Origin of the sequence: Pseudomonas sp. MF7453, assembly GCF_016405455.1 — a bacterium.
Classification (GTDB): Bacteria; Pseudomonadota; Gammaproteobacteria; order Pseudomonadales; family Pseudomonadaceae; genus Aquipseudomonas; species Aquipseudomonas paralactis.
Window position 1 is genome coordinate 1 of the sequence record NZ_JAEKCN010000028.1, and the last position, 43,641, is coordinate 43,641.

Genomic DNA, 43,641 nt, shown 5'->3' on the forward strand with positions numbered 1-43,641 from the left:
CTCCACAAGCACCCACACGAATTGCTTGATTCAGTTGTTAAAGAGCGGTTGGTTAAGATCTTTCGTCTCAACCGAGGCGCGCATTCTACAGCAGCCTCATTTGCTGTCAAGTGATTATTTTCAGAAGTTTTCGAAGATTTCTTCAACAACTTCAACCACTTGCGCTTAAGATCTCTCCGAAGCGGGAGGCGAATTCTACAGGGATTGGCACCTGCGTCAAGCCCCTAAATAAAAAAACTCAAAACGCCCTTTTGGAATCCTTTGCACCTGCCCTGAAGCTCTCTGTAAACCTCTCTATATAGAGAAAGGAGCCAGCACATTGCTGACAGCGATATTCCTCACGCAAAAAAGCAACCCGCAACAAATGCCAGGCTATCAACAGAAGCAGGATTCAGACCGAAGGAAATGCAGCAGAGGCAAACGTGAATGGCTTGTAGATAGCACTAAACGACATGGCCGGCGTTCAGCATATATAGATGGTGTCCCAGGGCCGGTTCGAACGGCCAACCTTCCCCTTAGGAGGGGGATGCTCTATCCAATTGAGCTACTGGGACAAATGACAAGCGCGTCACCGACGAGAGCAGCGACAGACGGCGTGCATCTTAACGGCGGAGGCAGGTTTTGTCATGTCGTCCTTAGGCATTTTGCTTGTAGGGCAAACCTTGCGCATACCTGTATAGCCTCACCCAGCAAACGCAGAGGCTTACAGAGATCATGCAAATTGCACTACTCCAAAATGCCATCATTGCAAACTGCAACCCGGAGCACACACACAAATACAGCAAACAACTGATTTTAAAGGAAAATTACCTTGGCACGGCATCTGCAATGTTATTTGCATAAAGCCAAGCGAACCAAGAACCACGGAGAACATGACCATGAACAGCGCCCTACTATTAGCTCTGAATGCCGTGGCTCTGGCCGCACTGGTGATATTCCATTTTCAGCCAGTCAACACACAAGATGCCGCATTGATCAGCCAAGCGCTTCCCCATCATTTGCAACAACGCCCGCAACTGGCGGTAGTAACTGCCACCCAGCAGTCGCCCGTTCTCCTGACCCGGGAAACGCAAGCTGCACCTACATCCGAGCACTGGGTTTTCTGAGAGAACTACCGATGTCCAAACCCGCCTGGTTTTTTCTATGCTTGACCCTCATAACGGGCTTTCTGGGCTTCGCCACTGAGTCGCCTGGAGTTCAAGCCACAGCCTTCATCGTCAGCGCTGTGTTTGCCAGCCTACTGACGCTGGCCCTCATTGTTGGCCGTCGAATCAAATTCGATCCATTGCTGCGCTAACGCCCTCCTCTCGCCCTACCTTATGTCGACTCACCCTAGCAAATCGGCAAACTGCCACTAGGCTAAAGACTGAGGGCAAAAGGCCATATTGCTCTGCGCCCTTCAACCCTGACACACCGTAGCCTTGAGTGCCGGGACCCGCCCTGCATCAGCGCAAAAGTTTTCCAACCAGTCCGCAAAAATGCAAATCAGTACTGGCACAAAGCCTTTAGGCGGTTCAATATTTGTCACAGAATTGACGCCAATGAAATGGCAAATCTGAGGCATGATGCGGCCTCTTTGCAATTCGGGTTGAACTTTGGTCGTGAGCCTTGTCTTAACACTCATCTTGCGGCCAATTCCAGAAACCGCTCCCCTGAACTAACCGGTTAAATATATGCGCCCATTGAAACAGGCAATTTATTCCAGCCGTACGGCTGACAAATTCGTCGTACGTCTGCCAGACGGAATGCGGGAACGCATTGCCGAGGTGGCTCGCAATCATCACCGCAGCATGAACTCTGAAATCATCGCACGCCTGGAACAAAGCCTTATTCAGGAAGGTGCCTTGGGTGAAGAGCTGAGCATGCGCCTGGACAGCCCGGAGCTGTCACTGCACGAACGCGAACTGCTGCAGCGTTTTCGTCAGCTCTCCCACCGTCAGCAAAACGCCCTTGTCTCGCTTATCGCTCACGATGTTGAGGCGGCCGCAGAAGCCAATTGATTGACACTGAAAGCCGAAGCCAGCCATGTGCTGGCTTTTTTTTGCCTGAATTTTGGGGATAGGACGCAAAGCGGGGGCAAATGTGCCCCCGTAGAAGGGATCAGAGCAGGAAGATCGTTGCCAGGCCCAGGAAGATGAAGAAGCCACCACTGTCAGTCATGGCAGTAATCATCACACTGGCCCCCATGGCCGGATCGCGTCCAAGGCGCGCCAAGGTCATAGGGATCAATACCCCCATCAAGGCAGCCAGCAGCAGGTTCAAGGTCATGGCAGCCGTCATCACCACCCCCAAGGACCAACTGCCATAAAGGAGATAGGCCACCACACCAATCACTCCCCCCCAGACCAGGCCGTTGATAAGGCCTACAGCCAACTCCTTGCGCAGCAGGCGTGATGAGTTGGCCGTACTCACCTGATCCAGCGCCATGGCCCGCACGATCATGGTGATAGTCTGGTTACCGGAGTTACCGCCGATACCCGCCACAATCGGCATCAACGCCGCCAACGCCACCAGCTTTTCAATTGAGCCTTCAAACAACCCGATGACTCGAGAGGCGATAAACGCTGTGATCAGGTTAACCGCCAACCAAGCCCAACGGTTATGCAGAGAACGCCAGACTGACGCGAAAATATCTTCCTCTTCACGCAAACCCGCCATATTGAGGACTTCGGTTTCACTCTCTTCACGGATCAAGTCAACGATTTCATCGATGGTCAGACGACCAATCAATTTACCGTTCTTGTCGACCACCGGAGCCGAGATCAAGTCGTAACGCTCAAAAGCCTGGGCCGCGTCGTAGGCATCTTCGTCGGGATGGAAGCTCACGGTGTCGCTGGCCATCAGGTCAGCTACTTTCTTCTCGGGATCATTGACCAACAGGCGCTTGATCGGCAACACACCCTTGAGAATGCCCTCATAGTCGACCACGAACAGCTTGTCGGTATGGCCCGGCAGCTCTTTGAGGCGACGCAGGTAACGCAGTACCACTTCCAGGCTGACGTCTTCGCGGATGGTGACCATCTCGAAGTCCATCAGCGCACCGACCTGATCCTCGTCGTAGGACAGAGCCGATCGCACGCGCTCACGTTGCTGCGTATCGAGCGCCTCCATCAACTCATGAACAACATCCCGAGGCAGCTCAGGCGCCAGGTCGGCCAGTTCGTCCGCATCCATCTCCTTGGCGGCAGCCAGGAGCTCGTGATCATCCATGTCGGCGATCAGCGTTTCACGGACCGAGTCAGACACCTCCAGGAGAATGTCACCGTCGCGATCAGCCTTGACCAACTGCCACAGGGTCAGTCGATCATCGAGCGGCAACGCTTCAAGGATGTAGGCAACGTCGGCGGAGTGCAGGTCATCGAGCTTGCGTTGTAGCTCGACGAGGTTTTGCCGGTGCACCAGGTTCTCAACGCGGTCGTGGTTCGGACCCTCCTGGCGGTGCGTGAGGTCTTCGACCACGCGCTGGCGCTGCAGCAGCTCGATGACTTGAGCCAGACGATCCTGCAGGCTTTCTTGTGTTTTCTTTACTTCTACTTCGGTCATAGGCGAACTCCACTCCCAGCAGCGGGGCACGCCGGAAGGATCAATCAGTCAATTCATGATTGGTAAAACGGGGTACTGAGTAACTACTGGGTAAGTCCATGGAGGTATTCCACAAGCCCCGACGGGGCTGACGGGCGCATGATACACCGCCCGGCCGTTTTAAACGTTAAAAAACTGGAAAGAACAAGCGCTTGCGAGCCAATGTTCAGTATTGGCTGCACCTATAGAACTGCGACGACGCGCACGAGAAGGAAAACACATGGGAAGAATGAAAAGACGCACGCCAGGATAAAACCTACATAAACCCCAGACGGCAAAAAGCCCGCACTAGGCGGGCTTTTTGTTTGTATGGTGCACTCGACAGGATTCGAACCTGTGACCGCTCGGTTCGTAGCCGAGTACTCTATCCAGCTGAGCTACGAGTGCAGATTGTGTTTTTAGACCAGATCACAACTGGTTGAAGCCGAGCTACCTGCATCACTGCAACTAACTCTTAAATGGTGCACTCGACAGGATTCGAACCTGTGACCGCTCGGTTCGTAGCCGAGTACTCTATCCAGCTGAGCTACGAGTGCATTTGTTGCCGCGCATTATAGGCCGTTCAATCTCTATGTAAAGCTATTTTTTCGAGTATTTTCAACAACTTACCGAAAAAACCAGATTGCAACGTACTAAGCAAATAATGGCGGAGAACGGGGGATTCGAACCCCCGACACCCTTTTGAGGTGTACTCCCTTAGCAGGGGAGCGCCTTCGGCCACTCGGCCAGCTCTCCGCAACACGGGGCGTATATTAACCACGTTCATCCCCGTTTGCAAACATAAAAAACGATAAAAATTAAAGGCTTGGTTCTTCGTCCTTCTCTTTCTTGATCCGCAGGTAGATTTCCTCGCGGTGAACCGCTACCTCTTTCGGGGCGTTAACCCCAATACGCACTTGATTGCCTTTGACGCCGAGCACGGTCACGGTGATTTCGCCATCACCGATAATCAGGCTTTCTGCGCAACGACGAGTCAGAATCAGCATGCCTTTCTCCTCACGCATTTCAGTTCAGGAACAACAGTCTGCAAAAAAAAGGCATTCGACCTACAACCCAAAAGCCGTAGCCCTACATGCCTAAGTATTGTCGAGCCCACGCAAAAGAACATGCGCCCCACAAAAAAATGAAAGGCGCGGTAAACCGCGCCTTCCTGGCAACACATCACTCGCCCTGTCGGGCCGGAGCATCAAGCTCAAAAGCGGTATGCAGCGCGCGTACAGCCAGTTCCAGGTACTTCTCTTCGAGCACTACCGAGACTTTGATTTCCGAGGTGGAGATCATCTGGATGTTGATACCTTCTTTGGCAAGGGCACCGAACATACGGCTGGCAACGCCAGCATGGGAACGCATCCCCACGCCTACGATCGACACCTTGGCAATCTTGGTATCGCCGACCACTTCACGGGCGCCAATTTCGTTCGCCGTGTTCTGCAGGATTTTCAATGCTGCATCGTATTCGTTGCGGTGCACGGTGAAGGTGAAATCGGTGGTGTTATCGTGCGAAACGTTCTGCACGATCATGTCGACTTCAACATTCGCATCGCTGACAGGACCCAGAATCTTGAAAGCCACGCCCGGGGTGTCTGGCACGCCACGGATCGTCAGCTTGGCTTCATCGCGATTGAAAGCGATGCCGGAAATGATCGGCTGTTCCATGGATTCCTCTTCATCAATAGTAATGAGGGTGCCCGGACCCTCCTTGAAGCTGTGCAATACGCGCAGCGGAACGTTGTACTTGCCGGCAAACTCCACCGCACGAATCTGCAACACCTTGGAACCAAGGCTGGCCATTTCCAGCATTTCTTCAAAGGTGATCTTGTCGAGGCGCTGGGCCACTGGCACGACGCGCGGGTCAGTGGTGTAGACGCCATCCACATCGGTGTAGATCTGGCATTCGTCAGCCTTGAGGGCTGCCGCCAATGCCACGCCAGTGGTGTCGGAACCGCCACGCCCCAGGGTAGTGATGTTGCCTTGCTCATCCACACCCTGGAAGCCCGCTACAACTACCACGCGCCCAGCCTTCAGATCAGTACGAATTTTCTGATCATCAATTTGCAGGATGCGCGCCTTGGTATGTGCGCTGTCGGTAAGAATGCGCACCTGGCTGCCCGTGTAGGACACCGCTGGCACGCCACGCTTGTTCAGGGCCATGGCCAACAGCGCAATGGTCACCTGCTCGCCCGTGGACACAATCACATCCAGCTCACGTGGCAGCGGCTGTTGATCCCCACTGATGGCCTTGGCCAGGTCGATCAGGCGATTGGTCTCGCCACTCATGGCGGACAGCACCACTACCAGGTCATCGCCGGCATCGCGGAATTTCTTAACCTTGTCGGCGACCTGCTCGATTCTTTCTACAGAGCCGACCGAGGTGCCTCCAAATTTCTGTACGATCAAAGCCATTTCCAAGCCGCCTCAGCCCGTAAAGGGGCGCCTAATATCCAATCCACCCGCACTGAACAAGCCCGTGACTAAACCACGGGCCGATTAACAGTGCCTTAAATACCTGCCTCGACAAACGGCACGGTCAAGGCCAGGGCCGCGTCCAGGGCACCGGCGTCTACACCACCGCCTTGCGCCATGTCCGGACGACCACCGCCCTTGCCGCCCACTGCCGCTGCGGCTTGCTTCATCAAATCACCGGCTTTGAGTTGGCCAGTCAGGTCCTTGGTTACACCGGCAACCAGAACGACCTTATCCTCATGGACACTGCCGAGCAGGATCACTGCGCGGCCGAGCTTGTTCTTCAACTGATCGACCAAGGCCAACAACGCCTTGCCGTCCTGACCATCCAGGCGCGCCGCCAGAACTTTTACATCCTTGACGTCAACCGCCGAGGCTGACAGATCATCGCCCGCAGCGCTGGCCGCCTTGGCCTGCAACTGCTCCAGCTGTTTCTCCAGCGCGCGGTTGCGCTCCAGCACGGCAGACAGTTTGTCGATCAGATTGTCACGGCTGCCCTTGACCAGGCTGGCCGCTTCCTTGAGTTGTTCTTCGGCGGCATTGAGGTAAGCCAGGGCCGCAGCACCGGTCACCGCCTCGATACGACGCACACCGGACGCCACACCGCCTTCGCTGATGATTTTCAGCAGGCCGATATCGCCGGTACGGTTGGCGTGGATACCACCACACAGTTCCACCGAGAAGCTACCGCCCATGCTCAGTACGCGCACTTCATCGCCGTACTTCTCGCCAAACAGCGCCATGGCACCCTTGGCCTTGGCGGTTTCGATGTCGGTTTCTTCAGTCTCTACCGGCGTATTCTTGCGCACCTCGGCGTTGACAATATCTTCCAGCGCCTTGATCTGCTCAGGCTTGATCGCTTCAAAGTGGCTGAAGTCAAAGCGCAGGCGCTGGCTGTCGACCAACGAGCCCTTTTGCTGAACGTGCTCACCCAGCACTTGGCGCAAGGCCGCGTGCAGCAAGTGAGTGGCCGAGTGGTTCAATGCAGTGGCGTGGCGTACCTCGGCATCAACCTGGGTATCCACAGGCGCACCGACGGTCAGGCTGCCCAACACCAACACACCGTGATGCAGGAAAGCACCGCCAGTCTTGGTGGTGTCGCGCACCTCGAAACGGCCGGAGGTCGAGCTGAGGAAACCACAATCGCCGATCTGGCCACCCGACTCGGCGTAGAACGGGGTCTGATCCAGTACCACCACGGCTTCTTCGCCTTCGTTCAATACATCGACCGACTTGCCGTCTTTATAGATGGCGACGATCTTGGCCGAGCCGGCGGTAGCCTTGTAGCCGATGAACTCGGTGGGCACGTCAACCTTGACCAGGGTGTTGTAGTCCAGGCCAAAGGAGCTGGCGGAACGCGCTCGCACACGCTGGGCTTCCATTTCACGCTCGAAACCCGCCTCATCGATGGTCAGCTCACGCTCACGGGCGATGTCGGCCGTCAGGTCCATCGGGAAACCGTAGGTGTCGTAAAGCTTGAACACCACGTCGCCCGGCACCACGGTGCCTTTGAGCTCAGCCAGGTCCTGCTCAAGAATCTTCAGGCCATGCTCCAGCGTCTTGGAGAACTGCTCTTCCTCGGCCTTGAGCACCCGCTCGATATTGCTTTGCTGCTGCTTGAGTTCCGGGAAGGCATCGCCCATCTCGGCAACCAGTGCAGCCACGATTTTGTAGAAGAAGCTGCCGGTGGCACCCAGCTTGTTACCGTGACGGCAGGCGCGGCGGATAATGCGACGCAGCACGTAGCCACGCCCTTCGTTGGACGGCAACACACCATCGGCAATCAGGAAGCCGCAGGAACGGATGTGGTCCGACACCACCTTGAGCGACGACTGGCCTTCATTGGCGCAACCAATGGCCGCAGCCGAAGCGCTCAGCAGGTTGGTGAACAGGTCGATTTCGTAGTTGGAATGAACGTGCTGCATGACCGCACTGATCCGCTCCAGGCCCATGCCGGTGTCTACCGACGGCGCCGGCAGCGGATGCAACACGCCATCGGCGGTGCGGTTGAACTGCATGAACACGTTGTTCCAGATTTCGATGTAACGGTCACCGTCTTCATCCGGCGAGCCCGGAGGGCCTCCCCAGATGTCCGCGCCGTGATCGTAGAAAATCTCGGTGCAAGGACCGCACGGGCCGGTATCTCCCATGGTCCAGAAGTTATCGGACGCATAAGGCGCGCCCTTGTTGTCGCCGATACGAATCATGCGCTCGGCAGGCACACCGATTTGCTGGGTCCAGATGTCATAGGCTTCGTCGTCCGTCGCATAGACGGTAACCCAGAGTTTTTCCTTGGGCAGCTTCAGCACATCGGTCAGGAAGGTCCAGGCGAAGGTGATCGCGTCCTTCTTGAAATAGTCGCCGAAGCTGAAGTTACCCAACATTTCGAAGAATGTGTGGTGACGCGCGGTGTAACCGACGTTTTCCAGATCGCTGTTCTTGCCGCCGGCGCGTACGCACTTCTGGCTGCTGGTGGCGCGGGTATAGGCGCGCTTTTCCTGACCCAGGAAACAGTCCTTGAACTGGTTCATCCCCGCGTTAGTGAACAGCAGGGTGGGGTCATTGCCTGGGATCAAGGAGCTGGAGGCTACACGGGTGTGACCTTGCTCTTCGAAGAAGCGAAGGAAGGCTTCACGGATTTCTGCGCTTTTCATTAGGTTCTTCCACGGAGGCTGCGGCCAAAGGCCAGTGCGCAACATCATCAGACGGAGCGACGGCAAAGGGCCGCATTATATCGGCCCTTTGCCGGTGGTACAGCGTGTTTATGTGATAGAAACAGTCAATTAGACGGCCTGCACTGTCATTTCTGCGAAAATGCGACAAATGCCTGCACGACTTGCTCGATCTGTGCCCGGCTGACATCCAGATGCGTGACCATACGCAGGCGCGGCGCGGCGCTCAACTTGATCCCACGCTCTGCGGCAAAGGCTTTCAACGCTTGCGCCTGGTCGCCGATTTGCACATAGACCATGTTGGTCTGCACCGGCTCCACCGTATAACCGGCCTTGCGCAGCTCATCCCCCAGCCACTGCGCGTTGGCGTGGTCCTCGGCCAGGCGTTGTACCTGATGATCGAGGGCATACAGCCCCGCCGCCGCCAGCGAACCCGCCTGGCGCATACCGCCACCGACCATCTTGCGCAGGCGCCGGGCCTTGGCGATCAACGCCGTGGAACCGCACAGCACCGAGCCGACTGGCGCCCCAAGGCCCTTGGACAGGCACACCGATACCGAATCGAAATGCTTGGCGATGTCACGCGCGTCCACCCCCAGTTTGACCGCCGCGTTGTAGATCCGCGCGCCGTCCAGATGCAGCGCGAGGCCATGTTCACGGGTAAACGCTCGCGCACTGGCCAGGTACTCCATCGGCAGGACCTTGCCCTGCATGGTGTTTTCCAGCGCCAGCAAGCGCGTGCGGGCAAAGTGGAAATCATCAGGCTTGATCGCCGCCAGCACGTGGTCAAGGTCCAGAGAACCGTCCGCCTGCACTTCCAGCGGCTGCGGCTGGATCGAACCCAGCACCGCCGCCCCGCCGCCCTCGTACTTGTAGGTATGGGCCTGCTGGCCGACGATATATTCCTCGCCGCGCTCACAATGAGCCATCAATGCCAGCAGGTTGCTCATGGTGCCGGTGGGTACGAACAACGCCGCAGCGAAACCCAGGCGCTTGGCCAGTTCAGCCTCCAGCATGTTGACGCTGGGGTCTTCGCCATAGACGTCATCACCGCTGACGGCACAGGCCATCGCGTCGAGCATACCGGGGGTGGGTTGGGTCACGGTGTCGCTGCGCAGGTCAATCACGGTCATGAAGGGGGCCTCTAACGGAATGGATAAGTCCTTTTGTGTGTGATTACTGCGGGCAAAGCCACGCAATATCAAGCCCCCCATGCATTCAATCGAATACCAACCAAACAAACCGATATAGCTTATCGATACGGCAACCGTGCAGTTTTTGAAAAACCGTGTTAAAAACTCTCCGCCGCCAGGGTTCTGGCGGCAACGTTCTCAGGGCGGGGTGCAATTCCCCACCGGCGGTAATTGCACGCAATGTGCATAGCCCGCGAGCGCTTGGCGCCTTGAACTGCCTCGGCAGGACGGCGACAAGGTCAGCAGACCCGGTGTGATCCCGGGGCCGACGGTCATAGTCCGGATGAAGAGAGAACGGGATTGGCACCTAAGGGCCGCGCGCCTGTTTGCGCACGCGCACCCTCAAATCCCATTCGATTCATAACGCCCTGTTTTTTTCTTAAACAGGAGTCAGAACATGCAACCCACCGCAATCGACAGCAAAAGCAAAAACCACCACGGCGAGCGTGTCGCGTTTATCCAGGCCTGCTGGCACAAGGATATCGTCGACCAATCGCGCAAAGGCTTCCTCGCCGAAATGATCGCCCAGGGCTACCAGGAATCGGACATCGACTTTTTTGAAGTCGGCGGTGCCTTTGAACTGCCCCTGCACGCCAAGCTGCTGGCCAAGACCGGTCGCTATGCGGGCATCGTCGCCGCCGCACTGGTGGTGGACGGTGGTATCTACCGTCACGAATTCGTCGCCCAATCGGTGGTCAGCGGTTTGATGCAGGTTCAACTGGAGACCGAAGTGCCGGTGTTCTCGGTGTCCCTGACGCCGCATCATTTCCACGCCGGCAGCGAACACACCACGTTCTTCTATGAGCACTTCGTGCACAAGGGTCAGGAAGCTGCGCGCACCTGCGCCGACACCCTGCACAAAGTGCGCGCGATCCGTCGTAGCGAGCCGCGTGCGGTAGCGGTCTAAATCTAAGCCTCACCGCAAACCAGTGTGGGAGCTGGCTTGTCTGCGATGCAGACACCTGGGTGTATCAGTGATACCCAGGTGATGCTATCGCAGGCAAGCCAGCTCCCACATTGGACTGAGCCAGCCTCGGCTCTCAGGCCAGGCCAGCATCCGTGGTTGGCACGATCAATATCCCGGCGCGCAAGCCGTTCTTCACCTTTGGGTTGGGGAAGATAATGCGGGCGCCCTCCTCCTCGATCACCCAGCGGGTCTTGGCCACGTCTTCGGCCAGCAGATAACCCTTATCCAATTGCGAAAAGTTTTCCACGTCCGCCGGCAGGTGCATCAGGAAGGCATCGCTGTGCTTGATGACCTCGCGAGAGACGGCAAACAGTTGCAGGCCGTCCAGGCTTTCGGTCGGCGGCTCGTTGCCTTCAATGATGTGCGTAAGGCGCGCCTCCAGACGGGACACGTCCACGCCCTGGTTCTGCCCGAACGGCCGGGCCTTGCCCAGTTCCAGGGTGAAGGCTTCGGCTTCCAGCTGTTCATAGGTAAACGCAGTGAAGGTGATCGAGGTTTTGTTCTGCAGCAACACCGCTTGCATACCGGCGGCGTTCAGACGCGCCAGTTCACGGCGCGAATGTTGACGCCCTTCCTTCCACGGGTAGAGGGCAAACTGCTCGATCTTCGAACCACGAATCGCGGTGTGCAGGTCGTAGTGCAGGCGTGACCGGCCGGGCTGGCTGAAAAAACTGCGCGCCAGTTGCTCAAGTTCGGCAGCGCGCATGGCCTCAGGGCCAATGTTGCTTTCATGCCGGCCGTTGAACAGCCGGTTGATGTCCAGTTCGAGATAACGCTCGCCGCGGCGCATGGCCTCGGGGTTGCCGAACAGGAACAGAATACGGGAACGGGGTTTGATTTCCCCGCGGGCAATGCCATGCAACAGGCGGTCGAGCAATTCGATCGGCGCGGTTTCGTTGCCATGGATGCCGGACGACAGCAGCAGGTCGCTGCCATTGTCCCGGGCTTCAGGAGGGCGCACTTCAAGCGCGCCCTCGCTGAGCCAGCGCATCTGCACGCCGTCGACAGTCAGTTGAATTTTTTGCGCCGGTTCGCGACCGGCGAGGGTCAGTTCAAGCAGTTTGCCGAGGGCGAGCATAAGCAGCTTCCTTAGTGGTTGCAGCCAGGACCATGGACGTGATCGTCGTCATCACCTTCAACGTCGGCCGGTTCCATTTCCAGTTGCAGGCTCATCAGGTTGGTCGCCAACGGGCGCATCAGCAGGTTGGCGTACTCGGCGTCGCCCTCCTCCACGTCCACACCGATCAGCAACTGGCCACGGCCATCGTGCTGGATCCAGATCTCCTTGCCCTGCCAGACCACGGCGACGCGGGTGCAGGAGGTTTCCAGCTGGGTGCCGTCGGTGTCTTCAAGGATCAGCTTCAGGGTGTCGGTCATAAATAAAATATCTCAGCCGTATGGCGTTAATTGATCTGGAAAGGATAAACCGAGCCCAGTTTAAGGATTTGCGTCAGTTCATCCAGTGCCGTCCGGCACTCAAGCAGCAACTGCGGGTCAGCCAGGTCGGTTTCGCGCAGGCTGTCGCGGTAGTGCTTGTTGACCCATTGGGTCAGGGTGTCGTACAGCGGCGCGGTCATGATAACGCCTGGATTCACCGCCGCCAGTTCGGTTTCGTTCAAGGCAACGCGCAAGCGCAGGCACGCCGGGCCGCCGCCGTTTTGCATACTTTGCTTGAGGTCGAACACTTTGACTTCGCGGATCAGGCCACCGGAGTTGGTCAAGCCCTTGAGGTAATGCCATACGCGCTCATTGGCGCGGCATTCTTCCGGCACGATCAGCAGCATCGAGCCGTCAGCGCGGGTCAGTAACTGGCTGTTGAACAGGTAGGAACGCACAGCGTCTTCAACACTGACCTGGGCACGGGGCACACAGATGGACTGGAAGTTGCCGCCCAGCTTGCCCAGCTTGCCGTGCAGTTCGGCGAGCATCTGTTCGGTGTTGAGGAATGCATCCTCGTGATAGAACAGCACTTCACCGTTACCCACTGCGATCACATCGTTGTGGAACACGCCTGCGTCGATCACCGCCGGGTTCTGCTGGGCATAGACCACGCCGTCATCTTTCAGACCGTGCAGGCGTGCAACGGCTTGCGAGGCTTCAAGGGTCTGGCGTGCCGGGTACTTCTGCGGCGCTGGATAACGGCTATCGAAGGCACTGCGGCCAAACACGAAGAACTCAACACCAGCCTCACCGTATTCACGGCAAAAGCGCGTGTGGTTGGCCGCGCCTTCATCGCCAAACTGCGCCACCGCCGGCAACGCGGCGTGGTGGGCGAAATGCTTGGCGTCGGCAAACATCGCACCCAGTACGCGGCTGGTGGTGGGGTGTTCGATGCTGCGGTGATATTTGCAATTGAGGTTGGCGGCGGTGAAATGCACGCGGCCATCTGCGGTGTCGGCGCTTGGGCTGACAGTCGCCGCGTTGGCGACCCACATGCTGGATGCCGAGCAACTGGCGACCAGCAACGGCATGGCCTGCTTGGCCGCCTGCTGGATCACCTGAGCGTCAGTGCCACTGAAACCGAGGTTGCGCAACGCGGCCACATCCGGACGTTCCTGAGGGGCCAACACACCTTGCACAAAACCCATGTCCATCAGGGCCTTCATTTTCTGCAAGCCCTGCAGCGCCGCTTCCTTGGGGTTGGAAGACTGCTGGCTGTTACTTTGGGACGCGACGTTGCCGAAGGACAAACCGCCGTAGTTATGGGTCGGCCCCACTAGACCGTCAAAATTGACTTCACAGGATTTCATCGGCGAGGCTCCACGAACATCTGTTTTTATAGGCATCAACTGCAGTCTATATCTGTTAACCCGACCCAGTGTGGGAGCTGGCTTGCCTGCGATGCAGGCGACTCGGTCTTTCAGCCAGACCGAGGTGATGCCATCGCAGCGATGCGGCGATCCGACAAGCCAGCTCCCACCTTAGATCGGTGTCACCTTCACTTGAGTGTTATGCCAGGGGTCAACGTGGCTGGCACGACCAGGCTTGGCGTTTCCAGCGACGCCACCGGGTACGCGCAATAATCCGCCGCGTAATAAGCACTGGCGCGGTGGTTACCCGAGGCCCCTACCCCGCCAAATGGTGCGGTACTGGCGGCGCCGGTCAACTGCTTGTTCCAGTTGACGATACCGGCGCGGCTTTCCAGCCAGAACTGCTGGTAACGCGCTTGGCTGTCCGACAGCAGGCCAGCGGCCAGGCCGTATTGGGTGTTGTTGGCCTCAGCGATTGCGGCGGCAAAATCCGCGTAGCGAATCACTTGCAACAGTGGGCCGAAGAGTTCTTCGTCTTCGCGCTCGGCCACGCCCGTCACGTCGATAATGCCTGGGGTGAGCAACGCTGCCTGATCCTGGGGTTGAGTCATCTCCAACAGCGCCACAGCCCCATTGGCCAACATAAGCGCCTGGGCGTCCATCAACGTCTTGGCCGCCGCCAGGGAAATCACCGAGCCCATAAACGGCGCCGGTTGCTGGTCGAAGGCCCCCACGTCAATGGTCGCGCTGACCGCTACCAGACGCGCCAGCAACGCATCGCCCCAGGCGCCTTGAGGCACCAACAGGCGACGGGCGCAGGTGCAACGCTGGCCAGCGGAAATAAACGCCGACTGGATAATGGTGTAAACGGCCGCATCCACGTCGGCCACTTCGTCCACAACCAGCGGGTTATTGCCGCCCATCTCCAGGGCGAGGATTTTGTCCGGGCGCCCCGAGAACTGCTGATGCAGATGGTTGCCGGTGCGGCTGGAACCGGTGAAGAACAAGCCGTCTATGCCAGGGTTGGCGGCCAGAGCGATGCCGGTTTCCCGCGCGCCTTGCAACAGGTTCAACACACCCGCCGGCAGGCCAGCTTCGATCCAGCATTGCACGGTGAGCTCGGCCACTTTCGGGGTCAGCTCGCTGGGTTTGAACAACACGGTATTACCGGCCAGCAAGGCCGGGACGATATGGCCGTTGGGCAAATGCCCAGGGAAGTTGTAAGGGCCGAACACCGCCACCACACCGTGAGGCTTGTGACGTAATACCGCGGTGGCGTCGCCCAATGGGCCGCTCTTTTCGCCGGTGCGTTCACGATAGCTCTGCACCGAGATCGCGATCTTGTTGGCCATGCTGGTGACTTCAGTAGCCGATTCCCACAAGGGTTTACCGGTTTCCTCACCAATGCAGCGAGCGATTTCATCGGCACGGCTTTTGAGGGTGTTGGCAAAGGTTTCCAGCACGCTGATGCGATCTTCCAACGGCAGACGAGCCCACGCGGGGAATGCCTGGCGCGCCGCCTGCACGGCAGACTCAACCTGCTCGGCGGTAGCGCCGTTACCGGCCCACAGCACCTGCTGGGTCACCGGGTTGCGCGATTCGAACAGTTCACCCTGGCCAGCCAGCCAGCTACCTGCGATATACAGCGAATTCATTACTTGGACTCCCGAGCAGCAGACAACGGTACGGCGCGCACTTGATCACCCACCACCAGCTGCAAGCGCTTGGCAGTCTGAGGATCGACCACCAGAGTACCTGCCGCCAGGCGGGCCGGTGCTGCAGTAATGCGGCAGTCTTCACGTTTGCGGTTATGGATCAGGAACGGCGTGGCGTCGTCCCCCGGCGTGCCGATGGCCAACACCAGCGACTGGCTGTCGCGCACCGCACGGATTTTGCTGGTTTCACATTCCACAGCCGGGCCGGCGTCGAAAATATCCACGTAGCCCTGGTAGCTGAAGCCTTCGCTCTTGAGCATGCTCAAGGCCGGCTCGGTGTCCGGATGGACCTTGCCGATCACATTGCGCGCATCCTCGGACAGGAAGCAGCTGTACAGCGGAAACTTCGGCATCAGCTCGGCGATAAACGCCTTGTTGCCCACACCGGTCAGGTAGTCGGCCTGGCTGAACTCCATCTTGAAGAAGTGGCGGCCCAGGCTTTCCCAGAACGGCGAACGCCCGGCGTCGTTGGATACGCCGCGCATCTCGGCAATGATCTTGTTGCCGAACAACTGCGGGAATTCGGCGATAAACAACATGCGCGCCTTGGCCAACATGCGCCCGTTAAGCCCGTTGCGGTAATCGGCGTGCAAAAACAACGAGCACAATTCGGAATTGCCGGTGAGATCGTTGGCCAAAAACAGCGTCGGAATCTCGCGGTAGATATTCAGCTCCTGGGAGGCGCTGACGGTCAGCCCGACCCGGAAGTTGTACCAGGGCTCACGCAGGCCCACGGCACCGGCAATGGCAGAAATACCCACCACGCGGCCTTCGTCGTTTTCCAGCACGAACAGGTAATCGGCATCGCCGCGCCCGGCTTCACCGCGAAAGGTTTTTTCCGCCCAGCCAACCCGGTGGGTCAGGCGCTCTTCGTTGGCCGGCAAGGTGGTGAGGCCGGTGCCGGTGCTGCGCGCCAGATCAATCAGGGCCGGTAAATCGCTGCTGCGTACGGGACGAACGATCATGCTATCTCCTCGAACGGGCCGCTGTTGTCAGCCACCCGCGAAACTCTGTTTTTATACCGCAACCAAACGCACGCTCGCGCCTTCGCCAACGCCCAGGGCTTCGGCGGCCGCCAGGTCCAGGGTCACTGGCTTGCCGGGCGCGTAGTCCAGCTCCAGCATCACCGCACGGTAATCCTGCAACTGCGCGTTGCTCACCAGGTACTGACGACCGACGCCCTTGACCATCTCGCCGATCTTCACCGGCACCACGCGGCTCTGGGCAATCGAGCGAATGCCCGACACCCGTGCGTGCAGCGTCGGGCCACCGTCGAAGATGTCGATGTAGTGATCGGTCTCGAAGCCTTCGCGCATCAGGATGTCGAAGGTGATCTGCGCACGCGGGTGCACTTGGCCCATGGCCTCTTGGGCTTCGTCCGGCAGCAGCGGCACGTAGATCGGATAGTGCGGCATCAACTCGGCGAGGAAGGTACGGCTTTTCAGCCCGCACAGGCGCTCGGCGGCGGCGTAGTTGAGGTCGAAGAAGTTGCGGCCAATGGCATCCCAGAACGGTGAATCGCCGTTCTCGTCGCTGTAGCCGACAATCTCGGTCACCACCGAGTCGGCAAAGCGCTCGGGATGGCTGGCGACAAACAGCAGTCGGCCACGGGAATTGAGTTCCGACCACGGCGAACCGACCAGCTCAGGCACCACATAAAAGCTGGTGAGCAGGCTGTTGCCGGTAAGGTCGTGGCACTGGGAGAGCACGTGGATCTTGTTATGGATCTTCAGCTCGCGGGAGGCGTGCACGAAGGTTTCGTTACGAAAGCTATAGAACGGCTCGGAGTAACCCGCCGAGGCTACGATAGCCGAGCAGCCGGCGAGTTTGCCGGTCTCGGTGTCTTCCAGCACGAAGAAATAGCTCTCTTCACCGTTGAAACTTACCTCGGCCGCGAAAGAAGCTTCGCTGGCGGCGATCTTGTCGCTCAGGCGTTCCACATCATCCGGCAAGGAAGTAACACCAATCGGGCTGTCCGCAGCCAGACGCTGTACCTCGCCCAGATCAGCCATTTGCGCGGGGCGCATCACCAGCATGGTGTCACTCCTTAACTCGAAAACTCACAGAGGAAAAAATGCCGGACACAGGCCCCGGATACACATCGGTCTCAATGTGTAAGCAGATCCATGTGGGAGCTGGCTTGCCGGCGATACAGGCAACTCGGTATATCAACGGCACCGAGGTGATGCTATCGCAGGCAAGCCAGCTCCCACATTTGTTCAGGTCCGGCCAATAAAATGTGTCGCTATCAGGCTTGCGTCAACGTCTTCACAGCACGCTCAAAACGATCCAAACCTTCGTTGATGTCCGCCTCTTCCACCACCAGGCTCGGCGCAAAACGCACCACGTCCGGACCGGCTTGCAGGATCATCAAATTTTCTTTTTCGGCCGCGTTGAACACGTCCTTGGCCTTACCTTTGAAGGCATCGCTGAGTACGCAACCGATCAACAAGCCCATGCCACGCACTTGGGTGAAGATGCCGTACTGCTTGCCGATCTGCTCCAGGCGCGCCTTGAACAGGTCGTGCTTGGCATTCACCCCCGCCAGCACTTCTGGGGTGTTGATCACGTCGATCACCGCTTCCGCTACCGCGCACGCCAGCGGGTTGCCGCCGTAGGTGGTGCCGTGGGTGCCGACCACCAAGTGCTTGGCCAAGTCTTCACGGGTGAGCATCGCCGCAATCGGGAAGCCGCCGCCCAGGCTCTTGGCGCTGGTGAGGATGTCCGGCGTCACGCCGTAATGCTGGTAGGCAAACAGGTGGCCGCTGCGGCCCATGCCGGTTTGCACTTCGTCGAATACCAGCAGCGCATCGTGGGTGTCGCACAGTTCGCGGGCGCCTTGCAGGTAAGCCAGTTCGGCTGGCAGTACGCCGCCTTCGCCCTGGATCGGTTCCAGAACCACGGCGCAGGTCTTATCGGTCACCGCCGCTTTCAGCGCAGCCAGGTCGTTATAAGGAACGTGGGTGATGCCGGTGATTTTAGGCCCGAAACCATCGGAGTACTTCGACTGGCCACCGACGTTGACGGTGAACAGGGTACGGCCGTGGAAGCTGTTCAGCGCGGCGATGATCTCGTACTTCTCGCTGCCAAAACGGTCGAATGCCACGCGACGGGCCAGCTTGAAGGCGGCCTCGTTGGCTTCGGCGCCGGAGTTGCAGAAGAACACGCGCTCGGCAAAGGTGGCGTCGATCAGCTTGTGGGCCAGGCGCAGCGCCGGCTCATTGGTGAACACGTTGGAGACATGCCAGAGTTTGTTGGCCTGTTCGGTCAAGGCACCGACCAGTGCCGGATGGGCGTGGCCCAGAACGTTAACCGCGATGCCGCCGGCAAAGTCGATCAGCTCGCGACCGGCCTGGTCCCAAACGCGCGAACCTTGGCCACGCACAGGAATGAAGGCAGCAGGTGCGTAGTTGGGCACCATCACCTGGTCGAAATCGGCACGTTGCACCGGGGCTTGCTCAACGGACATCGGAGTCTCCTGAAGAGGAACGCCTGCCTGGAACTGGCGGGCGATGCAGGGATTGTAAGGACAGTTTTCAGTGGGGCCTTGTCGCCAAGCGACAACTTCTTATAGCGCCAACCCGCGTTTTTCGCGGGTTTACGCCAATGCGACAAATAGCGTCGCAATGGCGCAGTTTAAACGCTGCGGCAGGTTTACGTCAGGATCATGCGGCGAAAGGGTTGGCACGCCCTAACGATCCAGCCTCGCCTACCTGCGTTCCATGCAGCACGGCCTCAATACGCAAGGCAGACAGGGGCGAGGTCTGCGGGTTTCGTTGCGGGCATCACTATATATGCTCCAGCGCTGCATCAAAGTTGGTGTGATGTCGCTGCCTCAACTCAATGAAGATCCAGCCCATGCCCACCCCAACTCAAACCTCGCTCTCCCAACACCTCGCACAGGTCGCAGCCGTAGCGCCTGCCGGGGTCACTCCCCGCCTGCCGAAATGGCTAGGGAACGCCTCAAGTGCCCGGCGCCAGGCCCTGAAAAACAGCCCAACTGAATTCGCCGATTGGTATGGCGATGCCAACCGCACCCAGCAAGCTCCCGCCAAGAAGGCACTGGAGAACAGTTGGAAGGCGCAAAACCAAGTCGACAGCGCCCTGTCCACGCTCCAATCCCCGCAAGCATTTGCCGCACCCTTGCTGCAACAGGCACTCAAGCAGCAGTTTGACGCCGACTGCGACGTCAGCGCTGTTTACCTGCGCTTGTATATCCCACAGACCACACCGCTGCTTCCCATAGAAACTGGCGCCAAAACCTGGACGGTTTCACTGGTGGAGGCGGCATTGCACAACTTTGATGCGGGCGAAGGCAAGCCAACGGCCTATGCCAAAGAGTCGACATTCATTACTCAGCCCTCCGCCACCGGGCAGTTCACCACGCTGCCCCAATTACGCGAGAAGATCAGCATCGCGCAATTCATTGGGTTATGCCGCACGCTGGATGTCGGCAAGCAATACCAACGCTACCTCAAGAACCTTTTGGGCTTCAATGACGCGGCGATCAAGGCTCAACTGCGCCAAAAGGTCATCAATAGCCTGAAAGCCGACGCCCAAGCCAGCTTGCATATGGCGCAGCTGAAAAAAGATGTATCGCCCCAAGCGTTCAATGCACTGCGCAACGTTCTCAAAAACCTGATCGGCGACCTGAACGGCAGGCCGTTGCTGTGCCATGACCTTAGCCTGATGAACGCCCCCTTGACCGGCATCGTGCTGTTCGCCGCCGACCTGGAGTCCAATCGCAGCGCAGTCCCGATGGTGGCCTATATTCCGGGCGACCCGCAATCGCCGCTCAAGTATTACGCCAACGGTCAGGCCTTCATGCAGGACCTGGCGAACAAACTGCGCAGCGCCGACTATCAGGCGTTTTTCAGCCGTTTCGTCAGGCATGAACAGCGTGGCTACTTCTTTGCCGATCTCAACAGCCGCTTATCACAGGTCGTCTGGCACGAGCATGTTTCAGGCGACCCCCGCCCTGTCTGGCGTGACGAACCCGCGGCCAAAACCAACCTGCAATTCTATGCGACGAAAATCACCAACGACCTGTACGAACACCTGTATGAGAACAAGCTTGATAAGTTGCTCAACGATGCTCGCGTAACGGCCATTCCCACCGCCGACGCTGACAGAAATGCTCGCTGGCGGCGCTGGGAGGTTGTGCAGAAAATCGGTGAAGCCATTCTCGAAATCGCCGCCTTCATCGCAACACCCTTTGTCCCGCCGCTGGGCTTACTGATGCTCGGCTATACCGCCTATCAACTGCTCGACGATGTGTTCGAAGGCGTCCTCGACTGGGCCGAAGGGCTCAAGCGCCAGGCATTCGGGCACCTGATGTCGATCCTTGAGCAAATGGTCCAATTGGGCATGTTCGCGGTCGGCGCACCGATAGCCGAACAGTTGTTGCGACAGACGCTACCGAAGGCGCTATGGGACTTCTTTGACAGACTCACTGCGGTGACCACCGACCGTAAAACCCGTCTGTGGAACCCTGATCTCGCGCCCTACGCCCATGACATTCAACTGGTGCCGGGGTCGCGCCCCAGCCCGCAGGGATTACATGCCCATCAACACAAGCAGATCCTGGCGCTGGACGGGCAATATTTTTCCATCAAGCAACCCTCGGGCAACGCTAGCCTTGAACATCCGACGCGCGCCCACGCCTACCGCCCGCGGGTTTTGAGCAATGGCAAGGGCGCCTGGTTGACGCCTGTGGATCGCCCGTTGACCTGGAATCGCACCACCTTGCTGCGCCGGCTCGGCCCATCTGCCGAAGGTATCAGCGAAGCCGGTCTTGAAAGAGCCAGTCGCATCAGCGAGACCAATGATGACGTCCTGCGCAAACTGTACGTGGACCACCAACCGCCGCCGCCGCTGTTGGCCGACACACTCAAGCGCATCCGGATCGATGAACAGTTGCAAACTTTCATCGACCAGATGAACAGCGATGACCCTGCGATGTATCAGAAGGCTGATCCCCAAACCCAACTGTGGCTGCTGAGCCAGACGGGCCTATGGCCCGAATCCAAGACCCTGCGGTTTCTCAACGCCAAAGGTGAAACCGTCTGGGAGCACAAAGGCCATAAAAACGCCGCCGTGGCACAGATACACGAAGCCCAGATGAACAACGGCGATTTGCTGACGATCGTGCTGGAAACCTTGAACGAGTCGGAACGCAAAACCTTGCTTGAAGAGCCGTTCAGCCCCACGCCCACCCTGCCTGCACGCACCGCCAAACTGCGCAAACAACTGGCACGCGCCGCTCAGAAAAGCCGCGCCTCGCTGTTCGACTCGCATTATCGCGGGCTGGAGATAACCGCTGACGCACGCCTGCAAACCATCATCGACGCCGCGCCCGGCCTGCCAACGAGCGCCGCCGAAGACGTATTACGCTGCTCCACCGGCCAGCAGTTGCTGGACATCGACCAAGGCAAGGTACCCGCACCGGTACTTGAGCGAGCACGCTGGGCCGCTCATCACGTTCGAATCAGCCGGGCGCATGAAGGGTTGTACATGACCGCTCTGGAAAACAGCGACACCCACCGCCTCGCCCTGCACTCGCTGGAAAACCTGCCGGGCTGGTCGCCGTCTGTGCGCCTGGAAGTGCGCGATTTCAAGCGAACCGGCAAGCTGCACGATGCAATCGGCGCTCCTGAAGCACCGATCAAACGCACCCTGGTGCGTACCATCGAAGGCGAGTACATCCCCGAAGACGAAAAAGGCATGGTGCTTGCCGAAACGGATTTTTACACTGCCGTCCTGCAGGCCCTGCCTGACACTCAGCGCGATGCGCTGGGCATTCATATCGGCCAGGGTCCGTTGCTGCGGCAAACCTTGAGCCAGCGCCCCCTGACACGTGAAGCGCTCGGCGCGCTGTTGGCCCAGGATCCAGTGCGCAAACCTGCCTACGACCCCAGGCTGATGCACCTGCCCGGCGGCATGGAAGGCTACCCCGCCACACCGCCAGAGGCCGGCGGCACCCCCGAGTTGGCGTTGTTACACGAGCTGTACCCTGGCCTGAGCCCGCAAGAGCTGGTTCAGACACTGGACATTTTGAACAGCTATCCCAGCACTCCCTTACAGACGCTCCGCTACCTGAAAAACGAGCTTTTACGACTCAAAACCGATCTGATGGCCTGGCGCTCGACCCTCTTGCAGGCCTCTCTCAACACCGATGCCCCGCTGCCCCCTTCCACGGTCGCCGAAGCGGAACTGCACCGCTGGATATGGACACAAGAACTGCTCCGCGGCTGGCGCCATGAAACGCCGATCGATACTGACCACGCAATCGGACGCACACTGAACCTTGGCTACCCCATACACGGCGAACTGCCTGTACTCAATGCAAACTTCGATCACATTTCCAGTTTGACGCTAAAGGGTTACTCCACTACCCGGGGAGCGCCAGGTTTCCTCACCCACTTCCCCAACCTACGTACGCTGCATCTGAGCGACGTTGCCCTCAACACAATTCCTCCCGAGGTCATCGCACTTTCTCACCTTGACAGACTGACGCTGCGCAACTGCAACCTGACCCTGCAAAACCGCGCAGACCTTGATCCCTTCACAGGACTCAAAAGCCTGGACCTGTCCAACAACAATCAGCTGTCACGGTCTCCCAACCTTGGGCACATGCCCGAACTACAGACGCTGAACCTGAGCGGAACCCATATCTCCCTGTTTCCCGAGAACTTGCTCAATCGCCCCCAACTAATCAGCGCCGATCTGAGCAACAACTATTTGAGTCGGCTGCCTGATTTGATCTTCCAGCTGCCAGGCAATGCCGCCAAAGCCTTTAACCTGTCAGGCAACGGGTTCTCACGCGCCACGCTGCAGAGGATCAAAGCCTATTGCCAGGCAACCGGCGAACATTTTGGTGCTGATGCCAACCCCGCGCAGAGGCTTATGGTGCAAGCGCTTTACCCCAAGTACAGCGTCGACCAGGCGAATAACTTCATCTTCAGGCTGCCCGGCGGCCTGGACGACTCAATGGCACACTTGGTGCGCTTGAAAGCGGACTACGAGCGTCTTCAAGCCGATTTGCAGGAATGGATAGTGAGTGTGCCGGCGCAGCATCCGCGTACGAGGGCACCACTGGACGAGCAAGCCCAGGCTCAGCAGCAGTTGGTGCGAGACGAACTCAAAACAGTGCTGGAAGCAGCCTGGCGACGGGAAACCGCTCTGGACTTCGATCAAGAGCCGTCCGCCGCCTCCCACGAAATGGAAGTGACGCTGGCGCCGCTAGGCGATCTACCGTCATTGAATATCGATTTCGAGCACATTTCGAAGCTGGAATTGAGAGCAGAGGAAACTACGTCGATTCCCCAGGGATTTCTCGAGCACTTTCCCAACCTGGAAAGCCTGCTGATCTACCGCTATGCCTTGAACGACATTCCTGGCGCCGTGTTCAAACTACCCAAACTCAAGTCACTGAGCCTTTCAAACAACCATATTCGCTTGACCACCACCAGCGCCGACGCCCTGAGCGACCTGCAAAACCTTGAGTACCTGGACCTGAGTCATAACCCGCTGGGCGTCGCGCCCGACATCAGCAAAATGTCGGGACTGACAGGTTTGATGATCGAAGAAGCCGGCCTCACGCAAGTGCCGAACGGAATATTCAACCTGCCATCGCTTGATCAAGTGAGCTTGCGCAACAACCAGATTAGCGAGCTACCCAGCGACCTGCTTGAAATGGATGCAGACAGAGCCCAGGGCTTCGACCTCAGCGGCAACCCGTTCTCGCCCGCGGCGATCGCCATGCTGCGCAGTTACTACAACCGCACGACGGTAAATTTCGATGTACCGGAAGCTTTACAACCCCCGCCGATCAATCCCAACCGGGACTCCGTCAGCGGCGGATCCGACACAGAGGGCGATGAATAGCGCGCCGCTCAACCGCGCTCGGAGGGCACCGACGACAACTCGAACGGGCTGCTGCTGCGCCGTTGGTTGCGGTCTTCACGGGGCGTAGCGCCGAAGAAGTTACGGTAGGCGCTGGAGAAATGCGGCCCCGAGGAGAAGCCGCACGACAGGCCGATCTGGATGATCGACTTGCTGGTTTGCATCAACATCTGGCGCGCCTTGTTCAGGCGCAGTTCCAGGTAATACTGGCTGGGAACGCGGTTGAGGTACTGCTTGAAGATGCGTTCCAGTTGTCGTCGCGAAACGCACACGTGCTGGGCGATTTCGTCGGTGGTCAGCGGTTCTTCGATATTGGCTTCCATCAGCAACACCGCCTGGGTCAGCTTCGGATGGCTGGAACCCAGGCGGTTTTGCAGCGGAATGCGCTGGCGCTCGCCACCTTCACGGATGCGCTCCACCACCAGTTCTTCAGACACTGCACCGGCTAACTCAGCGCCATGGTCACGGGCCAATACCGCCAACAGCAGGTCAAGTACCGACATGCCGCCGCAAGCGGTCAGGCGATCACGGTCCCAGTCAAACAGATGGCTGGTGGCGATGACTTTGGGGAAGCGTTCGGCGAAGTCGTCCTGCCAGCGCCAATGCACGGCAGCACGATAACCATCCAGCAAACCAAGCTGGGCCAATGGGTACACGCCCGCCGATAACCCGCCGATCACGCAACCAGCCCGAACCAGCTGCTTGAGCGCTGTGCTGAGCTGGGAGGCGATAGCGGCAGGCGGCTCATCCGCCAGCAGGAACAGTTTCTGAAAACCTTCCAGCTTGCCGGCCCACGGCTCGCCCGGCAGTTGCCAGGCGCCCTCGGTTTGCGGCTCGGCCTGCAGAAACGACAATTCGTAGACCACATCCGGATGCACCCGCTGAGCGACGCGCAAGGCCTCCTCAGCCAGCGCAAGCGTGAGTGCTTTTGTGCTGGGCCAAATCAGGAAACCAATTTTGTGGGCGGTCATGGAGTGCTATCCGGAGCGAAAACGGTGAAAGAAGCTGTGGGCCAATGCTAGCCCGTAAACCAACACAAATCTCAAAAACAATGAAGCCCTGCCCTCCTGTAGGAGCGAGCTTGCTCGCGAAAAACCTGAGAACGCCACGGGGTATCAGGCTTCCCGCGTTATCGTTGACGATCTTCGCGAGCAAGCTCGCTCCTACAGGGAATGGGTGGCAACCTTGACTATTTCAAGCTGCCGGACAGGAATTGCTGAAGGCGCTCGGACTGCGGGTTCACCAGCACTTCGCGAGGATTGCCCCGTTCTTCAACAATGCCTTTGTGCAAAAACACCAACTGGTTCGACACTTCGCGGGCAAAGCCCATTTCGTGGGTCACCACCACCATGGTGCGGCCTTCCTGGGCCAGGTCCTGCATGACCTTGAGCACTTCGCCCACCAGCTCCGGATCCAGTGCCGAAGTAGGTTCGTCGAACAGCATCACCTCAGGCTCCATCGCCAGCGCACGGGCAATCGCTACGCGCTGTTGCTCGCCACCGGACATATGGCCCGGGAATGCATCCTTACGATGGCCCACGCCGACTTTTGCCAGGTAATGCTCGGCCTTCTCACGGGCTTCTTTCTTGGATATGCCCAACACGTGCACCGGGGCTTCCATCACGTTCTCAATCGCGGTCATGTGCGACCACAGATTGAAATGCTGGAACACCATGGACAGGCGTGAACGCATACGTTGCAGTTGCTTGGGGTCGGCGGCCTTCATGGCGCCGTCCTTGTTGGCCACCAGTTTCAGCTCTTCGTTATTGAGCAGAATCTTGCCGGCGTGGGGCTGCTCCAGCAGGTTGATGCAGCGCAAAAAGGTACTTTTGCCCGAACCGCTGGAACCGATGATGCTGATCACATCACCGGCGGCGGCGGCCAGGGACACACCTTTGAGCACTTCATGACTGCCATAGCGTTTATGCAGGTCTTGGACTTCAAGCTTGTACATGCGGTCGGTTCTCACAAAAACAGGTGGTCAGTCGTTGAGCAAGCGCCCGTGACGCAGCGCTTCGCGCCCCGCCACCTTGGCCAGCCAGAAACCCGCTTGGGCATAACGTAGCCGTTCAACGGCAAACAACACCCCCGAGGTACCCGCGCAAATAGTGCTTACGCGGTCGGTCAGGGGGTCAATCACTTCAAAAATCTCATCGCCGGTTTCTACCCAGTCGCCCGCTTTACGCAGGTAACTGATCACCCCGGCATGGGGCGCGAACAGCAGTTCGGTGCCCTCGAACGGCACACCTTCGCAAGGTTCGTGTTGCGGCGCGGGCCACTCGCCCTTGATCAAGCCTTGTTCGGCGAGGAACGCAAGGATGCCTTCGGCGTGGAAGATGGCTTCATCACGGCCGGTGTCGGCCTGGCCGCCCAACTCCAACGTCGTTGCCAGGCAGGCCAGCGGAATCTGCGCCTCGGGGAACAGGCGCGACAAACGCAGCCACGGCAACGAGCACGCCTCGTCAAACGAACTGCCGCCGGAATCTTCCGCCAGCAGGCCGACCTTCACATTCAGGTGTGCCGACAGCGACCGCCACTGCGGCCAGTGTTGGGGCAGCGCGTACATGTGCAGTGCGGCTTCGGCGTCGCAATGCAGGTCCAGCACCACATCGGCGGTGCAGGCATGGCTCAGCAGGATGCGTTGCATGCCTTGCAACTGGCTGCTCGGCTCGGGCAAGGCGGTGAGCGTATCGCTCATGGCCTGGCGAATCAGGCGCACATTGGCGTGCGGGTCATCGCCCAGCTTGCCTTGTAACAATGCGCCGACCGGCTCGCTCAACTCAACGAAGTCGCGATTGAAGTTCTTGCCGCTGCCCACTTCGAAACGCCCCTGGTGGCTGCCTTGCAACAGCTGGCCAAGGCCCATCGGGTTGGCCACCGGCACCAGCTCGATCACGCCGTTGAGGGCGCCCTGCTGTTCCAGCTTGGTGAGGCGTTTTTTCAGCTCCCATGCGGCACGCATTCCCGGCAACTCATCGGCGTGCAGGCTGGCCTGGATATAGGCCTTGCGCTCGCCGCTGCCAAAGCGGAACACGCTCAGTTGGCGCTCGCAGCCCAAATGCCCCCAGGGCAGCAGATGATCGATACGTTCCATATCAGTGCTTCCGTGGAGCCAGGTAGCTCAGCCAGCGGCGCTCGGCCAACTTGAACAGGCGCACCAGGATGAAGGTCAGGCACAGGTAGAACACGCCGGCGGTGATATAGGCTTCGAACGGCAGGTAATACTGAGCATTGACCGTACGCGCGGCACCGGTGATGTCGATCAGGGTAACGATGGACGCCAGACTGGTGGTCTGCAGCATCATGATCACTTCGTTGCTGTACTGCGGCAGCGCACGGCGCAGGGCCGACGGCAACAGAATGCGGCGGTACAGCTTGTAGCGCGACATGCCCATGGCCTTGGCCGCTTCGATCTCACCGTTAGGCGTGGCCTTGAGGCTGCCGGCAATAATTTCGGCGGTGTAGGCGCTGGTGTTGATCGCAAACGCCAGGCACGCACAGAACGTGGCACTGGACAGCAGCGGCCACAGGAAGCTCTCGCGCACCACTTCGAACTGCGCCAGGCCGTAGTAGATCAAAAACAGCTGCACCAGCATCGGCGTGCCGCGGATCACGTAGGTGTAAAGCCAGGCCACGCCGTTGACGATCGGCTGCTTGGACACCCGCATCAAGCCCAGGGGCAAGGCCGCGAGCAGGCCGAAGAACAGCGAGATGGCGAGCAGTTTCAGGGTAGTCAGCAAGCCGCCAAGGTACAGCGGCATGGCCTCCCAGATGACGTTGTAGTCGAAGATCATAGATCAGCCGCCCTTACGCCTACCGAGTAGCGCTTCTCAAGGTAACGCAAGGCCAGCAACGACACGCTGGTGATCACCAGGTACATCGCCGCCACTGCGAGGAAGAAGGTAAAAGGCTCACGGGTGGCGTCTGCCGCCTGCTTGGCCTTGAACATCATGTCTTGCAGACCCACCACCGAAATCAGCGCGGTGGCCTTGGTCAATACCAACCAGTTGTTGGTAAACCCGGGGATCGCCAGCCGAATCATCTGCGGCACCATCACCCGGAAAAACACCTGGAAGCTGCTCATGCCATACGCCAGGCCGGCTTCAGCCTGCCCCTTGGGAATAGCCATGAAGGCGCCACGGAAGGTTTCCGACAGGTAGGCGCCAAAGATGAAACCCAGGGTGCCGATACCGGCGGCCAGGGGGTTCAAGTCGATATAGTCGTCAAAGCCCAATAGCGGCGCGACGCGGTTAAGCAAGTCCTGGCCGCCATAGAAAATCAGCAGGATCAGCACCAGGTCGGGGATCCCGCGGATCACCGTGGAGTACAAGTCACCCAGCCAAGCCAACCAGCGCACCGGCGACAGGCGTAACGCGACCCCGATCAGACCCAGAACAATGGCCAAGGCCATGGACGACAAGGCGAGCTGAAGCGTCAACCATGCGCCATCGAGGATAACGGCCCCGTAGCCTTTCAACATGATTCAGGTCCTCGAAAAGGGGGATGAAAAAATGGCGCAAACTTCAGGATGACTGTTGCTTGCGCCATTTCGGACAGACAGCTGCGACTACTTACTTGGCATCAGCGCCGTAAATATCAAAGTCGAAGTACTTGTCCTGGATTTTCTTGTATTCGCCGTTGGCACGGATCGCGGCAATCGCTGCGTTGATACGCTCAAGGTTTTCCTTGTCGCCTTTACGCACGGCGATACCAATACCGTCGCCGAAGTATTTGGCTTCAGTGAACGACGGGCCTACAAACGCGTAGCCTTTGCCGGCGTCGGTTTTCAGGAAGCCGTCCTGCAGCAGGGTAGCGTCAGCCACGGTACCGTCGAGACGCCCGGCGGCCACGTCCAGGTAGATTTCGTTCTGGGTGCTGTAACCCTTGATATCCGCACCTTTTGGCGCCAGGACTTCACGGGCGAAACGGTCGTGGATCGAACCGCGCTGCACACCGATCTTCTTGCCCTTCAACTCATCCAGGCTGTCGCTGACGGTGGTGCCTTCCTTCATCACCAGACGCGCTGGGGACAGGTAGTAGCGAGTGGTGAAGTCCACCGATTTCTTGCGGTCGTCAGTGATGGACATGGACGACAGGATCGCGTCGATCTTGCGCACTTTCAGCGCAGGGATCAGGCCGTCGAACTCTTGCTCAACCCAAGTGCATTTCACGTCCATCTGCTTGCACAGCGCGTTGCCGATGTCGTAGTCAAAACCGACGATGCTGCCATCCGGTGCCTTGGAGGCAAACGGAGGGTAAGCCGCTTCGATACCAATTTTCAGTGGCTTGCCTTCGGCGAAAGCCTGCATGGACAGCACGGACAGCGCCAGGGCGCCCAACAGCACGAGTTTCTTCATCTTTGGGACTCCATCGGTATAGGGCAAAAACAGCAGTATGAGCCATGGCCCACGATGCGCGAAGGTGTAACCGAATAGCGGGGCTGCGTCCTGCGCGGGCGACACCTGCGACGACGAGCGAGTGATCGGCATTCTAACGACAGGCCGGAAGCCGATATTTCCTCAATGCGACAACAATTTACAGAAGCACCGAGAAAGCGGTTCCAGCTCATTGACAGCCTCTGAATTTTATGCAGAGACAAAAGATATTAAACCTGATGATGCTGCAAATTACGGGCCTATTATTCGCAAACCCTTCTAGCACGGCAAGTGTGGCGTTTAATCTTATTTTTTGGGGCGTCTAGAACGCGGTTTTTCGGGGCGTAGCCGGGGTCCATTGCCCCAGGTTTGTGCGGGCGGTTACACATTTGAGCGGGCCGGTAACATCCAGAAACGTCCTACGGGGAAAACCGATATTTATTGGTTTGGTTGTGATACGGCTCTGTCAGACCGCCACCCACACCCCTTTGTGGGAGCTGGCTTGCCTGCGATAACGGTGTATCAGCCAAAGATGGGCTAACTGATAAATAGCTATCGCAGGCAAGCCAGCTCCCACATTGAACCTCGGTGCTTCCGAGTCCCCAAAAAAAGCCCCATCCGGCTTCCACCGAATGGGGCTCTGTCCCACCTACCCCGCTTACGCGACGTTCATGGTCTTGTGCGTTTCAATCAAATGCGCCACCACACTCGGATCTGCCAGGGTGGAGATATCCCCCAACCCATCGTATTCAGCCGTGGCGATCTTGCGCAAAATGCGCCGCATGATTTTCCCCGAGCGCGTTTTCGGCAACCCAGGCGCCCACTGGATTACGTCCGGCGAGGCAATCGGGCCAATTTCCTTGCGCACCCAGTTCTTCAGCTCCAGGCGCAGTGCTTCGTTGGGCTCTTCACCATTCTTCAAGGTGACATACACATAGATGCCCTGCCCCTTGATGTCGTGGGGCACGCCCACCACCGCCGCCTCGGCGACTTTGGGGTGAGCAACCATGGCGCTCTCGATCTCGGCGGTGCCCATACGGTGGCCGGACACGTTCAACACGTCATCCACACGACCGGTAATCCACCAGTAACCATCTTCATCGCGACGCGCGCCGTCACCGGTGAAGTACATGCCGCGGAACGTCTTGAAATAAGTGTCGACGAAACGATCATGGTCGCCGTAGAGAGTACGGGCCTGGCCTGGCCACGAATCGAGGATCACCAGGTTGCCTTCGGCAGCACCTTCGATGATGTTACCGAGGTTGTCCACCAGTGCCGGCACCACACCAAAGAACGGCCGTGCGGCCGAGCCTGGCTTGAGCGCGTGGGCGCCCGGTAATGGGCTCATCAAGGTGGCGCCGGTTTCGGTCTGCCACCAGGTATCGACGATCGGGCAACGGGATTGGCCGACGTTCTTGTAGTACCAGTCCCAGGCTTCCGGGTTGATCGGCTCACCCACCGAGCCCAACAGGCGCAGGCTGCTGCCGTCAGCACCTTCACAGGCGGCGGTGCCGGAAGCCATCATCGCGCGAATCGCAGTCGGTGCGGTGTAGAGGATATTGACCTTGTGCTTGTCGACGATCTTCGCCACCCGGGTGATGTCCGGGTAGTTCGGCACGCCTTCGAACAACACTGTGGTCGCGCCATTGGCCAGCGGGCCGTAGACGATGTAGGTATGGCCGGTGACCCAGCCCACGTCGGCGGTGCACCAGTAGATTTCGCCTGGGCGATAGTCGAATACACGCTCGTGGGTCAGGGCCGCATAGAGCAGGTAGCCACCGGTGGTGTGCTGAACACCCTTGGGCTTGCCGGTAGAGCCGGAGGTATAGAGGATGAACAGCGCTTCTTCGGCGCCCATCTCTTTTGGCGCGCAGACGGTGCCCGCCACTTTCATCAAGTCTTCGTACCAGATGTCGCGGTGCTGGTTCCACTTGATCGCACCATTGGTGCGCTTGCACACGATCACCTTCTGGATGCTGCTGGTTTCCGGGTTGGTCAGCGCATCGTCGACGTTGGCCTTCAGCGGAATCTTCTTACCGGCGCGGATGCCTTCGTCAGCGGTAATCACCACTTTCGACTTACAGTCGATGATGCGACCGGCCAGGGCTTCGGGAGAAAAACCGCCGAACACCACCGAATGAATCGCACCGATGCGGGTACAGGCCAGCATGGCGACCACGGCTTCGGGAATCATCGGCATATAGATAGTCACCACATCGCCGCGGTGCACGTCCTGGCCGCGCAAGGCGTTGGCGAACTTGCAGACTTCTTCATGCAACTCGCGGTAGGTGATATTGCGGCTCTCGGCAGGGTCATCGCCCTCCCAGATGATTGCGATCTGGTCGCCACGCTCGGCAAGGTGACGGTCCAGGCAATTGTAGGAAACGTTCAGGGTGCCATCGGCAAACCATTTGATGTCGACATGGTGGTCGTCGAAAGAGGTCTGCTTCACCGCGGTGAAAGGCTTGACCCAGTCAAGGCGCTTGGCTTGCTCACGCCAGAAGCCATCGGGGTTGACCACCGACTGCTGGTACATGGCCTTGTAGGTCGCCTCGTCGGTCAGCGTGTTGGCTGCTACTTCGGGGCGAACGGGGTACAGGGAAGCCGCACTCATCTTTCTTACCTCGGTGACAATAGTTGTTGTTGTATGGCCCCTGTTGTAGCCGGGGTGAGCCTATAGAACCATTCGACGATGGTAGTAACAAGACCCTACAAATTGCCCTGCTATGCCGGCTACTGCTCTGGCCCGGGCCCGTGGCGCCTTGCCGGTAGCTTAAAAAAACCTTGATAGGGCGATTGTTACAAAAACCGCCAAAAGTGTTTATCAAAACCACGGGTATATGAATATAACCGAGGCGCCTAAAATCAACTCCGCCAACAAGGCACTCTGATTAACAACGCAACAGCCCCCACGAAGGCAACGTTAATCCGAACTTCCCAACTTTTAAGTGACACACGCGGCCTCACAAGGGCCCCGTGCCCCCTTTCGCCCTGAAGAAGGTAATGAAGCAATGAAAGCGTTATTAGTTATGGCCCTGAGCAGCTTGTGCGCCACCGCCGCCCTGGCCGACGAGGCCCCGACTGAACTGGCTGGCCGCAACGCCCCGATTGTTGAGGATTACACCTACAGCACTCACTTGGATGTGGCTAAAGTATTGTCCATGAGCAGTATTCCGGAAGTCTGTGAAGTTGTTCCGGTAAAGATGGAATATGAAGACTCCCAAGGTCAACGACACATCCTCAACTATCAAGTGATGGGCAATGGTTGCTCTAACGGTTAGCAACTTGGTTATTTAGATTCAACCCGGATCTTGGTCGCCGCAAGAAATCAATCTTGCGGCCAAGAACCCACCTCGAATACACCGCAAATCAAATGTGGGAGCTGGCTTGCCTGCGATGGCGGTTTCAGCCACGACGTCCCATACAGCCCTTCTCACCTGCTCCCTCCCCTCCCCATAAAATTTCTCCCAACACCCGTCAGAAATTTGCATCCCCAGCAAAGCCTTGCAAACACTCGCTCTGGCCGAAAACCACGTCATTTTGGCGCGCTCAAGTGACCATCCGCCGCAACACAAACCCAAATTTTTCCCTATAATGCGCGGGTAAATCGGGCCTGCAATATCCCTTTACACTGGGACGAAGAGCCAGACCTGAGGCATCCCGCGCGAGCTTGCACCTACCGCTGCGCACCTCAAGCCTCACGCAGAGCACCCGTAGCCCTATTCCGTTTAATGCGTGCGCTAGCTGCAACAAACGATTCCTTAAGATCCACCGCGGCCCTAGGGCCGTGTGAACACCCAACCATCCGGTTTCACACGGGCACCTTTGAGCCCTCACGCAGGAGACGACACGTCATGCTGAGCTGGGACGAATTCGACAAAGAAGATGAAGGCGAAGTAGCCACCAAAGGCGCCAACGCTGGCCACGCCACCGAAGCCAACATGGACCGCCTCGACGGTGCCGGCGCTGCCGCTGCCATCGAAGCCCGCGCCGTCACCGCCAATGATTCGGCCGCCATCGTGCGCGCCAAGGCCGCCCTGGACAAACTCGACGTTGCCGAAGGCCTCGCCGAGCTGGAAGGCGCCTCCGCCCGCGTCGCCGTTGATGAAAAGCGCATGATCAACTGCCGCGCCGACCTCAACCAACTCGTGCCCTTCAAGTACGACTGGGCCTGGCAAAAATACCTCGACGGCTGCGCCAACCACTGGATGCCGCAAGAGGTCAACATGACCGCCGACATCGCCCTGTGGCGCAACCCTGAAGGCCTGACCGACGACGAACGTCGCATCGTCATGCGCAACCTGGGCTTCTTCTCCACCGCCGATTCCCTGGTTGCCAACAACCTGGTGCTGGCCGTGTACCGCCTGATCACCAACCCGGAGTGCCGCCAGTACATCCTGCGCCAGGCCTTCGAAGAGGCTATCCACACCCACGCCTACCAGTACTGCATCGAATCGCTGGCCATGGATGAAGGCGAGATCTTCAACATGTACCACGAGATTCCATCGGTCGCCAAAAAGGCCGCCTGGGGCCTGAAGTACACCCGCTCGATCTCCGATCCGAAGTTCGAAACCGGCACCGTCGACACCGACAAGGAACTGCTGCGCAACCTGGTCGCTTACTACTGCGTACTGGAAGGCATCTTCTTCTACTGCGGCTTCACCCAGATCCTGTCCATGGGCCGTCGCAACAAAATGACCGGCGTGGCCGAGCAGTTCCAGTACATCCTGCGCGATGAGTCGATGCACCTGAACTTCGGTATTGATGTGATCAACCAGATCAAAATCGAAAACCCGCACCTGTGGGATGCCGAGATGAAGGAAGAAGCGACCCAGATGATTCTGCAGGGTACGCAGCTGGAGATTGAATACGCGCGTGACACCATGCCTCGTGGGGTGCTGGGCATGAACGCGGCGATGATGGAGGATTACCTCAAGTTCATCGCTAACCGTCGTCTGTCGCAGATCGGCTTGAAAGAAGAATACCCAGGCACGACTAACCCGTTCCCGTGGATGAGCGAGATCATGGATTTGAAGAAAGAGAAGAATTTCTTTGAGACTCGGGTAATTGAGTATCAAACGGGTGGGGCGTTGAGCTGGGATTGATTTCTTAAGCGATCGGAATGGAATGCGCCAAGTTTAACGAATGGCTCAGACCCGCTAAAAGCCCTGATTTTTTCAGGGCTTTCTATTCAAGGCACTAGATCGAAATATGTTACACGAAGCCGCCCACTGAAAGGTGGGCCTGTCCCGCACCACAACGCTCAACGTATAAGCTATTGAATTGCCTAGCTCCTTCTCGTGACTGTGTGGGCATGCTGCAATTACCGCGATGCATTTTGGACACGGTAAAATCCAGTGCCCTCTTGTGAGGTTCATTTCTTGCCGACCACCAAGTGAACCGTTACCATTTCTCGCACATAAATGCCCGCCCCTCAGGCGGCGTGATCTCCTGAGCGCAGCAATGCGCTTTTTTTATTTTTGTCTTAGGCGCACCGACTATTCAATGAAATATAAGGAATCTATCCCGGTTATCGACCTCTTTGCAGGCCCGGGCGGACTGGGGGAGGGATTCTCTTCAATCGGTGGCCATCAGAAGGGAGTACGTAAATTTCAGCTTCGCGTCTCAATCGAGAAAGATCCTGTCGCTCATGCCACATTATCTCTACGCGCATTGTTTCGCGCTTTTCCAAAAGGCGAAGCCCCGGAGGCTTACTATGAATACATTCGGGGAGAAATTACTCGTGAAGAGCTTTTCAAGCATCCGGACATACCGGCAGAAGCCATAGAAGCAGCACAAGAAGCAAAGCTCGCAGAGCTTGGTAAAATCTCGCCGGAAGAAGTCGACAAATGGATAAGGGAAGCCCTGGTTGGCGCAGAGGAATGGGTTCTAATTGGAGGACCTCCTTGCCAAGCATATTCTGTGGCAGGTCGCGCTCGTCGCACGCGCGAAACCCAAGAGGAATTTGAAAACGACGAGAAGCACTTTCTTTATAAAGAGTATTTGCGGATTATTCGTGAGTTCAAACCAACGATTTTCGTAATGGAAAACGTTAAAGGCATATTGTCCTCGAAACACAGTGGCTCACACATATTTCAGCAAATTTTTGACGACCTCTCGGCGCCTGCCGAAGATCTCTCGTACAACATCCGCTCTTTAGTCGTTCCTAAAGACGTGGAAAAACCGGACCCACACGACTTTATCATTCAAGCAGAACAGCACGGCCTTCCACAGGCTAGGCACCGCGTTATTCTGCTTGGCATACGCTCTGACGTCGCTTCAGTCTGCCCCGCGTTGCTGGAGAATCCTCACAAGCTCGTAATGGAACGCAGCAAAACTCTCTTTACAGTTGGGCAAGCGCTCTCAGGGCTTCCTCCGGTTCGCAGCAAGATTTCAAGAGGCGGTGATTCGCTCGAAGCTTGGCTGTCAGCTTTGAGTGAAGCAGGCTCTCTACTTTTAAAATCGTACGTAGCCGGCGACGGTAACTTGATAGATGCGATGAGAAAAGCGGCGGTTGACGCACAGAGACTAGAGTCCAATGGCAGTAAATTCATACACTGGAAGGTAGATCCAGAAATGAATATCAAACAGCGTGAGTGGTTCCTCGACCCTCGGCTGAAAGGAGTGCTGCAGCATGAAGCCAGGAGTCACATGCGTTCAGATCTTCATCGGTACATCTATGCGGCATGCTACGCAAGACTGAATGGCTACTCGCCAAAAATACACCAGTTTCCTGCACAGCTACTGCCTGCTCATGAGAACGTATCTTCCGACTCCGTACCATTTAGTGACCGTTTCAGAGTTCAGATGGAAAATGGTCCATCTACAACAGTCGTTGCCCACATAGCCAAAGATGGCCATTACTACATACACCCGGACCCGAGTCAGTGCCGAAGCTTGACTGTTCGCGAAGCTGCTAGATTGCAGACCTTTCCTGATAACTACTTTTTTGAGGGGAATAGAACACAACAGTACACTCAGATAGGAAATGCGGTACCGCCACTACTTGCTAGAAAAATCGCAGCAGTCGTCGCAACTATCATAGACTCCTACCGGTCGGGCAGAAATCGGCAGGCTTCATTGGATATCTGATCGCGCCGCGCAGACTATCGAGCACCGCATCAAGTGCCAGATAGTCTTCGCTATGGCCCCTAAACAAGGACGAATCCTCTTAGCCATCCTTACTATGAAATTGGTGTCTTACCAAGCCGCCACCAACGCTATGCGCTTTCCCTGCGAGCAGGAGTATCAGAGCGTCTCAGGAATATCTGCAAATGGACGAGAAAACGGTTGGGAAAACATAGCCTCGCGACACTCAGGACGCTTTGCCCATTCAGAGATCATCCTACCGCTTGCAGTCTCATGAAGACGATCATTAACTTCCCGAGCCCAGATTTCTATTTGCTTAATGAGTTGAGGCGAAACGCCTTGCTTGGCCCAGATACGGTCAAGGTTAAAGGAATCACCGTAAGCAGTAGAAATTAAAGCAACAGTGTAAGCAGCAACGTTTGCGAGAAAGGCGGGGACCAATGGTCGCGCAGCTTTATGTACTGCTTTAAATAACAAAGCTTTCGAGACAATGGCTTTAAAATAGGCAACATCCGGAGTAAAGGCCGCTCCGTCAACCTCCATCTCAGTCATGCGAGACATGAATCGATCAAAACACTTCTGCGCACCTAGGCTGACGACATCAGCTTGGCCATCCCACGCGGTAAAGTACTTCGCTAACTCAGTTTTTGTGATCTTTCTTGAGGTAGGTACTGACTCCTTGAGGGCACGGAGCTTCGCTGGCGTGACACCATCACGAGCGAGAAGGGTGTTGTAGCTGCCTGCAGCTCTCTCATAAAACCATCGCCCCGTACCATCAGGGCAATAAACAGAAAGCGACAGACGCTCAATATCAACATGGAAGGGTTTGTTGGCGGATAGATCTGACTGTCGGACAGCATTTTGACTATTGGCGTAACGCGAAATATCTGAAACAAGCGCCTCCTCTTTTGCAGGATCTTGCTCTTTCATAACAATAATTTTGGCCGGAACGCGGACCTTGCTTAAGTCCGTATCAGCATATTTTTTCTTGGCGAAGAAAATTGAAGCTGTAGTTTGGCCACCATTAACAATTTGCATACCTCGCAACCACGAGATACCCGGCGACCCATCTGCGGCGCGACCGAGCCGCATCTCATCAGCAACCAGTACGATACCGTTGTTATATGCCATGAATCGTTCCGGAGAATTTCGCAAAGTATTTTGAAGCCCTGCATTCACGCCCTTCGCTTTCACGCTTAAAAATGAGCGCACATTAGCCTCAAGTAGACGGGGGCCAAACTTTTCATAAACAAACCGGAGCGCTTCGCCTGGTATAGCTGTAAGTGCGTAGTCATAGTCACCGGTCTCCCCAGGTACGAATACACAGGGCAGTGGAGAACCAGAAACCTCATTGAAATCAATGACTAGTTCATCTCGAGGTTTTCCCTCAGAACGATGGCGGTAAAGCCGTTCTATATCCATGACCTCAAGCTTGACATGCTTGCCGCCAACATCTCGCGCTTTGAAGCTCTTCGACTTTGCTATGCCATCCGTAAGCACGTAAACACGAACCTGCTCAAGTGCGTCGTAAATTTCTCGAATCGTCAATGCTAAGGAATGGACATCGCTTGAAGGATCAAGTTTTTCGGCAATGCGTCCGGCGGCACAAAGTTCTAAGAAACGAATGCATTGGGCAGCCGCGGTCTTGATGTTCTGATCGGGGATTGGGCTCAGGCATTCGAAGCCCTCGTAAAGACTTACGAAAAGGTCAAGCTGGTCAGCGTCTTCAGACATGGCATATCCGCTCAAACGCAGATTAGCGTTACCGACCTTTCCCTGAAAGTGGCAAACAACTGGGTCGAAAGTCATTCCGGCATCAGCAAGATGCTGCATCACTACCTCAGAGAAAACGAGTTCACCAAAGGGGGCGCCATCAGACATCAGGGTCGCTATCTCGACCTTGGTTTCAGCGAAAAAGTCATCAAGCGTCATCCGTTTACTCCTAGTAGTTTGAGAGCCGTCTCGAGATCCGAAAGGAATTCTGTAGCGTGGTCTAAGTTGATCTCGTATAGAGCCCTCGTGACTCCAACAGGGACGGTTCCTGTGGTCAATCGAGGGAAGCTTTCGGACACGACGAACACTCTCGTTTCCTCCAGCTCAAACCGTCTACTGTAATATCTCGATTGAGTTTCGGAATATCCGGCAACCATTAAGCTATCTCTGAAAAAACTGACCGCTCCTGACTCGCCGCGTAGGCGATACATGGTTTCCGCGATCATTTCAGGGAGAGTGATACCACCGTCCCCACACCTAAACCGAACCGCTGCGAGAAAGAGTGGAGACGACACCGAGTCGTCCAATTGTTCAAGGGAAGTTATCTTCACCGGGAAACCAGATGAGGACAACGTTGCTTTTACTTCAATGGCTCCGCTCCCCAATTGGAAGTCTTGAAGAGCATCCTCTGGGCCGACCCAGCCTCCGAGCACCTCATCGGACGATACTCCCGCCCTAATTAGAGTGTCCATGAAAGCAAGCTCACCCATCAAACCAAGTTCTTCTTCGGGACTAAGAAACGCAGCCCCACGAGACATAAACTGTTGCCACATACGAACCCTACGGAGCATCGTCTGCTGGATGGCGCTCTCACCTTCTCCGGCACAAGCCTCCATAGCCCCCACCACATCACCGACCATCTCTGAAAACAGCTCAGTGCTGCCCGACTCTTTGCGTGAAAGAGCAATCCAAGTCTTGCCGTCCCCACGAGGATCAGCCAAGACAATCTCGAATCCCCTACCCTCGGGCAGGCGAACAGAAGATCCTATTCGAACCGTAGGAAATCGAGCAAGAAGAGCTTCCTCGTTGCCCGGAAAACGGCGAGCTGCCATGAGTTCACACTCACCGACAGTGACAACAGGGATACCAAGCCAACCGCCCTCTTCACCACGCTCACCGGAGAGGGCTTCCCAAGCCGTTACGAACTCTTCAATAACTCGGGGCATATTCAGTTTCCCAGAGTAAATGGTCCACTTCGTACTTGACGGTTGTCGTCAAACGACTTGCGGGAAAACTTACGCCAAATGCAATGACAGGATGACCTCCCTCAGAAAGCCCTTTGCTTTTCTGAGCGATGGGATATAAAAGTAAGACGCCTCGCTCCGGACGAGCGATGATGCCACTTGCACCCAGCCCCCGAACCTGCCGCACAAAAACTCCACTCGGGGCTCTAGGCTGTTCTTTACCGGTTTCCTCTGTTCCTCGAGCAGGGTCCTTTGTCCTGTCCTCGACAGTAAGTTTCAGCGCGGACATCCACGCTTCTTCGTCGAGATCTATCGATTCATCCCTCGGTGAAAGGAGACGCCCAATAGAGTAATGCTCACCTTTTGAACTTGGGTTTTGGTTCCGAATAACCATGTTTTCTAGTTTATACTTTTCGCAAAATACGCCTTCTCCTCCTTCTCCTCCTTCGCCTCCACCTAACAAAGCGATAGTCCAAGATGTGAGTTCACCCTTAGCAGCCATTACCTTAATGAAATCTGCCAATACGGCGCTATTCACTTTTCGCGCGGCAGGGTGGGTCAGATAACCGGAAAAAAATTCGATCACATGCTCCGCTGAAACGTTCTTCCACAAGAACCCGCTCCACTCCTGAGTACTATCGCCTCGTTTCCGGACTATTTTGTCTCCTTCGACCGGCGGCCCGGCTGCATCAAGAAGCCTCTCCATAGCCATTAGATTTCTCTCCATAACAGAGGAGTCGCGATGAAAAGCGACGGTCTCCAAGACAGATCCGCAAAAGGAGACCTGTAAGCTTTTAGCGCTACGCATCTTGATAGGTGAGGTAACCATAAGAACAGGATGCGACTGAACTTTCATACCGTAACTTTCAGGTGTCGCATGTACCTTTGCCATTGTGTCGAATTCTTCACGAAGCTCTTCTGCTGCGTCGGTTATGTGCCCGAACCACTCAACGAGATCAGACGTCGTATAGAGGCGACAAAGATCAAGATAACCGGGACGGTAGCCAAACCATCGTCCCATCTGCATAAGCGTGTCGTACATTTTCGTATTTCTTACAAAATAGCTGACGCAAAGTCCTTCAAGTGTGAGGCCTCGGGCTAATTTATCACCGCCAACAGCAATAACCTTAAGGCCGGTCCCCTCACGCTCTTCGTAATCTAGAACATCTCCGGCCGAGCCGTTGATAGCTCTAACGTTACCCGCAATATCACCCAGCACATCTGGCAAAACAGCCTCTATATCTGTCCATTCGGGCAAAACAAACTCCCCGTCCATCTGCCCCATGGCCTTCGCCACTGCGTCCGACGTCTGAACGAAGTCTGACTCCCAGAGCTGCCGCCATTCAGACATTAACGTTTCCTTCTCGAAACCTCGCTCCACACGCTGGCGATAACCTTTGACCAGCTCCTCAACCTGACGACGAACCTCTTCCTGAACGGCGGTATAACGAGTTACATGAATCAACATTGAGGAATGTTTGAGATCCTCCCCACGTAGAACGCGAACGGAGCAAGCAATGACGAAAGCCGAAACAGCCTCTCGGAGAGACGGAGGAACTTGGTCTTGTCCCTTAAACATAGGAGCGTGGTTCTTGTCGTGTCGCGGCGGCATCCATCCGTCCTCACCTGTAGCGTCCGTCTGATCGTCCACTTCACGAGTTAACGGCAGGCCGCCAAGTCTGCCCTCCGGTGAACGCAAACCAAAAACACGCGCAGGGCCAACGTAATTTGAAGGTGCAGAGATGTTGATGATGAAAGACTGCGGAAAAACGTCAGGACCTTCATCCTTGGTCGTCTTGCGCCTATCAATAAAGATATTCGCAAATGGGGTTGCGGTATATCCCACATAGGCCTTTCGAGAGAACGAGTGAAGGATTTTACGGATGCGGCTATTAATGGCCTTTGGTTGATATTCGTCATCCGCAGAACCATCTTTGCTTATTACTTGGTCCCCGGTATCAACGGAAGCATGATCGGCCTCATCATCGATCAGAAGCAGCGGGAAGCCTGAGACTAGCGGACGGCCATCAGAGTCCTTGGAGTCTGCGACGTGGTTACGAATCCACTTAAGAAGACGATCTAAAACCGTCTTATTTTTTTTAACCACGAACAACCAGGGTCTCTGCTCAGGGGAGATGGCTAAGTGCTTCGCAATCTTAGTGTTGAAATCACCGTTATCTGAACGGTTCGTCGCACAGTTTGGGCGGATCTCAGCATCACGCCCGTTTTCACCCACTCCAATGTATCGGACAACATCGTTTTTTGCGGACGTTTCATAACCGAGAAACCCCTCCTCTAATCGAATCTGTGTCTGGGACCGTAGGTTGTTATGAAGGCCCGCAAGCACAATGATGATTTTGTAACCTGCGTCGGCTGCTTTACATATCAAGCCTGTGTAATTGCCCGTTTTACCGGACTGTACATGCCCGACTACGAGCCCACGTCGATCCCAACCTTCCTCACGAACAGGGTCCTCAAGTAGTTCTAGAATTTTGTTGGTAGCGTCGTCTAAGGCATCCACAGCCTTGACCGACATCTTGCTTTCAAGGAAGTCGCGGTAGCGCTGCCAGTAGCGCCAATCCCTCCTACGAGCCGCGTTAAGCCAATCCTTGTGACCAGTCTTATCTGCGAGGGTAGACGCATCCCCTATCCATAAGCTGTAGCGGCGAATAAGTTCCGCCACCGCTGCTTTGCGGTCGACATCTTCCCCCGGTGCCATATGAGTCGCGACAAAGTCGACCTTTTCGGCGATAAGGCTCGGAGTAACTATCCCCAGCTCCATGGCCTCAACCAAAAATGTCTGAGCCACGCTGACGACTCGCTGAAATACTTTGCGCTGCTCTTCCGTCATTGCGCTTTCCCTTCCTCGGGTATTGTCGCGATACTCGGAAGAGACGCGACTAGATTTGGGTATTTCTGAAAAGGATCCGTCAGGGACAGGGCTTTCACGGCCGCTTCAGAGCTCATTCCACGTCGACCGACCATATCTCGAAATAGGGTAAGCAGGACTGCTCTGACGCCATCGGTAGCCGTCTCCGACTCTCCTGAGAAGTGAGTAATTGGGGTGTCCTTATTTTCGGCAGTGTCTAGCCATATTCGCTGTACCGGTACCGTTTCCTCAACCACGCGTAACATCGCCCGAACAAGGCCAGCATTACCGCCAACAGCATCAATTACCGCAGCCACCGCCGGATGCCTCTCATCAATGCGGTAGCGAACACCGTCTTTGAGTCTCTCGACACGCCACGCTTCTTGCTCGATTTTGACACCTCCTGGTCCGAGCGCTGGCGTGCCACGAAAAGCAAATACTCGTCTGGCTCTCTCTCTTGTGTCCTCGGCTAACTTTGTAAGCCATGGACGTACTGTTACAGGAGGCCGAGCGGTGGATTTCTTGACGTCGATCTTCCATGCAGAATCAGCAGTATTAGGTATGTCCAACCTGATTCTAGCGAGCCGATGAGGCTCTTCTCGGTTCCATGCGCGCCCCTGACCTAACCCAAGCCAACCACCTGCCAGAAGCAAACGATGATTCCGATAGACGTAAAATCCTTGTTGAGAGGTCCATCCTTCTGTCCCTCCAGCCCGACTAAACTCCTCGTCAGAAAGTCGATCCTTGTGTGGTAGGACATGGCATTGAGCTTCAACAAGACCCGATGGTGTAAGAATTCGAGCGACCGGAGAATGCCATGGTTTCGAGGGATGCCCTGTCATAAACGGATCCCACGGAATGACTGATTTTCCATTGATATACAGTCGAATAACCGGGCTTGCCCCCTCTAACAGTCGATGAAAAATCATTGCTAAACGTCGTTCGATGTCGTCGACCAAGTCGGCAAAATGATTGAGGGGGCGGTTACAGGAGCTGAGTGCAACACGGTTATTGAATTGAAGCTGGAGCATCATGCCGCATAGCCATAGCTTCCTGCATCACCTCGTCCATAACCTCGATCGGACACTTGAAGTCGAAGCGCTTA

The 43,641-nt window shown here is 56.9% G+C and carries 31 protein-coding genes, 4 tRNA genes, 1 pseudogene and 1 riboswitch; of the genes and pseudogenes, 8 read left to right on the top strand and 28 right to left on the bottom strand.

All coding sequences use genetic code 11. The features are described from left to right. Positions 1 to 477: 477 nt before the first annotated feature. Positions 478 to 554: transfer RNA gene (locus JFT63_RS27620), tRNA-Arg, on the bottom strand. A 324-nt stretch (positions 555 to 878) separates the two neighbouring features. Here JFT63_RS27620 and JFT63_RS27625 point away from each other — a divergent pair. The 3 genes from JFT63_RS27625 (at position 879) to JFT63_RS27635 (ending at position 2,000) form a co-directional block, all read left to right on the top strand. Further along, on the top strand, positions 879 to 1,106 hold the full coding sequence (locus JFT63_RS27625) for a hypothetical protein (protein ID WP_198845188.1): 228 nt from the start codon (positions 879 to 881) through the stop codon (positions 1,104 to 1,106). Between the two features lie 11 nt (positions 1,107 to 1,117). After that, on the top strand, positions 1,118 to 1,297 hold the full coding sequence (locus JFT63_RS27630) for a PA3371 family protein (protein WP_057704166.1): 180 nt from the start codon (positions 1,118 to 1,120) through the stop codon (positions 1,295 to 1,297). A 376-nt stretch (positions 1,298 to 1,673) separates the two neighbouring features. After that, positions 1,674 to 2,000: an Arc family DNA-binding protein gene (locus tag JFT63_RS27635; protein ID WP_003193592.1), complete on the top strand. Its 327-nt coding sequence runs from the start codon at positions 1,674 to 1,676 to the stop codon at positions 1,998 to 2,000. Positions 2,001 to 2,100: 100 nt separating this feature from the next. On the opposite strand, the gene mgtE is transcribed toward JFT63_RS27635, so the two are convergent. The 8 genes from mgtE to ltaE form a co-directional block, all read right to left on the bottom strand. Beyond that, positions 2,101 to 3,543: a magnesium transporter gene (gene mgtE, locus JFT63_RS27640; RefSeq protein WP_005790606.1), complete on the bottom strand. Its 1,443-nt coding sequence runs from the start codon at positions 3,541 to 3,543 to the stop codon at positions 2,101 to 2,103. A 349-nt stretch (positions 3,544 to 3,892) separates the two neighbouring features. Continuing rightward, positions 3,893 to 3,969, bottom strand: a tRNA-Arg gene (locus tag JFT63_RS27645). Positions 3,970 to 4,041: 72 nt separating this feature from the next. Then, positions 4,042 to 4,118 (bottom strand) — tRNA-Arg (locus JFT63_RS27650). Positions 4,119 to 4,226: 108 nt separating this feature from the next. Next, positions 4,227 to 4,317, bottom strand: a tRNA-Ser gene (locus JFT63_RS27655). 62 nt (positions 4,318 to 4,379) lie between these two features. Then, positions 4,380 to 4,568 carry a carbon storage regulator CsrA gene (csrA, locus tag JFT63_RS27660; RefSeq protein WP_003175645.1) on the bottom strand — a complete coding sequence of 63 codons (189 nt, stop codon included), beginning with the start codon at positions 4,566 to 4,568 and terminating at the stop codon, positions 4,380 to 4,382. Between the two features lie 175 nt (positions 4,569 to 4,743). Next, positions 4,744 to 5,985: an aspartate kinase gene (locus tag JFT63_RS27665; protein WP_057704167.1), complete on the bottom strand. Its 1,242-nt coding sequence runs from the start codon at positions 5,983 to 5,985 to the stop codon at positions 4,744 to 4,746. Between the two features lie 95 nt (positions 5,986 to 6,080). Continuing rightward, a complete protein-coding gene (gene alaS / locus JFT63_RS27670; RefSeq protein ID WP_057704168.1) occupies positions 6,081 to 8,699 on the bottom strand; it encodes an alanine--tRNA ligase in 2,619 nt (872 codons plus the stop codon). A 146-nt stretch (positions 8,700 to 8,845) separates the two neighbouring features. Beyond that, a complete protein-coding gene (gene ltaE / locus JFT63_RS27675; protein ID WP_198708319.1) occupies positions 8,846 to 9,850 on the bottom strand; it encodes a low-specificity L-threonine aldolase in 1,005 nt (334 codons plus the stop codon). 190 nt (positions 9,851 to 10,040) lie between these two features. Next, a riboswitch (FMN riboswitch) is annotated at positions 10,041 to 10,210 on the top strand. A 97-nt stretch (positions 10,211 to 10,307) separates the two neighbouring features. Between ltaE and JFT63_RS27680 the strand changes: the two genes are divergently transcribed. Continuing rightward, positions 10,308 to 10,817, top strand: a complete 510-nt coding sequence (locus JFT63_RS27680; protein ID WP_032879834.1) for a 6,7-dimethyl-8-ribityllumazine synthase — start codon at positions 10,308 to 10,310, stop codon at positions 10,815 to 10,817. Positions 10,818 to 10,950: 133 nt separating this feature from the next. Here JFT63_RS27680 and astE read toward each other — a convergent pair whose 3' ends face one another. The 7 genes from astE to JFT63_RS27715 form a co-directional block, all read right to left on the bottom strand. After that, positions 10,951 to 11,955 carry a succinylglutamate desuccinylase gene (astE, locus tag JFT63_RS27685; RefSeq protein WP_198845189.1) on the bottom strand — a complete coding sequence of 335 codons (1,005 nt, stop codon included), beginning with the start codon at positions 11,953 to 11,955 and terminating at the stop codon, positions 10,951 to 10,953. An 11-nt stretch (positions 11,956 to 11,966) separates the two neighbouring features. Next, positions 11,967 to 12,254, bottom strand: a complete 288-nt coding sequence (locus JFT63_RS27690) for a hypothetical protein (RefSeq protein WP_003175651.1) — start codon at positions 12,252 to 12,254, stop codon at positions 11,967 to 11,969. 26 nt (positions 12,255 to 12,280) lie between these two features. After that, the gene (astB, locus tag JFT63_RS27695; protein WP_186563050.1) at positions 12,281 to 13,627 is read right to left on the bottom strand and encodes an N-succinylarginine dihydrolase; all 1,347 of its coding nucleotides are present in this window, start codon (positions 13,625 to 13,627) and stop codon (positions 12,281 to 12,283) included. A gap of 188 nt (positions 13,628 to 13,815) precedes the next feature. Further along, positions 13,816 to 15,282, bottom strand: coding sequence for a succinylglutamate-semialdehyde dehydrogenase (gene astD, locus JFT63_RS27700; RefSeq protein WP_198845190.1), 1,467 nt, complete (start codon positions 15,280 to 15,282; stop codon positions 13,816 to 13,818). Continuing rightward, positions 15,282 to 16,307, bottom strand: coding sequence for an arginine N-succinyltransferase (gene astA / locus JFT63_RS27705; RefSeq protein WP_057704173.1), 1,026 nt, complete (start codon positions 16,305 to 16,307; stop codon positions 15,282 to 15,284). Before astA ends, astD begins: the two co-directional genes overlap by 1 nt. Positions 16,308 to 16,358: 51 nt before the next feature. Then, positions 16,359 to 17,378, bottom strand: coding sequence for an arginine/ornithine succinyltransferase subunit alpha (aruF, locus tag JFT63_RS27710; RefSeq protein ID WP_003175655.1), 1,020 nt, complete (start codon positions 17,376 to 17,378; stop codon positions 16,359 to 16,361). Between the two features lie 212 nt (positions 17,379 to 17,590). Beyond that, on the bottom strand, positions 17,591 to 18,811 hold the full coding sequence (locus tag JFT63_RS27715) for an aspartate aminotransferase family protein (protein WP_054922319.1): 1,221 nt from the start codon (positions 18,809 to 18,811) through the stop codon (positions 17,591 to 17,593). 389 nt (positions 18,812 to 19,200) lie between these two features. On the opposite strand from JFT63_RS27715, the gene JFT63_RS27720 reads away from it, so the two are divergent. Beyond that, positions 19,201 to 24,228 (top strand): leucine-rich repeat domain-containing protein, encoded by a 5,028-nt coding sequence (locus JFT63_RS27720; protein ID WP_198845191.1) that lies wholly within the window; start codon positions 19,201 to 19,203, stop codon positions 24,226 to 24,228. An 8-nt stretch (positions 24,229 to 24,236) separates the two neighbouring features. Here the strand turns inward: JFT63_RS27720 and argR are convergent, their stop codons facing one another. The 8 genes and pseudogenes from argR to acs all read right to left on the bottom strand — a co-directional run bounded on the left by argR (position 24,237) and on the right by acs (position 32,235). Further along, on the bottom strand, positions 24,237 to 25,217 hold the full coding sequence (gene argR / locus JFT63_RS27725) for a transcriptional regulator ArgR (RefSeq protein WP_034128470.1): 981 nt from the start codon (positions 25,215 to 25,217) through the stop codon (positions 24,237 to 24,239). Positions 25,218 to 25,314: 97 nt separating this feature from the next. Beyond that, a pseudogene (locus tag JFT63_RS29820) lies at positions 25,315 to 25,401 on the bottom strand (outer membrane lipoprotein carrier protein LolA); the annotation flags it as partial. 34 nt (positions 25,402 to 25,435) lie between these two features. Then, positions 25,436 to 26,200, bottom strand: a complete 765-nt coding sequence (locus JFT63_RS27730; RefSeq protein WP_014719598.1) for an ABC transporter ATP-binding protein — start codon at positions 26,198 to 26,200, stop codon at positions 25,436 to 25,438. Between the two features lie 27 nt (positions 26,201 to 26,227). Continuing rightward, positions 26,228 to 27,340: a succinylglutamate desuccinylase/aspartoacylase family protein gene (locus JFT63_RS27735; RefSeq protein ID WP_057704175.1), complete on the bottom strand. Its 1,113-nt coding sequence runs from the start codon at positions 27,338 to 27,340 to the stop codon at positions 26,228 to 26,230. A 1-nt stretch (position 27,341) separates the two neighbouring features. Then, positions 27,342 to 28,040, bottom strand: coding sequence for an ABC transporter permease (locus tag JFT63_RS27740; RefSeq protein ID WP_003193625.1), 699 nt, complete (start codon positions 28,038 to 28,040; stop codon positions 27,342 to 27,344). Continuing rightward, positions 28,037 to 28,726: an ABC transporter permease gene (locus JFT63_RS27745; protein WP_003193627.1), complete on the bottom strand. Its 690-nt coding sequence runs from the start codon at positions 28,724 to 28,726 to the stop codon at positions 28,037 to 28,039. The genes JFT63_RS27740 and JFT63_RS27745 overlap by 4 nt, the downstream gene beginning before the upstream one ends. Positions 28,727 to 28,817: 91 nt before the next feature. Continuing rightward, the gene (locus JFT63_RS27750) at positions 28,818 to 29,603 is read right to left on the bottom strand and encodes an ABC transporter substrate-binding protein (RefSeq protein WP_043050341.1); all 786 of its coding nucleotides are present in this window, start codon (positions 29,601 to 29,603) and stop codon (positions 28,818 to 28,820) included. Positions 29,604 to 30,279: 676 nt separating this feature from the next. Beyond that, positions 30,280 to 32,235 (bottom strand): acetate--CoA ligase, encoded by a 1,956-nt coding sequence (gene acs, locus JFT63_RS27755; RefSeq protein ID WP_003193632.1) that lies wholly within the window; start codon positions 32,233 to 32,235, stop codon positions 30,280 to 30,282. Positions 32,236 to 32,632: 397 nt separating this feature from the next. On the opposite strand from acs, the gene JFT63_RS27760 reads away from it, so the two are divergent. The 3 genes from JFT63_RS27760 to JFT63_RS27770 all read left to right on the top strand — a co-directional run bounded on the left by JFT63_RS27760 (position 32,633) and on the right by JFT63_RS27770 (position 36,713). Beyond that, positions 32,633 to 32,902 carry a DUF2790 domain-containing protein gene (locus tag JFT63_RS27760; protein WP_198845192.1) on the top strand — a complete coding sequence of 90 codons (270 nt, stop codon included), beginning with the start codon at positions 32,633 to 32,635 and terminating at the stop codon, positions 32,900 to 32,902. Positions 32,903 to 33,475: 573 nt separating this feature from the next. Further along, positions 33,476 to 34,726 (top strand): ribonucleotide-diphosphate reductase subunit beta, encoded by a 1,251-nt coding sequence (locus tag JFT63_RS27765; RefSeq protein WP_198845193.1) that lies wholly within the window; start codon positions 33,476 to 33,478, stop codon positions 34,724 to 34,726. Positions 34,727 to 35,126: 400 nt separating this feature from the next. After that, positions 35,127 to 36,713: a DNA cytosine methyltransferase gene (locus JFT63_RS27770; RefSeq protein ID WP_198845194.1), complete on the top strand. Its 1,587-nt coding sequence runs from the start codon at positions 35,127 to 35,129 to the stop codon at positions 36,711 to 36,713. Between the two features lie 156 nt (positions 36,714 to 36,869). Here the strand turns inward: JFT63_RS27770 and JFT63_RS27775 are convergent, their stop codons facing one another. From JFT63_RS27775 to JFT63_RS29825, 4 genes are read right to left on the bottom strand one after another with little or no spacing between them, the layout of a single operon-like run. Further along, a complete protein-coding gene (locus JFT63_RS27775) occupies positions 36,870 to 38,642 on the bottom strand; it encodes an AIPR family protein (RefSeq protein WP_198845195.1) in 1,773 nt (590 codons plus the stop codon). Then, positions 38,639 to 39,649 carry a PD-(D/E)XK motif protein gene (locus tag JFT63_RS27780; protein WP_198845196.1) on the bottom strand — a complete coding sequence of 337 codons (1,011 nt, stop codon included), beginning with the start codon at positions 39,647 to 39,649 and terminating at the stop codon, positions 38,639 to 38,641. The genes JFT63_RS27775 and JFT63_RS27780 overlap by 4 nt, the downstream gene beginning before the upstream one ends. Next, entirely contained in the window at positions 39,633 to 42,518 is a 2,886-nt protein-coding gene (locus tag JFT63_RS27785) for a Z1 domain-containing protein (protein WP_198845197.1), read from the bottom strand. Before JFT63_RS27785 ends, JFT63_RS27780 begins: the two co-directional genes overlap by 17 nt. Further along, positions 42,515 to 43,570, bottom strand: coding sequence for a hypothetical protein (locus tag JFT63_RS29825; RefSeq protein WP_233102431.1), 1,056 nt, complete (start codon positions 43,568 to 43,570; stop codon positions 42,515 to 42,517). Before JFT63_RS29825 ends, JFT63_RS27785 begins: the two co-directional genes overlap by 4 nt. Positions 43,571 to 43,641 lie beyond the last annotated feature (71 nt).

Coding starts and splice junctions, on each gene's coding strand:
- JFT63_RS27625 (WP_198845188.1), top strand. CDS start 879: ATGAACAGCGCCCTACTATTAGCTCTGAATGCCGTGGCTCTGGCCGCA.
- JFT63_RS27630 (WP_057704166.1), top strand. CDS start 1,118: ATGTCCAAACCCGCCTGGTTTTTTCTATGCTTGACCCTCATAACGGGC.
- JFT63_RS27635 (WP_003193592.1), top strand. CDS start 1,674: ATGCGCCCATTGAAACAGGCAATTTATTCCAGCCGTACGGCTGACAAA.
- mgtE (WP_005790606.1), bottom strand. CDS start 3,543: ATGACCGAAGTAGAAGTAAAGAAAACACAAGAAAGCCTGCAGGATCGT.
- csrA (WP_003175645.1), bottom strand. CDS start 4,568: ATGCTGATTCTGACTCGTCGTTGCGCAGAAAGCCTGATTATCGGTGAT.
- JFT63_RS27665 (WP_057704167.1), bottom strand. CDS start 5,985: ATGGCTTTGATCGTACAGAAATTTGGAGGCACCTCGGTCGGCTCTGTA.
- alaS (WP_057704168.1), bottom strand. CDS start 8,699: ATGAAAAGCGCAGAAATCCGTGAAGCCTTCCTTCGCTTCTTCGAAGAG.
- ltaE (WP_198708319.1), bottom strand. CDS start 9,850: ATGACCGTGATTGACCTGCGCAGCGACACCGTGACCCAACCCACCCCC.
- JFT63_RS27680 (WP_032879834.1), top strand. CDS start 10,308: ATGCAACCCACCGCAATCGACAGCAAAAGCAAAAACCACCACGGCGAG.
- astE (WP_198845189.1), bottom strand. CDS start 11,955: ATGCTCGCCCTCGGCAAACTGCTTGAACTGACCCTCGCCGGTCGCGAA.
- JFT63_RS27690 (WP_003175651.1), bottom strand. CDS start 12,254: ATGACCGACACCCTGAAGCTGATCCTTGAAGACACCGACGGCACCCAG.
- astB (WP_186563050.1), bottom strand. CDS start 13,627: ATGAAATCCTGTGAAGTCAATTTTGACGGTCTAGTGGGGCCGACCCAT.
- astD (WP_198845190.1), bottom strand. CDS start 15,282: ATGAATTCGCTGTATATCGCAGGTAGCTGGCTGGCTGGCCAGGGTGAA.
- astA (WP_057704173.1), bottom strand. CDS start 16,307: ATGATCGTTCGTCCCGTACGCAGCAGCGATTTACCGGCCCTGATTGAT.
- aruF (WP_003175655.1), bottom strand. CDS start 17,378: ATGCTGGTGATGCGCCCCGCGCAAATGGCTGATCTGGGCGAGGTACAG.
- JFT63_RS27715 (WP_054922319.1), bottom strand. CDS start 18,811: ATGTCCGTTGAGCAAGCCCCGGTGCAACGTGCCGATTTCGACCAGGTG.
- JFT63_RS27720 (WP_198845191.1), top strand. CDS start 19,201: ATGCCCACCCCAACTCAAACCTCGCTCTCCCAACACCTCGCACAGGTC.
- argR (WP_034128470.1), bottom strand. CDS start 25,217: ATGACCGCCCACAAAATTGGTTTCCTGATTTGGCCCAGCACAAAAGCA.
- JFT63_RS27730 (WP_014719598.1), bottom strand. CDS start 26,200: ATGTACAAGCTTGAAGTCCAAGACCTGCATAAACGCTATGGCAGTCAT.
- JFT63_RS27735 (WP_057704175.1), bottom strand. CDS start 27,340: ATGGAACGTATCGATCATCTGCTGCCCTGGGGGCATTTGGGCTGCGAG.
- JFT63_RS27740 (WP_003193625.1), bottom strand. CDS start 28,040: ATGATCTTCGACTACAACGTCATCTGGGAGGCCATGCCGCTGTACCTT.
- JFT63_RS27745 (WP_003193627.1), bottom strand. CDS start 28,726: ATGTTGAAAGGCTACGGGGCCGTTATCCTCGATGGCGCATGGTTGACG.
- JFT63_RS27750 (WP_043050341.1), bottom strand. CDS start 29,603: ATGAAGAAACTCGTGCTGTTGGGCGCCCTGGCGCTGTCCGTGCTGTCC.
- acs (WP_003193632.1), bottom strand. CDS start 32,235: ATGAGTGCGGCTTCCCTGTACCCCGTTCGCCCCGAAGTAGCAGCCAAC.
- JFT63_RS27760 (WP_198845192.1), top strand. CDS start 32,633: ATGAAAGCGTTATTAGTTATGGCCCTGAGCAGCTTGTGCGCCACCGCC.
- JFT63_RS27765 (WP_198845193.1), top strand. CDS start 33,476: ATGCTGAGCTGGGACGAATTCGACAAAGAAGATGAAGGCGAAGTAGCC.
- JFT63_RS27770 (WP_198845194.1), top strand. CDS start 35,127: ATGAAATATAAGGAATCTATCCCGGTTATCGACCTCTTTGCAGGCCCG.
- JFT63_RS27775 (WP_198845195.1), bottom strand. CDS start 38,642: ATGACGCTTGATGACTTTTTCGCTGAAACCAAGGTCGAGATAGCGACC.
- JFT63_RS27780 (WP_198845196.1), bottom strand. CDS start 39,649: ATGCCCCGAGTTATTGAAGAGTTCGTAACGGCTTGGGAAGCCCTCTCC.
- JFT63_RS27785 (WP_198845197.1), bottom strand. CDS start 42,518: ATGACGGAAGAGCAGCGCAAAGTATTTCAGCGAGTCGTCAGCGTGGCT.
- JFT63_RS29825 (WP_233102431.1), bottom strand. CDS start 43,570: ATGATGCTCCAGCTTCAATTCAATAACCGTGTTGCACTCAGCTCCTGT.